At 73.3% G+C, this 43,298-nt stretch carries 33 protein-coding genes and 1 tRNA gene; 25 read left to right on the top strand and 9 right to left on the bottom strand.

The features are described from left to right. Positions 1-106: 106 nt before the first annotated feature. A complete protein-coding gene (locus ACFV0O_RS19460) occupies positions 107-1,153 on the bottom strand; it encodes an ABC transporter permease (RefSeq protein ID WP_380343103.1) in 1,047 nt (348 codons plus the stop codon). 125 nt (positions 1,154-1,278) lie between these two features. On the opposite strand from ACFV0O_RS19460, the gene ACFV0O_RS19455 reads away from it, so the two are divergent. Both ACFV0O_RS19455 and ACFV0O_RS19450 read left to right on the top strand, forming a co-directional pair. Continuing rightward, positions 1,279-1,728 (top strand): MarR family winged helix-turn-helix transcriptional regulator, encoded by a 450-nt coding sequence (locus ACFV0O_RS19455; RefSeq protein ID WP_380343100.1) that lies wholly within the window; start codon positions 1,279-1,281, stop codon positions 1,726-1,728. 245 nt (positions 1,729-1,973) lie between these two features. Further along, positions 1,974-3,527 (top strand): MDR family MFS transporter, encoded by a 1,554-nt coding sequence (locus ACFV0O_RS19450; protein ID WP_380343098.1) that lies wholly within the window; start codon positions 1,974-1,976, stop codon positions 3,525-3,527. 148 nt (positions 3,528-3,675) lie between these two features. Here the strand turns inward: ACFV0O_RS19450 and ACFV0O_RS19445 are convergent, their stop codons facing one another. Both ACFV0O_RS19445 and ACFV0O_RS19440 read right to left on the bottom strand, forming a co-directional pair. Next, entirely contained in the window at positions 3,676-3,927 is a 252-nt protein-coding gene (locus ACFV0O_RS19445) for a hypothetical protein (RefSeq protein ID WP_360253933.1), read from the bottom strand. A gap of 26 nt (positions 3,928-3,953) precedes the next feature. After that, a complete protein-coding gene (locus ACFV0O_RS19440; protein WP_360253935.1) occupies positions 3,954-5,132 on the bottom strand; it encodes an inorganic phosphate transporter in 1,179 nt (392 codons plus the stop codon). Between the two features lie 333 nt (positions 5,133-5,465). On the opposite strand from ACFV0O_RS19440, the gene ACFV0O_RS19435 reads away from it, so the two are divergent. Continuing rightward, positions 5,466-7,025 carry an NlpC/P60 family protein gene (locus ACFV0O_RS19435; protein ID WP_380343094.1) on the top strand — a complete coding sequence of 520 codons (1,560 nt, stop codon included), beginning with the start codon at positions 5,466-5,468 and terminating at the stop codon, positions 7,023-7,025. A 68-nt stretch (positions 7,026-7,093) separates the two neighbouring features. Here ACFV0O_RS19435 and ACFV0O_RS19430 read toward each other — a convergent pair whose 3' ends face one another. Next, positions 7,094-9,373, bottom strand: a complete 2,280-nt coding sequence (locus tag ACFV0O_RS19430; protein ID WP_380343091.1) for an FdhF/YdeP family oxidoreductase — start codon at positions 9,371-9,373, stop codon at positions 7,094-7,096. A gap of 161 nt (positions 9,374-9,534) precedes the next feature. On the opposite strand from ACFV0O_RS19430, the gene ACFV0O_RS19425 reads away from it, so the two are divergent. Continuing rightward, on the top strand, positions 9,535-11,466 hold the full coding sequence (locus ACFV0O_RS19425; protein ID WP_380343088.1) for a protein kinase: 1,932 nt from the start codon (positions 9,535-9,537) through the stop codon (positions 11,464-11,466). A 139-nt stretch (positions 11,467-11,605) separates the two neighbouring features. Here ACFV0O_RS19425 and ACFV0O_RS19420 read toward each other — a convergent pair whose 3' ends face one another. Further along, entirely contained in the window at positions 11,606-13,531 is a 1,926-nt protein-coding gene (locus tag ACFV0O_RS19420; RefSeq protein WP_380343086.1) for an FAD/NAD(P)-binding protein, read from the bottom strand. Beyond that, positions 13,528-14,475 carry an amino acid ABC transporter permease gene (locus ACFV0O_RS19415; protein ID WP_380343083.1) on the bottom strand — a complete coding sequence of 316 codons (948 nt, stop codon included), beginning with the start codon at positions 14,473-14,475 and terminating at the stop codon, positions 13,528-13,530. Before ACFV0O_RS19415 ends, ACFV0O_RS19420 begins: the two co-directional genes overlap by 4 nt. A 704-nt stretch (positions 14,476-15,179) precedes the next feature. Between ACFV0O_RS19415 and ACFV0O_RS19410 the strand changes: the two genes are divergently transcribed. From ACFV0O_RS19410 to ACFV0O_RS19380, 7 genes are all read left to right on the top strand, one after another. After that, positions 15,180-16,391, top strand: a complete 1,212-nt coding sequence (locus ACFV0O_RS19410; protein WP_380343080.1) for an LLM class flavin-dependent oxidoreductase — start codon at positions 15,180-15,182, stop codon at positions 16,389-16,391. After that, positions 16,388-16,924 carry a GNAT family N-acetyltransferase gene (locus tag ACFV0O_RS19405; RefSeq protein ID WP_380343077.1) on the top strand — a complete coding sequence of 179 codons (537 nt, stop codon included), beginning with the start codon at positions 16,388-16,390 and terminating at the stop codon, positions 16,922-16,924. Before ACFV0O_RS19410 ends, ACFV0O_RS19405 begins: the two co-directional genes overlap by 4 nt. 10 nt (positions 16,925-16,934) lie before the next feature. After that, a complete protein-coding gene (locus tag ACFV0O_RS19400) occupies positions 16,935-17,882 on the top strand; it encodes an ABC transporter substrate-binding protein (RefSeq protein WP_380343074.1) in 948 nt (315 codons plus the stop codon). Between the two features lie 175 nt (positions 17,883-18,057). Next, positions 18,058-19,053: an amino acid ABC transporter permease gene (locus tag ACFV0O_RS19395; protein ID WP_380343071.1), complete on the top strand. Its 996-nt coding sequence runs from the start codon at positions 18,058-18,060 to the stop codon at positions 19,051-19,053. 38 nt (positions 19,054-19,091) lie between these two features. Further along, on the top strand, positions 19,092-19,844 hold the full coding sequence (locus ACFV0O_RS19390; protein ID WP_360254199.1) for an amino acid ABC transporter ATP-binding protein: 753 nt from the start codon (positions 19,092-19,094) through the stop codon (positions 19,842-19,844). Positions 19,845-19,959: 115 nt separating this feature from the next. Further along, positions 19,960-20,949, top strand: a complete 990-nt coding sequence (locus ACFV0O_RS19385; RefSeq protein WP_380343069.1) for an ABC transporter substrate-binding protein — start codon at positions 19,960-19,962, stop codon at positions 20,947-20,949. Between the two features lie 112 nt (positions 20,950-21,061). Next, positions 21,062-22,279, top strand: a complete 1,218-nt coding sequence (locus ACFV0O_RS19380) for a protein kinase (protein WP_380343066.1) — start codon at positions 21,062-21,064, stop codon at positions 22,277-22,279. On the opposite strand, the gene ACFV0O_RS19375 is transcribed toward ACFV0O_RS19380, so the two are convergent. Then, positions 22,235-22,933: an MBL fold metallo-hydrolase gene (locus ACFV0O_RS19375; protein ID WP_380343063.1), complete on the bottom strand. Its 699-nt coding sequence runs from the start codon at positions 22,931-22,933 to the stop codon at positions 22,235-22,237. The two genes, ACFV0O_RS19380 and ACFV0O_RS19375, sit on opposite strands and share 45 nt — an antisense overlap. 292 nt (positions 22,934-23,225) lie before the next feature. Between ACFV0O_RS19375 and ACFV0O_RS19370 the strand changes: the two genes are divergently transcribed. Then, positions 23,226-24,077, top strand: coding sequence for a fumarylacetoacetate hydrolase family protein (locus ACFV0O_RS19370; RefSeq protein WP_380343061.1), 852 nt, complete (start codon positions 23,226-23,228; stop codon positions 24,075-24,077). A gap of 125 nt (positions 24,078-24,202) precedes the next feature. On the opposite strand, the gene ACFV0O_RS19365 is transcribed toward ACFV0O_RS19370, so the two are convergent. Further along, positions 24,203-24,958: a TetR/AcrR family transcriptional regulator gene (locus tag ACFV0O_RS19365; protein ID WP_380343058.1), complete on the bottom strand. Its 756-nt coding sequence runs from the start codon at positions 24,956-24,958 to the stop codon at positions 24,203-24,205. Between the two features lie 139 nt (positions 24,959-25,097). On the opposite strand from ACFV0O_RS19365, the gene ACFV0O_RS19360 reads away from it, so the two are divergent. From ACFV0O_RS19360 to ACFV0O_RS19345, 4 genes are all read left to right on the top strand, one after another. Then, positions 25,098-26,804, top strand: a complete 1,707-nt coding sequence (locus ACFV0O_RS19360) for a DUF885 domain-containing protein (protein WP_380343056.1) — start codon at positions 25,098-25,100, stop codon at positions 26,802-26,804. Positions 26,805-26,999: 195 nt separating this feature from the next. After that, positions 27,000-28,625 carry an MFS transporter gene (locus ACFV0O_RS19355; RefSeq protein WP_380343053.1) on the top strand — a complete coding sequence of 542 codons (1,626 nt, stop codon included), beginning with the start codon at positions 27,000-27,002 and terminating at the stop codon, positions 28,623-28,625. A gap of 81 nt (positions 28,626-28,706) precedes the next feature. Further along, complete coding sequence (locus tag ACFV0O_RS19350; protein WP_380343050.1) at positions 28,707-29,756, top strand: carbohydrate kinase family protein; 1,050 nt, start codon at positions 28,707-28,709, stop codon at positions 29,754-29,756. A 136-nt stretch (positions 29,757-29,892) separates the two neighbouring features. Next, entirely contained in the window at positions 29,893-30,903 is a 1,011-nt protein-coding gene (locus ACFV0O_RS19345; protein ID WP_380343047.1) for a trypsin-like serine peptidase, read from the top strand. A 146-nt stretch (positions 30,904-31,049) separates the two neighbouring features. Here the strand turns inward: ACFV0O_RS19345 and ACFV0O_RS19340 are convergent. Then, positions 31,050-31,121 (bottom strand) — tRNA-Arg (locus tag ACFV0O_RS19340). Positions 31,122-31,292: 171 nt separating this feature from the next. Between ACFV0O_RS19340 and ACFV0O_RS19335 the strand changes: the two genes are divergently transcribed. The 9 genes from ACFV0O_RS19335 to rpmE all read left to right on the top strand — a co-directional run bounded on the left by ACFV0O_RS19335 (position 31,293) and on the right by rpmE (position 43,167). Further along, entirely contained in the window at positions 31,293-31,781 is a 489-nt protein-coding gene (locus ACFV0O_RS19335; protein ID WP_380343044.1) for a PleD family two-component system response regulator, read from the top strand. Positions 31,782-31,875: 94 nt separating this feature from the next. Further along, positions 31,876-33,537 carry an arginine--tRNA ligase gene (gene argS, locus ACFV0O_RS19330; RefSeq protein ID WP_380343042.1) on the top strand — a complete coding sequence of 554 codons (1,662 nt, stop codon included), beginning with the start codon at positions 31,876-31,878 and terminating at the stop codon, positions 33,535-33,537. Between the two features lie 91 nt (positions 33,538-33,628). Then, the gene (gene lysA / locus ACFV0O_RS19325) at positions 33,629-35,023 is read left to right on the top strand and encodes a diaminopimelate decarboxylase (RefSeq protein WP_360253975.1); all 1,395 of its coding nucleotides are present in this window, start codon (positions 33,629-33,631) and stop codon (positions 35,021-35,023) included. 136 nt (positions 35,024-35,159) lie between these two features. Continuing rightward, positions 35,160-36,452: a homoserine dehydrogenase gene (locus tag ACFV0O_RS19320; RefSeq protein WP_360253977.1), complete on the top strand. Its 1,293-nt coding sequence runs from the start codon at positions 35,160-35,162 to the stop codon at positions 36,450-36,452. 9 nt (positions 36,453-36,461) lie between these two features. Beyond that, positions 36,462-37,562 (top strand): threonine synthase, encoded by a 1,101-nt coding sequence (gene thrC / locus ACFV0O_RS19315; RefSeq protein ID WP_380343038.1) that lies wholly within the window; start codon positions 36,462-36,464, stop codon positions 37,560-37,562. A 367-nt stretch (positions 37,563-37,929) separates the two neighbouring features. Then, the gene (gene thrB / locus ACFV0O_RS19310; protein ID WP_380343035.1) at positions 37,930-38,868 is read left to right on the top strand and encodes a homoserine kinase; all 939 of its coding nucleotides are present in this window, start codon (positions 37,930-37,932) and stop codon (positions 38,866-38,868) included. Between the two features lie 566 nt (positions 38,869-39,434). Beyond that, a complete protein-coding gene (rho, locus tag ACFV0O_RS19305; RefSeq protein WP_380343033.1) occupies positions 39,435-41,543 on the top strand; it encodes a transcription termination factor Rho in 2,109 nt (702 codons plus the stop codon). Between the two features lie 140 nt (positions 41,544-41,683). Beyond that, positions 41,684-42,808 carry an LCP family protein gene (locus ACFV0O_RS19300; RefSeq protein WP_380343032.1) on the top strand — a complete coding sequence of 375 codons (1,125 nt, stop codon included), beginning with the start codon at positions 41,684-41,686 and terminating at the stop codon, positions 42,806-42,808. A 137-nt stretch (positions 42,809-42,945) separates the two neighbouring features. Next, positions 42,946-43,167, top strand: coding sequence for a 50S ribosomal protein L31 (rpmE, locus tag ACFV0O_RS19295; protein WP_030057539.1), 222 nt, complete (start codon positions 42,946-42,948; stop codon positions 43,165-43,167). Positions 43,168-43,298: the final 131 nt, after the last annotated feature.

Below are 43,298 nucleotides of genomic sequence, written 5' to 3'. Positions count from 1 at the left end.
CCCGGGGGCTGGCCGGGGCCGGCGGCGCCACGCGCGGGCGGCCCCGGGGGGCCGCGCGCGGGGCCCCGGGCCGTGGGGCCGGGGGCTCGGTGCGGAGGGGAGGGGGTCAGACCCCGACTGCGGTGGGCTCGGGCTCGCGCTCCTCGGCGCGGGGGCCGCGCAGCACGGCCAGGAAGGCGATGCCGATGCCGACCAGCGCCCAGATCACCAGGACCAGGATCGGCATCCCCAGGTTGGTCGAGCCGAAGTAGGCGATCGACTTGGTGGCACCGGTGCCGGCGCCGTTCGGGATCACCGAGCCGATGGCCCGCCAGAACGGCGGCATCATCGGCGCCGGGTAGACCCCGCCCGCGCTCGGGTTGCCGAGGACGACGAAGACCAGTACCGCGATGCCGATGCCGATGATCCCGAACAGGCACTGCAGCGCCATGGTGAACGCGCCGACCGAGAAGACCACCAGGGCGCCGATCGCGGACAGGGCGAGGATCGAGCCGGGCAGCGCGTCCAGGACCGACCCGGCGATGATCGCGCCGCCGACGCCGGCCGCGACCGAGTAGAGCGCCAGGACGCCCAGGCGGATCAGCAGACGGTGGGCGTTGGCCGGCTTGGAGCCGGCGCTGATGCCGAGGATCGAGGCGACCAGGTAGCCGCCGACGCACCAGCCGATCACCAGGTAGAAGGAGGAGAGGCCGTTGGTGTCGCCCTTGGCGAGCGGCACGACGTCCTGGACCTTGACCGTCCGGCCCTGGGACTGGTCGATCGCGGTGGTGACGGTCTCGGCGGCCTTGGCGGCGGACGGGCCGCGGGCGCCGCCGACCAGCAGGGTGTCCTCGGTGCCGGTCGGGTTCACGACCCAGGCCGCGTAGATCTTCTGGTCCTTGATCTGCGCGGTGGCGGTCTCGGCGTCCGGCGCGGTGACGGCCTTGACGGCGCCGTTCGGGACCGCCTCCAGCGCGCCGATCAGCTTGGGGGCGACCTGCGGCGGGGCGACCACCGCGATGGAGAGGTTGTGCGGGGCGGGCTTGTGCAGCGCGCCGATGTAGGAGGTGATGAAGCCGAGCTGGAGGAGCAGCACTCCGATCACGAGCAGTGCCGCGCGCGGGGTGACCGCGCTCTTCAGTTCGGCGACGAAACCCTGCCCAGGGGCTGCCATCGACATCTCCTTGCGTACCGGGGAAAAACGGATCTTCGGAACCGATACTTCATACCATGAAGTAGTTGGTCCGCGGCAGATCCCGCACCGGGTCCGGGCCGGGGCCGCTGCGCGATACTGACGCGGTGAGCGACGAGGAAGCCCTGGTGGCGGTGGAGCGCGAGGTCGCGCTGATGTTCCGGCGGGGCCGGGCCAGAGTGGCGGAACTCTCACGCCGGGTGCACCCCGGACTGGAGGGCACGGCCTACAGCATGCTCGGCTACATCGAGCAGGCCGGGCGGGTCCGGGTGACCGACGTCGGGGTGCACTTCTCGGTGGGCAAGGCGACGGTGAGCCGGCAGATCCGGGCGCTGGAGGACCTGGGCCTGGTGGCCCGGGAGGCGGACCCGTTGGACCGCCGGGCCGCGCTGGTCTCGCTGACCGAGGACGGGCGCCGGCGCTACCTGGACGCCCGGGACGTACGGATGCGGCGGGTGCGCGAGGTGATGGGCGGCTGGTCGCCGGACGACGTGACCCGCTTCGCGGAGCTGCTGCGCCGCTTCAACGACGTCCTCGGGGAGCCGGCCGCCGAGTGACGGGGGAGCCCCGGGCGGCGTCACCGGCGCCGTCGGTGTGGGTGACGGGCGCTCGTGGTGCGGGCGACCGGTGGCCGTGGTGCGGGTGGCCGGCGGTCGTGGTGCGGGTGGCCGGCGCGGGTGCCGTGCGGGCTTTACCCACCCTTGAAGAAAGTTGCCTAATTCAACCATCTCGTCTTATGGTTGCTTAAGGCAACGAATTTTCATGATGCGCGCATCCCGCCCGCCTGCGCCGAAGGACCCAGATGACCGTGACCACCGAGGCCGCGAGCGGCAGCGCCGCCGCCGTCGACACCCAGCAGATGACCCACCGGCAGGTGATGGAGGCGCTCTCCGGCCTGCTGCTCGGCCTCTTCGTGGCCGTGCTCTCCTCGACCGTCGTCTCCAACGCCCTGCCGCACATCCTGGCCGACCTGCACGGCGGCCAGTCCGCCTACACCTGGGTGATCACCGCGGCCCTGCTCACCCTCACCGCCTCCACCCCGATCTGGGGCAAGCTCTCCGACCTCGCCAGCAAGAAGCTGCTGCTGCAGATCGCGCTGCTGATCTACATCGCGACCTCCGCGCTGGCCGGCCTCTCGCAGAACACCGGTGAGCTGATCGCCTGCCGCGCACTGCAGGGCATCGGCGCCGGCGGTGTCGTCGCGCTCGGCCAGATCTGCCTGGCCGCGATGGTCCCGCCGCGCGAGCGCGGCCGGTACAGCGGCTACTTCGGCGCGGTCTTCGCGCTCGCGACCATCGGCGGCCCGCTGATCGGCGGCGTCATCGTGGACACCTCCTGGCTGGGCTGGCGCTGGTGCTTCTACGTCGGCATCCCGTTCGCCGTGCTCGCGATCGCGGTGGTCCAGCGGACCCTCAAGCTGCCGGTGGTCAAGCGCAAGGCGAGGATCGACTACCTGGGCGCGCTGGTCATCACCGCCTCGGTCAGCCTGCTGATGATCTGGATCACGCTGGCCGGCAAGAACTACGCCTGGCTGTCCTGGCAGACCGCGGCCATGGTCGGCGGCGGCCTGCTGCTGGGCGCGCTGGCCGTCGTGGTCGAGCGCCGCGCCGCCGAGCCGATCATCCCGCCGGACCTCTTCAAGTACCGCACCGTCACTCTGGCCGCCCTCGCCAGCGTGCTGGTCGGCGTCGGCATGTACGGCGCGACCACCTTCCTCAGCCAGTACTTCCAGCTGGCCCGCGCCAAGTCCCCGACCACGGCCGGCCTGATGACCCTGCCGATGATCCTCGGCCTGGCGGTCGCCTCCGCCGTGGCCGGCCGGCTGATCACCAAGTACGGCAGGTGGAAGGCCTACCTGGTCGCCGGCACCGCGCTGCTCACGGTCGGCTTCGGTCTGCTCGGCACCGCCCGGGCCGACACGGACTACGGGCTGCTCTCCCTCTACATGGCGATCACCGGCGTCGGCCTCGGTCTGACCAGCCAGAACCTGGTGCTCGCGGTGCAGAACACGGTGCCCCGGCACGAGCTCGGCGCGGCCAGCTCGGTGGTCACCTTCTTCCGGACCATGGGCGGCGCGATGGGCGTCTCCGCGCTCGGCGCGCTGATGACCGACCGGGTCGGCCGCTACCTGGCGGAGAACCTGACCGCCGCGCACGTCCCGGCCGGGCACGCGGCGGCCGGCGGCGGCATCCCGGACCTGCACAAGCTGCCGGCCCCGATCGTCCCGCTGGTGACCGACGCCTTCGGGCACGGCGTCGGCACCGTCTTCCTGTGGGCCGCGCCCTTCGCCGGGCTGGCCTTCGTCACCGTGCTCTTCATCCGGGAGACGGTCCTGAGGACCACCCAGGAGAGCTGACCGGCCGGCAGGACCGGGGACGCGCGCGACGGGTCGGGACCCGCCGGCCCGACCGGGCGTACGAGAACGGGCCGGGGAGTGCGAAGGTGCACTCCCCGGCCCGTTGCGTCGGCCCGTTGCGTCGGCCCGTTGCGTCGGGCTCCGAGCCCTAGTGGCCGGCGATCAGCGTCAGCCCGTAGCCGACGGCCGCGGCGCAGACCGCGAAGCAGGCGTACGCGCCGGCCAGGGCCAGCTTGCCGCCGCCCTGGGCCGGGGCGCTCCCGGCCTCACGGGCGGCGCTCAGCGAGGCCTCGCGGCGGGACAGGGCCAGGATGCCGAGCGCGAAGACGGCGACCACGGCGACGGTGATGCCGAAGCTGAAACCGGCGGTCTGGGCCAGGGCGGTCCACTTGATGTGCATGGTGAGTGCTCCTCAGCCTGCGGCGCTCAGGCCGCGACCGTGGTCGAGGCGGGGGTGGGGGCGTTCGCGGCGACGGCCGGTGCGACCTCGACCTCGACCGTGGTGACGTCGTTGACGTTGTCCGCGCCGACCGGCTGGCGGCGGGAGATCAGCCACATCGCGCCCGAGCCGGCCACCAGCACGGCGCCGACCAGGGCGACGCCCCAGCTGCCCTGCTCGGCCAGCAGGGCCGCGCCGCCGGAGACCAGCGCGGCGGCCGGCAGGGTCAGGCCCCAGGTGTAGACCATGCGGCGGACCATGCTCCAACGCAGCTCGCCCTTGGGGCCGCCGAGGCCCGCGCCCATGATGCCGCCGGAGCAGACCTGGGTGGTGGAGAGGCCGAAGCCCATGTGCGAGGAGGTCAGGATGACCGTCGCGGCGGCCGACTCGGAGGCGAAGCCCTGCGGCGGCCGGATGTCGGCCAGGCCCTTGCCCATCGAGCGGATGATCCGCCAGCCGCCCATGTAGGTGCCCAGCGCGATCGCGGCACCTGCGGAGACGATCACCCAGGTGGGGGGCAGCGCGCCGTGCGGCAGGGCGCCGACCGAGACCAGGGTCAGGGTGATGATGCCCATCGTCTTCTGGGCGTCGTTGGTGCCGTGCGCGAGCGAGATCAGCGAGGACGAGAAGATCTGGCCGGTCTTGAAGCCCTTCTCGGTGGCCGCGCCGTCGCCCTTGCGGGTGATCGCGTAGGCCAGCTTGGTGGCGCCCCAGGAGGCCAGGCCGGCGACGAACGGGGAGGCGACCGCCGGGATGATGATCTTGGTGATCACGGTGTCGAAGTTGACGCCGTTCATGCCGACGCCGACGATCGTGGCGCCGATCAGGCCGCCGTACAGCGCGTGCGAGGAGCTGGACGGCAGGCCGCGCAGCCAGGTCAGCAGGTTCCAGAGGATCGCTCCGGCCAGTGCGGCGAAGATGATCTCGGGATGGACCCCGGCCTTCTCGTTGACGATGCCGCCGGAGATGGTGGTGGCGACCTTCACGGACAGGAACGCGCCCGCGAAGTTCAGGACGGCCGCGATGGTGACCGCGACCTTCGGACGAAGGGCCCCGGTCGCGATCGCGGTGGCGGCCGCGTTGGCGGTGTCGTGGAACCCGTTGGTGAAGTCGAAGGCCAGCGCCGTGATGATCACAACGGCTACCAGGAACGAGATGTGTTCCATACCCAAACAATCGTCGTAGTTGTCGCACGGACGTTGGTGACGTCGCGACCGTAGGTCGGCTTGGTAAACGGAAGGTGAACTGAGCCGGGAATCGTGGTTCCGATGGTTGACTAGTGGTAACCGTAAGCTTTCGCCGGGGTGACCTCGACCGCACTGAACTGGGCATTGGCGTGGAACGCCCTGGTTCGACCGGGTTTGCTGAGAGCTGTCTCACAGTTCAATCGAGAATTAACCTCCCAGTACGCGTGCGCCCTGTTTCCGGCGAGTAACCCATGGGAGGATCTGCGGGATCCGGGAGACCGGGACAGGGCACTGGGCGGGGAGGACCAACCCATGGGCGGGGCTGGACAGCGTACGGAGACGACAGGCGTACGCCCCTGGGTGCGGGCGGCACTGCGGTGCGGAGCCGTCCTCGCGGCCGCCGCACTCGCCCTGCCGGCCGCCGCCGGCGCCGCCTGGGCCGCACCCGACCCGGGCGCCGGCACCGTCGTCGCGGGCGCCGACCCGCTCGCCGCCGCCAAGGCCACCCTCGGCCCGCTCCTCGACCAGCTGCACGCGCTCTACCAGAGCGCCGAGGCCGCCACCGAGGAGTACAACGGCACGGTGGCCAAGGTCGCCGAGCAGCAGGCCGCGCTCACCGACCTCCAGGGCAGGCTGGAACGCCAGCAGAAGGAGGTCGACGCCGGCACCGACATCGCCTCGCAGCTGGCCGCCGCGCAGTACCGCAACGGCGCCGCCTCCGCGTACGCCGAACTGCTGCTGTCCAAGGACCCGTACGAGGCCGTCACCATCGCCGAGCTGCTCGCCACGGCCAGCCGCTCCCAGTCGGAGTTCCTGGAGCGGCTGAAGAACGACCGGAACGCGCTCGACGGGCTGAAGAAGCAGACCGAGGACGCGCTGAAGGCCTCCCAGGGGCTGGTCGCCCAGCAGGACGCCGCCAAGGCCAAGGTCGCCGCCGACCTCGCCTCGGTCGAACAGGTCGTCTCCTCGCTGACGGGCGCCCAGCGGACCGAGCTGGAGCAGCTGGAGAAGGCGAAGGCCGACGAGGCCCAGCTCGCGTTCCTCGCCTCCGGAGCGCTCGGCAAGGGCGAGCGCACGCCCTCGCAGCAGGGGCGCGGGGCGGTGGCCTTCGCGCTGGCGCAGGTCGGCAAGCCCTACCTGTGGGGCGGCATCGGACCGGACTCCTACGACTGCTCCGGCCTCACCTCGCAGGCCTGGCTGCACGCCGGCAAGCCCATCCCGCGCACCAGCCAGGAGCAGTGGGCGCAGCTGCCGCACGTGGCGCTCAACCAGCTGCGGCCCGGTGACCTGGTGATCTACTTCCAGGACGCCTCGCACGTCGGGATGTACATCGGCGGTGGGCTGATCGTGCAGGCGCCGCGCCCGGGGGCGTTCATCAAGGTGTCGCCGATCGGCTCGATGCCGATCCTCGGTGCCGTCCGGCCGGACCCGTCCGGCGCGGCCGACGACGCGGGCGGCGCCTGGAAGGTGCCCGACCTGCCGGCCGGCTGGGACTCCACCACCCCGATCGCGCCGAACCCCACCAAGCCGACCACGCCGACCACGCCGACCACCCCGCCGACGTCCCCGGGCCAGCCCACCGGCACGCCGACCACCCCCGGCGGGACCGGCACCCCGACCGACCCGGGCACGCCGTCGGGCACCGGCACGCCGACGCCCACCCAGACCCCGACCGGCACGCCGACGACCCCGACCACGCCGACTACGCCCACGACGCCGCCCGGCACGCCCGGCACGCCCACCCCGAGCGGAACGGGGAGCCCGGCGGGCACCCCGAGCGGCACCGGCTCCGCCACCGCCTCCGTCTCGGCCTCCGCCTCCGTCCCGGGCAGCCCCACGGCGACCCGGCCGCTGGGGACGCCCACGCACTGACTGCCCGCACCGACGGCGAGGCCGCCCCGCGTCCGAGGACGTGGGGCGGCCTCCGCCTTCGTCGGGGGTCAGGCGCCGGTGTCGGCGGCGAAGCGGATCACCACGGCCTTGGAGGTCGGGGTGTTGCTGATGTCGGCGGTGGAGTCCAGCGGGACCAGGACGTTGGTCTCGGGGTAGTAGGCCGCCGCTCCGCCGCGGGCGACGGGGTAGTGGACGACCCGGAAGTGGGGCGCGCGGCGCTCGACGCCGTCCTTCCACTCGCCGACCAGGTCGACGTACTCGCCGTCGGTGAGTCCCAGTTCGGCGGCGTCGGCGGGGTTGACCAGGACCACCCGGCGGCCGCCCTTGATGCCGCGGTAGCGGTCGTCGAGGCCGTAGATCGTGGTGTTGTACTGGTCGTGCGAGCGCAGCGTCTGGAGCAGCAGGCGGCCCGGCGGGACCTCGGGGGCGGTGAGCGGGTTGACGGTGAAGTTGGCCCTGCCGGTCGCGGTGGGGAAGGTGCGGGAGTCCCGGGGACCGTGCGGGAGGGTGAAGCCGCCCGGCCGGCGGACCTTCTCGTTGTAGTCCGCGAAGCCGGGGACGACGCGGGCGATCCGGTCGCGCAGGGTGTCGTAGTCGGTGGCGAAGTCCTCCCACGGCAGGGTGTCCCGCGGGCCGAGGACGGCGCGGGCGAGGCGGCAGACGATCGCGGTCTCGGAGAGCAGGCCGGGCGCGGGCGGCCGCAGCCCGCCGCGGGAGGCGTGGACCTGCCCCATCGAGTCCTCGACGCTGACGAACTGGGCGCCGGCGCCGGTGACGTCCCGGTCGGTGCGGCCGAGGGTGGGCAGGATCAGGGCGCGGGCGCCGGTGATCACGTGCGAGCGGTTGAGCTTGGTGGAGACGTGGACGGTCAGCCTGCAGCGGCGCATCGCCGCCTCGGTGACCTCGGTGTCCGGACTGGCCGCGACGAAGTTGCCGCCCATCGCGAAGAAGACCTTGACCTTGCCGTCGCGCATCGCGCGGATGGTGTCCACCGAGTCGAGGCCGTGCTCGCGTGGCGGCTCGAATCCGAACTCGTTCTCCAACGCGTCGAGGAAGGCCTTGGCGGGCCGCTCGAAGATGCCCATCGTCCGGTCGCCCTGGACGTTGCTGTGCCCGCGCACCGGGCAGACACCGGCACCGGGGCGGCCGACGTTGCCGCGCAGCAGCAGGAAGTTGACCACCTCGCGGATGGTGGGGACGGCGTGCTTGTGCTGGGTGAGGCCCATCGCCCAGCAGACGATGATCTTCTTCGAGCCCAGCACCAGGCGGCCGAGCTCCTCGATCTGCTCCCAGGGCAGGCCGGTCGCGGCCAGCACCTCGTCCCGCTCGGTCTTCCGGGCCTGGGCCTCGAACTCCTCGAAGCCGTGGCAGTGCTCGGCGACGAAGTCGCGGTCGACGCCGTCCTGCTCCAGCACGATCCGGTTGAGCGCGCGGAACAGCGCGAGGTCGCCGCCGAGGCGGATCTGCAGGAAGAGATCGGTCAGCTTGGTGCCGTGGCCGACCAGGCCGCGGGCGTTCTGCGGGTTCTTGAACCGCTCCAGGCCGGCCTCCGGCAGCGGGTTGACGCTGACGATCGTGGCGCCGGCCCGCTTGGCGCGCTCCAGCGCGGAGAGCATCCGGGGATGGTTGGTGCCCGGGTTCTGGCCTGCCACGATGATCAGGTCGGCCTGGTAGAGGTCCTTGAGGCTGACGCTGCCCTTGCCGACGCCGAGCGTCTCGGTGAGCGCCGAGCCGGAGGACTCGTGGCACATGTTGGAGCAGTCCGGCAGGTTGTTGGTGCCGAGCCGGCGGGCGAACAGCTGGTAGGCGAAGGCGGCCTCGTTGCTGGTGCGGCCGGAGGTGTAGAAGGCGGCGCCGTCCGGGGTGTCCAGGCTGCGCAGCTCCTCGGCGATCAGCGCGAACGCGTCGTCCCAGGAGACCGGCCGGTAGTGGGTGGCGCCCTCGTCGAGCAGCATCGGCTCGGTGAGCCGGCCCTGCTGGCCCAGCCAGTAGCCGGAGCGCCCGGCCAGGTCGGCGACCGGGTGGGCGGCGAAGAAGTCGGCGCGGATCCGGCGCTCGGTGGCCTCCTCGGCGACGGCCTTGGCGCCGTTCTCGCAGAACTCGGCGGTGTGCGTCCTGTCCGGCTCGGGCCAGGCACAACCGGGGCAGTCGAAGCCGTCCGGCTGGTTGACCTTGCGCAGGGTGGCCAGGGTGCGGCGGGCGCCCATCTGCTCGGCGGCCATCCGCAGGCTGTGGCCGACGGCGGGCAGTCCGGCGGCCGCGTGCTGGGGCGCGGAAACCTCGGGGGCGTCCTGCGCCGGGTCGCTCTGCGGGGCCTGCTTGGCCATGACCGCTCTCCTCGGCTCTGCTCGATCCGGCCGTACCGCCGGGGCCGCCGCTCCGTCGCGGGGGCACGGTGCCCATCCTTCCACCTGGCCGTGGGCGGGGGGAGGGGCGGTCGGCGGCGTCGGTAGAGTCTCGTCCGTCATGGCGGATGGGGGAGGGGCGCGTGCGAGTCGGTGACGTCCTGGACGGCCGGTACGAGCTGGAGGAGAAGCTCGGACAGGGCGGGTTCGGGGTGGTGTGGCGGGCCCGGGACACCCGGATGCGGCGTCCGGTGGCGGTCAAGGTCATCGGGCACCACGGCGGCGACCAGGCGAAGGCGGCCCTGCGGTTCGTGCGGGAGGCGTGCGCGGCCGGCAACCTGTCGCACCCGCACATCGTCACCGTGCACGACCTCGGCCAGTGCGAGGTCGGCGACCGCGAGGTCACCTTCCTGGTGATGGAACTGCTCACCGGCCGCACCCTGACCGAGGTGCTGCGCGAGGGACTGCCCGAGCCCGCGCTCGGCCTGCGCTGGGGACGGCAGATCAGCGAGGCGCTGGCGGCCGCGCACGACGCCGGCATGGTGCACCGGGACATCAAGCCCGACAACGTGATGCTCACCGGCGGCGGGCACCTGAAGGTGCTGGACTTCGGCATCGCCCAACTGGACACCGGCGCGGGCGGGCTCACCACCACCGGGACGATCGTCGGCAGCCCCGCCTACATGGCGCCCGAGCGGTGGACCGGCGGCCGGGTGGACGGCCGGGCGGACCTCTACGCCCTCGGCTGCGTCCTGGTCGAACTCTTCACCGGGGCACGGCCGTTCGGCGGTGACTCGACGCCGGTGCTGATGTACCAGCACCTCAACGAGGCGCCCCCGGCACTGGACCCGGCGCAGTTCGGACTGCCGCCGCAGGTGGCCGGACTGGTCGCGGAACTGCTGGCGAAGGACCCGGCGGACCGGCCGGCCGACGCCAGGACGGTCGCGCGGCGGCTGGCGGAACTGGCCGCGGTGCCGGCACCGCCGGCCGACACGCCGGTGGCGGTGCCGACGGTGGTCGACCGGGCCGCGCCCGTCGCGCAGGCTGCGCCGGTCGCGGTGGGGCCGCTCGCGGTGGGGCCGGTGGTGCCGCCGGCGCCGACCGCTCCGCCCGTGGCGCCGCCCGCAGCCGCTCCGGCCGTCGCACCTCCGGCCGTCGCACCTCCGGCCGCTGCGCCGACGGCGCCGCCGGCCGCCCCGCCCGTCGTGCCGAGCGCCGCGCCGTCGGTGCTGTCGCCGCTGACCACCCCGCCGGTGCTCGCCGTACCGCCCGCCGACGGCGTACGGACCGCGCTGCGCGAGCGGCGGTCGGCCGCGTACGGGGCGGCGACGGCCGGGGAGTCGGCGGTCCAGCTGCAGGCGGTCGCCCAGGAGTGCGTGACCGCGCTCGGCGCGGGCGACCGCGACACCCTGTGCACCTGGCGGGACTTCACCTGGTACCTCAGCCGGACCGGGGACCTGGACGGCGCGATCCGGCTGCTGACGAGCGTCGTCGACGACATGCGCTCGGCGCTCGGCCCGCTCGACCCGGACACCCTCGGCGCCCGCTACCACCTGGTGTGGTGCGTCGGCGAGAGCGGTGCGACGGTCACCGCGATCCGGCTGCTGCACGAGCTGCTGCCCGATCTCCACGCCGTCTGGGGCCCGCACGACACCCGCGTCCTGAAGGCCCGGCACGACCTCGCGGTGCACCGGGCCAACCGGGACGACCTGCAGGGCGCCGTGCTCGAACTGCACGGGCTGCTGCCCGACCTCGCCCGGGTCCTCGGTGAGCACCACCCGAGCACCGCGCAGGCCTGGCAGGACCTGGCCGGCTACCAGCAGCGGCTCGCCGGTGCGGGCCGCCGCGGCGCGGGCGGACCGCACCGGCGCCGGACGCCGAGGATGAGCCCGGTGGAGGCACTGGTGCTGGTGCGCCGGTTGCGGGTCTGGGACTTCGCCACCGACGGGGAGGCCCGGGCCTGCATGGACGCGCTGGACCGCGGGATCGGCCTGAAGGGCGTCGCGGACGTGGTGTTCGGCGCCCCGGACCACGTCTCCGACGAGGACCTGGTGGAGGAGATCTTCGGCCCCTGACGTCTCTGGTGTCGCTGGCGTCTATGGCGTCTATGGCGTTTCTGACGTTTCTGCGGGCTGTCGTCGACGACGGATCCTGCCGCGGCTCCCGGTTCCCGGTTCCCGGCTCCCCACTTGCGACGGCCGGGCACGGTCACGTTCACGCGGCCAGGGCCGCCGTCGGGAGCGCGGCCAGGGCCCGCAGCAGGACCCGGGCGGCCGCGTCGTTCTGCCGGAAGCCCGGGGCGTCGGTGCGCGGCCGGGCGAAGGCGGCGGCCGAGCGCAGGCTGGTGTGCGGGCCGAGCGCGGTGCGGCGCGGGTGCGGGGCACCGCCCAGGGTGGGGTCGAGCAACCGGCTGTCGGCCGGGGCGATGGTGACCAGGCCGGACCGGTGGGTGTAGTCGGGGTCGCGCACCACCTCCTCCACGATCCGCCCGGTGCGGTGCAGTTCGCGCAGGACGGGGTCGAGGGTGCGGGCCAGCGCGTGCTTGGGCAGGTACGCCTCGACGAGTGCCGTCGCGTGGACGGTGTGGCCGGGCACGGTGGTGCCGGAGGCGCGCCAGGTGCCGGTGGCCTCGTCCCGTTCGACCCGTACGCCCGCGCCGAGGAAGCGCACCACCCCGGCCTCCGACAGTGCGAGCAGCTGGCGCAGCCGGAAGCCGGGCGGACCGGAGGCGAGGAAGCTGAAGTAGCCGAAGAACCAGTCGTCCACGTCCTCGGCGACCGAGCGGGCGGTGAGCCGGCCGCTCGTGAGGACCCGCTGGAGCTGGCCGAACAGGGAGAGCAGGGCGAGGAAGGCGCCGAGGTCGGCGCTGTGCGCGGGGTCGGCGCGACGGTCGGCGTCGGCGGCGACGTATCCGCGCAGGTGTGCCTGGAGTTCCTCGGCGGAGGCGAGTTCGAGGCCGGCCAGCGGGTGGTCGAGCCGCTCGAAGTCGATCCGGTCGGCCGGGTCGGGGACGGCCTCGGCGACCAGGGCGGCGAGTTCGGGGGTGTACCAGCCGTGCCGGTCGTACCGGGCCAGGAACGCGGGCCAGGGCAGGGCGGTGCGTTCGGGGTGGGCGTGGAACAGCTCGTGGAAGTGCCCGAAGGCGACCTCCTTGGCCATCGCCGGCCAGAAGTCGCGCCGTAGCCCCAGCGGCCCTTCGCCGGCGAGCACGGCGTCGACGGCGGCCGCGTCGAAGTACCGGGGGAGCGGGGCGGGCGGTCCCTGCAGCCGGTAGCCGGTCTTGGAGTGGTACGGGACGCCGCGCCGGGAGCCGAGGTGGAGCACCGGTTCGCGGCCGGACGGGTGGTAGCGCAGCGCGTCACCGCGGCCGGTGGGTTCGAAGCGGCCGCCGCGGCCCTCGGTGAGCAGCGAGACCAGGTCGACGGCGGCCAAGCCGAGGCCGCGCAGCACCACCTGTTCGCCGGGGGCGACGCGCGCCAACTCGGCGGCGGTGTCGGCGGAGTAGGCGGGCGGGAGGTGGAAGCGGCCGTGTCGGGCGGCGAAGTCGGCGTCGGCGGTGTGGCGCGGGTGCGGGGCCGAGTCGAGGTGGCCGAGGGTGAGGGCGACGTGGTCGGCGGTGAGCGTCCGGTCGCGGAGGTGGACGGTCTGCGGGCCGTCGGCGGGGCCGTCGATCCGCCGCACGGTGTCCCGGTGGACGGTGACGCCGACGTGGGGCGGCAGGTCGGCGACGGTGCGGCGGAACACCCAGTCCAGGTAGGCGCTCTGGGCCCGGCGGGTGGGGAAGTCGGTGGGGGCGAGGCTGTCCAGCTCGGCCCGGACGGTCGGGTCGGCGACCTCCCGGTACGGCGCGAACTCCGCCTGGCGTACCGCCCATTCGGCGAGCGAGGGGCCGGGGCGGACCGGTCCTTCGAGGGTGGAGCGCTCGTCGGTGAACATGGTGACGTCCTCGGCCATCGAGTTCATCCGCAGCAGCGGGGACTGGTCGTGGCGCCAGATCCGGCCCGCGCCGGGCGGGTACGGGTCGACCAGATGGATCTCCAACGGACGTTCGGCGGGCAGGAGTTCGGCGGCGTTGGCGGCGATCCGCTCCAGCAGACCGGTGCCGCGCGGGCCGGCGCCGACGATGACGAGCGTCGTCACGCCCCCACCACCCGTCGGTAGGCCGCGCGGGCCCGCTGCAGCGGCGTGGGCGGCAGGCCGTCGCGGGTGGCGCCCCTGGCGAAGTGCCGTTCCAGGTAGTACTGGCCGATGGACAGCAGGGTGGTGATCACCAGGTACCAGATGGTGGCGACCATCAGCATCGGGATGACCCGGTACGACTGCAGGTAGACCAGTTGCACCGAGTAGAGCAGGTCGGAGACGGCCAGCACGCTGACGATGCTGGTGCCCTTGAGTGCGCCGATCAGCATGTTCCCGGCGGTCGGCACGATCGCGCGCATCGCCTGCGGCACGACGATGCGGCGCAGGACCCGTCGGCGGGCGATCCCGAGCGCGGCGGCCGCCTCCAGCTGGCCGCGGTCCACGGAGAGGATGCCGCCGCGGATCACCTCGGCGGCGTAGGCGGTCTCCAGCAGGGTGAGGCCGATGACGGCGGTCAGGGTGGGGCCGATCAGGTCGACCGTCCTGACGGTGACGAACTCGGGGCCGAACGGGATGCCGAGGCCGAGCGTGGGGTAGAGCGCGCCGATGTTGAAGAAGAACAGCAGCTGCACCAGCGGCGGGGTGGAACGGAAGATCCAGATGTACACCCAACCGAGCGTGCGCAGAACCGGGTTGGCGGACAGCCGCATGACGGCGAGGACGGTGCCGAACGCGAAGCCGAGCGCGAGGGTGACGGCGGTCAGCCACAGGGTCAGGGTGAGGCCGTCGAGCACGGACCGGGCGGTGAACCAGTCCGCGACCACGCTCCACTGGAAGGCCTCGTTGCGGATCACCGAGGTGACCGCCATCGTCGCCAGCAGCAGTGCGACGCCGGCGGCGGCCCACTGGCCGGGCTTGCGGCGGGCGACGATCCGGGCCAAGGGCGGCGGGGCGGAGCGGTCGAGTGCGGAGGGGGCGGGCAGGACGTCCTGCGGGGTGGCCATGGCGGAGGCTCCTGGCGGGAGTGCGGGCGGGCGGGTACGGCGGCGGTCACGTACGTACGGCCTGGGGTGCCGGCCCGCGTCCCTCAACGCGTCCGGCACGGTTGCACTGCACTCCGCCGTGATCGTACGCATGCGCGAACGAGGGCTGTCAAGGGTGGCCCGAGGGGTGGGGGCGGTCCTGCGGCAGCGGTCGGGGAAGTGACAGGAGATCGCAACAGTGCGGCAATGATGGGTGGTTGACGCGGGACCGGGCGGCTGCTCAACTTGAGGCCATGTACGCCGAGCAGCCCCTGGTCACCCGCGACCACATCGACTTCGGTCGGGTGTGGTCCGCGGCGTGTCGCGGCTGACCCGACAGCGGCCGCCCGTCCGGCCCTGACCGTCCTCGGCCCTGACCGTCCTCGGTCCTGATTCCCTCGGCCCTGATTCCCTCGGGGAGTCCTCCCTCGGTTTGCCCCGCCGCGGGCCGGGAGTCGCCGCCCTCACATGACGGCACGTCAGGCATCCGCTGTCATCGCCGACTTCGCACTGCGCTCCGGCAGTTCCCCGTTCCCTGCTCCCCTGTTCCCCCGTTCGGTCCGGCCTTCGCCGCGCTCCGGCCTGCCCGCGCCACCGTCACGTGCCCGACGGCCGCCCCGTCACGGCCGCCTCCGGTCCGCCCACCCGCGGCCCACCGGATCCCCGCTCACCCGAAAGGTTCCGCCATGCCTGTCGAATTCCTCGGCATCGCCGCCACCGGCGACGGTTCGGAGACCACCCCGCGCACCACCGCCGCCTTCGACCGCGACTACACCCTGCGGCTGGCCCGGGCGCACGAGGACCACGGCTGGGACCGGGTGCTCTTCGCGTACGGGGCCGGCGCCCCGGAGCCGGCGGCCTCGGCGGCCTACCTCGCCTCGCACCTCGACCGGCTGCAGATCCTGCTGGCCCACCGGCCCAACGTCTCCTACCCGACGTTCGCCGCCAAGACCTTCGCGACGCTGGATCGGATCAGCGACGGCCGGCTCACCGTGCACTTCATCACCGGCGGCAACGACCACGAGCAGCGCCGCGAGGGCGACTTCCTCACCAAGGACGAGCGCTACGAGCGCACCCGCGAGTACATCGGCATCGTGAAGAAGGCGTGGACCAGCCGGGAGCCCTTCGACCACGAGGGCCCGCACTACCGCTTCGAGGACTTCGTCTCGGACGTCTTCCCGGTGCAGCAACCGCGTCCGGCGGTCTCCTTCGGCGGCTCCTCGGACGCGGCCTACGCGGCCGGTGGCGCCGAGGCCGACATCTACTGCCTCTGGGGCGAGCCGCTGGCCCGGACCGCCGAGCAGATCGAGCGGGTGCGGGAGGCGGCGCGGGCCGCCGGGCGGACCGACCTGCCGCGGATCCAGGTGGCGTTCCGGCCGATCATCGCGCCGACCGAGGAACTGGCCTGGGAGAAGGCGCACCGGACGGTCGCCGCGATCCGGGCCCGCCGGGCCGCCGACCGGCCGGCGTCGGGGCGGACGGCGGGGCGGACGGCGGGGCCCGCGACACCGGAGGCCGTGACACCCGAGAACGTCGGCTCGCAGCGGCTGATCGAGATCGCCGAGGCCGGCGAGCGCTACGACCGCGCGCTGTGGACCCCGACCGCCGCGGCCACCGGCGGGGCGGGCAACTCCAACGCGCTGGTCGGCACCCCGGAGACGGTCGCCCAGGCCCTGCTGGACTACCACGACCTCGGCGTGGACATCCTGTCCGCCCGCGGCTACCACCTGCTGGACGACGCCATCGACTTCGGCCGGTACGTCATCCCGATCGTCCGCGAGGAGGTCGCCAAGCGGGACGCCGCGAAGGCCGCCGAGCAGGCGGCCCGGGACGAGCAGGCGGCCCGGGACGAGCGGGCCGAGCGCGACCGCCGGCAACTGATCGCGGTGCAGGCGTGAGCACGGCGCCGCCGGCCGAGTTCCGCCGGGTCACCGTCGACGACCGGCTGGTCGAGCCGCTGCTGCGCGAACTCACCCACGAGTACGTCACCCGGTACGGCCCCGAGGCGCACCGGGAGATGAGCCGTTACCCGGGCGAGGCCTTCGCCGAGCCGCACGGCGTGCTGCTGCTCCTCCTGGAGGGCGGCGAACCGGTGGCCGGCGGCGCGTACAAGCGGTACGACGAGCACACCGCCGAGGTGAAGCGGATGTGGACGCACTCCGCGCACCGCCGCCGCGGCCTGGCCCGCCGGGTGCTGGCCGAACTGGAGCGGACCGCCGCCGAGGCCGGCTACACCCGCATCCACCTCACCACCGGGCCGCGCCAGCCGGAGGCCAGGGGCCTCTACCTGGCGGCCGGGTACACCCCGCTGTTCGACGTCAGCGCAGATCCGCTGACGATCGGCCCGCTGCCGTTCGAGAAGGACCTTCCCGACCCGTCCGGGCAGTTTCTCCCCGCCGCGCCCGCGCGGCAGCCCGTCCACACCCCCTGAAAGGCCCCCCGTGAGAACCACCACCGTCCGCCGCCGCCTGCTCGCGGCCACCGCCCTGCTGCCGGTCCTGGCCCTGGCCGCCTGCGGCTCGGACCCGAAGATCGCGGGTGCGGCGGGGACGGGCGGCCCGGCCGCCTCCGCCACCGAGGACGTCGTCTCCGGCCTGGCCAGGTCGGAGGCCGCGGCCGCGCTGCTGCCCGAGGAGGTCCGCAGGGCCGGCACGCTGAAGTTCGGCTCGTCCTTCGGCGCGGCGCCCACCGCGTTCTACGTCGACCAGGTCGGCAAGAAGCCCGCCGGGATCGACGTGGACTTCACCGACGCGGTGGCCAAGGTGCTCGGCCTGGCCGTGGAACGGCAGGAGGCCGCGTTCGAGACCATCCTGCCCGCCCTGGACAGCGGGAAGTTCGACGTCGGCACCGGCAACTTCGGGGTCACCACGGCCCGGCTGAAGACCATCGACTTCGTCACCTACATCGACGACGGCCAGGGCTTCGCGGTGAAGAAGGACAACACCGCGATCCAGCCGATCACCGACCTGGTCCAGCTGTGCGGGCTGACCGTCGGCACCGGCGCCGGCACCACCTTCGAGACCACCCTCAACAGCCGCAGGAACGTCTGCACCGACGCCGGGAAGAAGCCGTACGAGGTCAAGGCGTTCAGCGAGAGCGGTGCACTGCTGACCAGCCTCCAGCAGGGCCGGGTCGACGTCGAGATGTCCACCATCAACGGCCTGCGCCACCAGGCCTCGCAGGAGGCTTCCGGCCTCCGCTTCCTCGGCGAGTTCCACCGCCTCGACGTCGGCTTCGCCTTCAAGAAGGGCTCGAAGCTCACCCCGGCCTTCCAGGCGGCGGTCAACCAGCTGATCAAGGACGGGACGTACGAGCGGATCCTGCGCAAGTGGGGGGTCACCGACTCGGCCATCAAGGAATCGCAGATCAGCCCGCCCGAGCACGCGTGAGCACCGGCCCGCTCCGCCGCCGGCCCGCTCCGGCGGTGGGCTCTCCGCCGCCGGGCCTTCCGTCGGGGGGCCTTCCGACGCCGGGCCTTCCACCGGTGGGTCCTCCGCCGCCGGGCCCCTCGACGCCGGGCCCCTCGACGCCGGGTCCTCCGCCCACAGGCCCAAGGAGCCTCCGATGACCGTCACCACCGAGACCCCCGCGCCCCCGCCCCGCCGCAGAACCGCGGCCGCCGTCGACCTCGACGCCCTGGAGGGCCTGCCGACCGTCCCCGCCCGGCACCCCTGGCGCTGGGCGGCCGGGGCCGTCGCCCTGGTCGTCCTCGCCCAGTTCACCCACGGCCTGGCCACCAACCCCGGCTGGGACTGGGCCACCTTCCGGGTCTACTTCACCGCCGACACCATCCTCCAGGCGATCGGCCGGACCCTCGAACTCACCGCCTACGGAACGGTGCTGGGCTTCCTGCTGGGCGCCGGGGTGGCCGCGATGCGGCTGTCCCGCAGCGCGATCCTGCGGGCCATCGCCTGGGCTTACGTCTGGGTGTTCCGCTCGATCCCGCTGATCGTCCAGCTGGTGTTCTGGTTCAACCTCTCCTACCTCTACAAGCGGTTCGGGTTCGGCATCCCCTTCGGCCCGACCTTCGGCGACTTCGAGACCGTCGGCGTGCTCGGCGCGCTCGGGGCCGCGGTGCTCGGCCTCGGACTGCACCAGGCCGCGTTCGCCGCCGAGATCATCCGCGGCGGCGTCATCGCGGTGGACGCCGGCCAGCGGGAGGCCGCCGCCGCCCTCGGCATCCCGCGCCGGCGGCAGGCCTGGCGGATCGTGCTGCCGCAGGCCATGCGGGGCATCCTGCCGGCCGCCGCCAACGAGGTCATCTCGCTGCTCAAGGGCACGTCGGTGGTCTACGTGATGGCCATCGGCGAGCTCTTCTACCAGACCCAGGTCATCTACGGCCGGACCGGCCGGGTGGTGCCGCTGCTGATGGTCGCCACCGTCTGGTACGTGGTGCTCACCACCCTGCTGTCGATCGGCCAGTACTACGTCGAACGCCACTTCGCCCGCGGCGCGCGGCGCACCCCGCCGCCCACCCCGCTGCAGCGCGTCCGGGCCCTCGTCCGGAGCCTGCCGGCCCGCACCTCGCCCGTCGCCCGCACCTCCGGAGGACAGCCGTGACCACCCTGACGAAGACCGGGCCGACCGACGCCGCCCCGATGGTGCAGGTCCGCGGCCTGCACAAGAGCTTCGGCCGGCTGGAGGTGCTGCGCGGGGTCGACCTGGACGTCCCGGCCGGCTCGGTGACCGTGGTGCTCGGTCCGTCCGGCTCCGGCAAGTCCACCCTGCTGCGGGCGATCAACCACCTGGAGAAGCTGGACCGCGGCCACGTCGCGATCGACGGCGAGCTGATCGGCTACCGGCGCTCCGGGGACAAGCTGTACGAGCTCAAGGAACGCGAGGTGCTGCGCCAGCGCACCGGCATCGGCTTCGTGTTCCAGAACTTCAACCTGTTCCCGCACCTCACCGTGCTGGAGAACCTGGTCGAGGCGCCGGTCTCCGCGCTGCGCCGGCCCCGGGCCGAGGCCAGGGCGACGGCGTCGGCGCTGCTGGAGCGGGTCGGGCTGGCCGACAAGGCCGCCGCCTACCCCCGGCAGCTGTCCGGCGGGCAGCAGCAGCGGGTGGCGATCGCCCGGGCGCTGGCACTGGAGCCGAAGGTGCTGCTGTTCGACGAGCCGACCTCGGCGCTCGACCCGGAGCTGGTCGGCGAGGTGCTGGACGTCATCAAGGACCTGGCCCGCAGCGGCACCACGATGATCGTGGTCACCCACGAGATCGGGTTCGCCCGCGAGGTCGCCGACACCGTGGTCTTCATGGACGGCGGCGTGGTCGTCGAGCAGGGCCCGCCCGCCGAGGTGCTGGACCGGCCCCGGCACGACCGGACCCGGGCCTTCCTCGCCAAGGTGCTCTGAACGCGCCGCCCTGCCGCACGTCCCTCCTTCTCCGCATCCCCCTTTCCGCGCCCCCTTTCCGCGCCCCCTTTCCCGCGCCCCCTCCGGGTCCCCTTCACCGAGCAGGAGTTCCGCCATGTCCCTACCCCGCCGTGCCCTGGTGGCCTCGGCCGCCGCACTCGCCGCCGCCCTCGTCCTGGCCGGCTGCGGCAGCGGCGCCACGGGTGCCGCGGCGGAACTCGCCCCGGCCAGGGGCAGCACCGCGCCCGACGGCACGGTGGTGAACCTGTCGCCGAACCAGGACCGGGTGACGACACCGAAGGTCGACGCGATCGCCGCGCTCGTCCCGGAGGAGATCAGGAAGAAGGGGACGCTGACCGTCGTCGATTCGATCGGCACCACCCCGCCGCTGGACTTCTACGCCAACGACGACAGGACCGTCATCGGCGTCGAGCCGGACATCGCCACCCTGATCGGCGGAGTGCTCGGCCTCAGGGTCGAGTTCAACCCGGTGTCCTGGGAGAACATCTTCGTCGGCCTGGACAGCGGCAAGTACGACGTGGGCCTGTCCAACATCACGGTCACCGAGGCGCGCAAGGAGAAGTACGACTTCGCCACGTACCGGCTGGACGTCCTGGGCTTCGAGGCGAGGAAGGGCAGCGGCCTCAAGGTCGCCGGCGCCGCGGACCTCGCGGGCAGGTCGGTCGGCGTCGCCACCGGCACCAACCAGGAGAAGCTGCTGGTCGCCTGGAGCGAGGAGAACGTCCGGGCCGGCCGCAAGCCGATCGACATCAAGTACTTCCAGGGCACCGACTACTACCTGGCGCTGTCCTCCGGCCGGATCGAGGTCTACACCGGCCCCAACCCCAGCCTGGCCTTCCACGCGGTGCAGACCGGCGAGACCGAGGTCGTCGGCACCTACTCCGGCGGCGGCGCCGATGTCATCGGCAAGATCGCGGCGACCACGAAGAAGGACAACGGCCTGGTCAAGGCACTCGGCGCGGCGATCGACGAGGCGATCAGGAACGGCACCTACGGGCAGGTGCTCAAGCGCTGGGGCCTGGACGGCGAGGCCGTGCGGTCCTCCGAGACCAACCCGCCCGGCCTGCCCAAGCCGAAGCCGTAGCGGCCTCCCGGCACACCCACCCGGTTCCGTTCACCCGTTCGTCCCCGCCCGCCGCTATGGTGACCCCTCCGACGGCGAACGCCGGGCGGGCGCGGTCGAGTTGGGGGAGGGCATGGAGAAGGGCGAGGTGCTCGGCGGCCGGTACCGGCTGGAGGAGCGGCTGGGCAGGGGCGGCTTCGGCGTGGTCTGGCGGGCGACCGACACGACCATCCCCCGGGAGGTCGCGGTGAAGGTGCTGCTCGCCGAGCACGCCACCGACCGGGAGGCGGTCAGCAGGTTCGCCGGCGAGGCCAGGACGGCCGGCAGCCTCAGCAACCCGCACATCGTGACCGTGTACGACTACGGGTGGACCGCGGCCGGCTCCGGGAAGATCCCCTACCTGGTGATGGAGCTGGTCCGCGGCCGGGCGCTGTCCGAGGTGCTCAAGGAGGGCCTGCCGGACCACGCGAAGGCGCTGCGCTGGATCCGGCACGTCTGCAAGGCGCTGGACGCCGCGCACCGCTCGGACGTCGTCCACCGGGACATCAAGCCCGAGAACGTGATGGTCACCGACGAGGGGGAGGGGGAGCGGGCCAAGGTCCTGGACTTCGGCATCGCCCGACTGGTCACCCAGACCGTCCGGCTCACCTCCACCGGCAACGTGATCGGCACCGTCCCGTACCTCGCGCCCGAGTGCTGGTCCGGCGGCGCGGTGGACGGCCGCGCCGACCTCTACGCGCTCGGCGTCATGCTGTACGAGGTCTGCACCGGTGGACGGCCGTTCCGCGCCGCCTCGGCCGCCGAGTACATGTACAAGCACCTGGAGGAGGTCCCGCCGCGGGTGCGCAGCAAGGACCCGGCGCTGGCCGAGCTGGTCGCCCGGCTGCTCGCCAAACGGCCCGAGGACCGGCCGTCCGGGGCCGCCGAGGTGCTGGAGCGGCTGCGCGCCGTCCGGCCGGGGATGCTGCGGCCGGACGACCCCAGCCCGGAGCAGCTGCGCCGGCGGGCCGACCGGGCCTGGCAGCACGGCGCGGCGGACGAGCCGGCCGAGGCGGTGGAGATCCTCACCGCCCTCGTCCCCGACTTCGCCCGGATCTGCGGCCCGGACGACCCGCGCACCCTGCGCACCTGCCACGACCTGGCCCTCTGGCTGGCCCGGGACGGCAGCCCGGGCGCCGCGGTCGCCCTGCTGGACGAGCTGACGCAGGTGCCAGGCGCCGCCCCGGAGGCCAGGGCCGACGCGCGGCGCGACCTCGCGCACTGGCAGCGGGAGGTCGCCCGGCTCGGGCCCGGCCGGCCGCGCGCGCTAAGCCTGCGGGTGCTGCTCGGCGGCGGCGCGCAGGGCGGCTGAGGCGCCCTCGGCGATCGGGTCGCCGTGTCCGAACACGGCCGTTCCCACCGGCAGTGCGGCCAGCCGGTGGAAGGAGGCCAGGGCCCGGGCCGGGTCGGTGTGGAACACCCCTGGCCGGGTCTGCCCCCCGACGTTGGACACCACGTCCCCGGTGAACAGCACGCCGGGCCCGGGCAGGTGCAGCGCGATGCTGCCGTCGGTGTGGCCGGGCACGTGCAGGACCATCGCGCCGCCGCCGGTGTCCAGCACGTCCCCGTCCTCGACCTCGCGGTGCACCGGGCAGGGCTCGGCGGGCGGGATCGGCGGCAGGCCGTCCCACAGCTGCTGCTCGAAGGGGCTGAGCACCGGTGGCACCGGCGGCTGCTCGCGCCGCACCACCGGCGCCTCCAGCCGGTGCGCCACCACCTCGGCGCCCCGGCGGCGGGCGAGCTCGGCGGCGGAGCCGGTGTGGTCCTCGTGGTGGTGGGTGAGCACGATCCGGCGCAGCGCGGCCGGATCCAGGCCGACGGCGCGGATGCCCTTCTCGATGTCGTCGGCGGAGCCGGCGATGCCGGTGTCGACCAGGGTCAGTCCGTGGTCGTCCCGCCAGAGGTAGGCGGCACCGAAGTCCAGTGTGATCATGTGCAACTCGTCGCGTACCCGGGTGATCTCCATGTCCCGGATCCTGCGCCCCGCACCGGCGCGGCACGCCCGCGTTCGCCCTGGGCGTGCGGGCGTTCGCCGACGGCGGAGCGGTTCGCGCCCGCCCGGCGCGGGCCGGTCCCGGCCGGTGTCAACCGTGCGTGCCGCCGATCCGGGGCCCGGGCCGGGACGGAATCCGGGAGGATTTCGCCCATCGGGACGGTCTGGCCCGCCGCCCCGGGCCGTTGGTATACCTCGTTGCCGGACTCGGGAGCGGTCTCCGTGCCGCCCCGGTGAGCTGCGACGAAAGGCTGGTGACGGATCGATGAAGCTCCTGCGCGTCGGACCCCCGGGCGCCGAGCGCCCGGTCGTCCTGGGTGAGGACGGCACCGCGTACGACCTCTCCGGACGGGCCCGCGACCTCGACGGGGCCTTCCTGTCCGGGCTCGACCCGGCCGCACTGGCCCGGGAGGTGGCCGCCGGCGTCCTGCCGACGGTGGACCTGGACGGGCAGCGGGTGGGTGCGCCGGTGGCCCGGCCGGGCAAGGTGGTCGGCATCGGGCTCAACTACCGCGACCACGCGGCCGAGGCCGGGGCCGCGATCCCGGACGAGCCGGTGATCTTCCTGAAGCCGAGCTCCACGGTGGTCGGCCCGTACGACGAGGTGCTGGTGCCGCGCGGCGGCGAGAAGACCGACTACGAGGCCGAGCTGGCCGTGGTGATCGGGCGCACCGCCCGCTACCTGGACTCGCACGCCGAGGCCGCCGGGGTGATCGCCGGCTACACGATCGCCAACGACGTCACCGAGCGGGCCTTCCAGTTCGAGCGCGGCGGCCAGTGGGACAAGGGCAAGTCGGCGGAGACCTTCACCCCGCTCGGGCCCTGGCTGGTCACCGCCGACGAGGTGGCGGACCCGCAGGACCTGACGCTGCGGCTCTGGGTCAACGGCGAGCAGCGGCAGCACGGCAGCACCGCCGAGATGATCTTTCCGGTGCTCGAACTGGTCCGCTACGCCAGTCGGTTCATGGTGCTGGAGCCGGGCGACGTGATCGTCACCGGCACTCCGGCCGGGGTCACCCTGGGCCGCCCCGGGACACCGTTCCTCGCCCCGGGCGACGTCGTCGAGATCGAGGTCGACGGCCTCGGCCGCCAGCGCCAGGTGCTCGGCAAGGCGTGACCCGCGACGTCCCGACCCTTGGCACGGGGGTCGGGTCCGCGGACCGCCCGCACCGCCCCCGCCGGCCGCCTCACGGCCGTCGCAGCACCGCCCGCACCGCCCCCGCCGGCCGCTTCACGGCCGCCTCACGGCCGGTGCAGGACCTCGCGCAGCCGCTCCGCCCGTTCCGCCCGCGGCCCCTCCAGGGCGAGCACCCCGGCCAGCACCTCCGCCGTCTGCGGATCGTGCAGGGCCGTCGCCGCCGCCATCGCGGTGAACTGGTCCACCAGCCAGTCGCGCAGCTCGGCGACCGGCAGCGTGCGTCCCTCGTCCAGCCAGCTCAGCGACGCGCCCTCGACCACCGCGATCCACGAGCGCACCAGCAGCGTCAGCCGCGGCCCGGCCTCGCGCACGCCCAGGTGGCGCAGCGTCCGCCGCAGTGCCGCCCGCCGGACGTCGTCGACGATCGCCGAGGTGCGGGCCGTCTCCACCACCGAACCGCCGCGCAGCAGCGCCGAGTAGCCCGCGTCGTGTTCGGCCACGAAGGCGAAGTAGCCGTCCAGCACGGCCGAGAGCTGCTCGGACGGCGTCCCGGCGAGCGGGACGGCGAAGCGGCTGGTCAGCTCGTCGGCCGCGGTGCGCAGCGCGGCCTCGTACAACTGCTGCTTGCCGCCCGCGAAGTAGCGGTAGACCAGCGGGCGGGAGGCCTCGGCGGCCTCGGCGACGTCGTCCAGGCTCACCTCCTCGGGCGGCCGGGAGGCGAACAGCTCCAGGGCGACCGCGATCAGTTGCTCGCGCCGCTGTTGGACCGGCAGTCGCCGGTAGCCGGTGCGGCGTGGGCGCAGGTCGGCTACGGCCGGGGCGGGCACCTGGTCGGATGCCGGGGTGGGGCGGGCTTCCATGGCGGTCAGCGTAATGGGCGTCGGACGGATCGGATCCTGTCGCGCCGAACGGATTTTCGCGCGTCGACCCCGGGAAAGGGCCGACGGACGCCGGTGGTCAGGGGGTTGCAAACGGGCTGCGCCACGAAATGATGTCCGAATGGTTGAAGAACTGATCACCGCCGACGGCACCACCCCCCGCCGCATCGCGGACGGGTACGTCCGTGCCCTGGCCGAGCTCGACCCGCTGACCGCGGTCTACCTCGGTCTCAACCCCGAGGACGAGCGGCTGCCCGACCTCTCCCCGGCCGGCCGCGAGGCGATCGCCGACCTCGGCCGCCGCACCCTGGCGCAGCTCGACGAGGCCGAACGGGCCGGCGCCGCCGAGGACGAGGCGGAGCGCCGCTGCGCCCGGCTGCTGCGCGAGCGGCTGACCGCCGAGCTCGCCGTCCACGACGCGGGGGAGGACCTCCGCGCGGTGCGCAACCTGGCCTCCCCGGTGCACGAGCTGCGGGAGTCCTTCACGCTGATGGCCACCGGCACCGAGGCCGAGTGGCAGGTGCTCGGCCGCCGACTGGCGAAGGTCCCGGTCGCGCTGGAGCAGTACCGGCAGACGCTGGCCGCCGGCATCGAGCGGGGCCTGCTGTCCGGCCCGCGCCAGGTGGGCACGGTGGTCGGGCAGATCGGCGAGTGGCTGGAGGGGGAGGTCCCCGGCGGCTGGTTCGGGCAGTTCGTCCAGGACGCGCCGGAGGGTCTGCGCGCCGAGCTGTCCGGGTACGCGGTGGCCGCCTCCGAGGCGCTGGCGGCGCTGCGCGAGTGGCTGCGCGACGTCTACGGCCCGGCGGCCGCGGACACCCCGGACGCGGTGGGCCGCGAGCGCTACCGCCGGTGGGTCCGCTACTGGGCCGGCGCCGACCTGGACCTGGACGAGGCGTACGCCTGGGCCTGGACCGAGTTCCACGACCTGCTCGCCCAGATGCGGTCCGAGGCCGAGAAGGTCCTGCCCGGCTCCGACCCGATGGCGGCGATGGCCTGGCTGGGTACCGACGGCCCGGCCGTCGAGGGCGTCGAGGCCATCCGGGAGCACCTGCAGGGCCTGATGGACCAGGCGATCCGGGACCTCCAGGGCACCCACTTCGACCTGGCCGAGCCGGTCACCCGGGTCGAGTCCATGATCGCCCCGTCCGGCAGCGCCGCCGCGCCGTACTACACCCCGCCGTCGCTGGACTTCAACCGCCCGGGGCGGACCTGGCTGCCGGTGCTCGGCCGGGAGCGCTTCCCGCTCTGGGACCTGGTGTCGATCTGGTACCACGAGGGCGTCCCGGGCCACCACCTGCAGCTCGCGCAGTGGAACTACGTCGCCGACCGGCTCTCCACCTACCAGGTGAGCCTCGGCGGGGTCAGCGCCAACCTGGAGGGCTGGGCGCTGTACGCCGAGCGTCTGATGGACGAGCTCGGCTACCTCACCGACCCGGGCCAGCGCCTCGGGTACCTCAACGCGCAGATGATGCGCGCGCTGCGGGTCATCGTCGACATCGGCATGCACGCGGGTCTGGACTTCCCGGCCGACTCGCCGTACAAGCCGGGCGAGCCGGTCAGCCCGGAGCACGCCCGCGAGTTCTTCGGGCAGTACTGCGGCCTGTCCGACGACTTCCTGGACAGCGAGCTGGTCCGCTACCTGGGCATGCCCGGCCAGGCGATCGGCTACAAGCTCGGCGAGCGGGCCTGGCTGCGCGGCCGGGCGGCGGCGCGGGCGGCGCACGAGGCGCGCGGCGAGGAGTTCGACCTCAAGGCGTGGCACATGGCGGCGCTCTCGCAGGGCTCGCTGGGCCTGGACGACCTGGTCGACGAGCTCTCGGCGCTGTAGGCCCCGGCCGGTCGAGGCGCCGGTCGAGGGGACGGAACCAGGGTCCCGGGGACTCGTCCCGTAGTCCCAGGACCCTGGTTCTTTTGTCCCAAAAGTCCGATTTGGCAAGGTTTTTCCTTGCCCTTTCGTCGGGCCCGGGTATTGGCTGGAAGGCGACTACGTGACCTCTCCGACCCACTCCGGAAGGCTCGACCAGTGAGTGTGCAAACCGCCACCGGTCATGAGGACGCGGACAGCCGGCGCTGGTGGGCGCTGGCCGTCATCGCCGTCGCCCAGCTCATGATCGTCCTCGACATCACCATCGTGAACATCGCACTGCCGTCCGCCCAGCGGGACCTGGGCATATCCGACGCCGACCGGCAGTGGGTGATCACCGCCTACACGCTGGCCTTCGGCGGCCTGCTGCTGCTCGGCGGACGGCTGGGCGACCTCTTCGGCCGCAAGCGCGTCTTCATCATCGGACTGCTCGGCTTCGCGCTGGCCTCCGCCCTCGGCGGCGCGGCGGCCGACCCGACGATGCTCTTCGGCGCCCGTGCCCTCCAGGGCGCGTTCGGCGCCCTGCTCGCCCCGTCCGCGCTGGGGCTGCTCTCCACCACGTTCTCCGACCCGAAGGAGCGCAGCACGGCCTTCGGCATCTTCGGCGCGATCGCCGGCGGCGGCGCCGCGATCGGATTCATCGCCGGCGGGCTGCTGACCGAGTACCTGAACTGGCGCTGGTGCCTGTTCGTCAACACCCCGATCGCCATCGCCACCGCCTTCGCCGCGTTCTCCGTGCTCCAGCGCGACCACGTCGGCAAGGGGCGCCGGGTCCGGCTGGACCTGCCCGGGGCCCTGCTGGGCTGCGGCGGCCTGCTCGCGATCGTCTTCGGCACCTCCGAGGCCGTGACCCGGGGCTGGGTCGACGCCCTGGTGCTCGGCTCGCTGTTCCTGGGCGTGGCGCTGCTCGCGGTGTTCGTCCTGGTCGAGCGCCGCACCGCGCACCCGTTGCTGCCGGTGCACATCGTCGCGGACCGCAACCGCGGCGGCGGGGCGCTCTCGGTCGGTCTGGCCATGGTCGGCATGTTCGGCCTGTTCCTGTTCCTGACGTACTACCTGCAGGCCATCAAGCACTTCTCGCCGATCGTCTCCGGCCTCTCCTTCCTGCCCATGACGGCCGCCATCGTGATCAGTTCGACGGGCATCGCGGCCCGCCTGATGACCAGGGTGCCGTCGCGGAACCTGATCGCACCGGGACTGCTGCTCGCCGGGGCCGGCATGGCCTGGCTGACCCAGATGAAGGTGGACAGCCCGTGGGCCGGCATGGTGCTGCCCGCCGAACTGCTGCTCGGCTTCGGCATGGGCCTGGTGTTCATGCCGTCGATGAGCCTGGCCACCCTCGGGGTCGCCCGGAACGAGGCCGGGGCGGCTTCGGCCACCATCAACTCGGCCCAGCAGGTCGGCGGTTCCTTCGGTACGGCGCTGCTGAACACCATCGCGGCCAGTGCCACCGCGAGCTTCCTGGCCACCCGGATCGCCTCCGACCCGGCGGTCCAGGCCCAGGGCGCGGTGCACGGCTACGTGGTCGCGACCTGGGTGGCGATGGGCATCCTGCTGCTGGCCGCACTGGTCGCCTTCCTGATGATCGACCACCGGCCGGCGCCCGGTGAGGCGGCCACCTCCGTCGAGGGTGGCGTCGAAGCGGCCGCGGCGGCCCCCGCCGTACGGACCGCGGACGGGCGACCGAGCCCCCGGGAGGCGGCCATGGCCGACGTCAAGGCCAACGTCCGGGCGGGCGGCGAGGTCCGCTCGGAGGCCGGGGCGGAGCGCCCACCGGCCGATTGAAAATTGCAGCAAGGTCTTGCAGTCAACCTCCGGCGCCTGCTTGACTCCTGGCCACCGTCCAGGGATCAAGGAGGCGCCGTCGTGCTGCCCGAGTCCGTGCCGTCCGACGCCGAAGCCGAGACCGAGACCGAGACCGAGACCGACGCCGAGGCCGTGACCGGGGGCCCCGAGACCGGGGGCCCCGCGCCCGGGTCCGCGCCCGCCGGGTCCGTGCCGTCCGACACCGCCGCACCGACGATCGACCTGCTCGTCGTCGGCGGAGCCGGTGTGGACACCGTCGTCCGGGTCGAGCGGCTGGAGATCCCGCCCGGCGACTCGCAGTCCGTCGGACCGGTACACGACTACGTCGGCCACACCGGCAACGGCGTCGCCCTCGGCGCCCACCACCTCGGCCTGCGCACCGTCCTGCTCGACTTCCTCGGCGACGACCCGCAGGGCGACCTGGTCCGGGCCGCCTACCGGCGCCACGGCCTGCGCCTCGCCCACCTGGTGAGCCCGCACGGGACCCCGCGCGGGGTCAACCTGGTCGACGCCGCCGGCCGCCGGTTCTCCTTCTACGACGGCCGGCACCCCGCCGACCTGCGGCTGCCGCGGGACTTCTACCTCCCGTACGCCGAGCGCAGCCGACACGTCCACCTCTCCATCACCGGCGTCAACCGGGACATGTACGGCGACCTGCACCGGCTCGGCCGCACCACCTCCACCGACCTGCACGACTGGGACGGCGCCGACCCGCACCACCGCGACTACGCGTTCGGCTCCGACCTGGTCTTCCTCTCGGTGGCCGGCTGCCGCGGCCGGCACGAGGAGGTGATGCGCGCCGTCCTTGCCGGGGGCCGGGCGCGGGTGGTCGTCGCCACCGCCGGCGCCGAGGGCTGCCACCTGCTCACCCGCGAGGACGGCGTGCTCCGCCGGCTGCCGGCGGTCGACCCGGGTCGCCCGGTGGTGGACACCAACGGCGCCGGGGACGCCTTCGTCTCCGGCTTCCTGTACGCCTGGTTCCGGGGGCGTTCGCCGCTGGACTGCGCCCGGGCCGGCTCGGCCGCCGGGGCGTTCGCCTGCACCGCCGCGGGGACGCACACCGCCTTCATCGGGTCGGCCGGGCTCGACGCGGTGCTGAACGGGGGATGACGGCGGGGCGGTGGCGGGTGAGCACCGGGCGACGGATTTCTCATCGAGCTCCAAGGCGCGGATCACGACCTTTCCAGCCGGAGGCGTCATAGTCGTTGACCGAACACCGCCACCGAGCCCGGCAGGAGAGTCAGGCATGGGTCAGCACAGCCGCCAGAGGTCCCGCCGCCGACGGCTGCTGACCCCGGCCCTGTTCGCCGCGCTGTCCGCCGTCGTGGTGGCCGCCGTGGTGACCGGGACGCACACGCTGGACCTGTCCGACGCGGCGGCCGCGGGGAAGGCCGCGCGGAGCACCCGCGCCGCGGTCGCGCCCGCCCCCACCGCCGCCGCCACGGCGCCGGCGCCGGTCGCCGATCCCGAGCCGGCCGACAGTCCGACCCCGGCCGACCCGACCCCGGCCGACCCGCCCGCGTCCGCGCCCGCTGCCCCGTCGCCCGCCGCCACCGACACCCCGACGGCCACCGCGGCCGCCACCCCCGACACCCGCGGCGTCGTCCGCGGCATCACCGCCGCCGCCCCCGCCGACGTCCGTGAAACCGACACCGTCGGCGCGCTGTTCAGCGGCAAGGTGGCGGCCGGCAACCACTTCTGCACCGCCAGCGTGCTGCACAGCGCCACCGGCAACCTGCTGCTGACCGCCGCGCACTGCCTCGACAGCACGGACGGCGTCACCTTCGCCCCCGGCTACCGCGACGGCTCGGCCCCGTACGGCACCTGGCGGGTGACCGCGATCCACACCACCACCGGCTGGTCGCAGAAGGGCGACACGGACGAGGACTTCGCGATCCTGGAGACCGCCCCCAACAACGGCCGCAAGGTCGAGGACGTGGTCGGCGGCAACCGCCTGGGCACCGACGAGCCGTTCGACGCGGCCGTCCGCCTCTACGGCTACCCCGCCGACTCCGAGAGGCCCAACCTCTGCACCAACGGCACCGACCGGAAGAGCAGCTACCAGCGGGTCATCGATTGCCCGGCCTACCCGTCCGGCACCAGCGGCGGCCCCTGGATCGATGTCGCCACCGGCGACGTGGTCGGTGCCATAGGCGGTTACCAGCAGGGCGGCGACAGCGACGACGTCTCGTACAGCGCCTACTTCGACCACACCATCGCGGCCCTCTACAACCAGGCCGTGGCCGCCGCGTCCTGACCCGGTCCGATCGCCCGGCCGCCCGCCCGCGGGTCCCCCGGGCGGGCCCGGCCGGTGCCCCGCCGCACCGGGCCCGTGACATGACGAAGGCCCAGATCCGTGGATCAACTCCACTGATCTGGGCCTCTGTTGCACCTACTGCGAAGTGCCCCCGGTAGGATTCGAACCTACGCACCCGCCTCCGGAGGGCGGTGCTCTATCCCCTGAGCTACGGGGGCCTGTCGGCCTGTCGGTGGCTCGCGCTTCCGACGTGGAGAACACTACCAGGCCCGGGCCGCGGTCCGTGCACGGGTTTTCCCGGACGGCCGCCGGGGCGGTGACGGGGGCGGGGGGAGCGGAAGTGCCCAAAGGCCGGACGGGGCGGCGGGGCCGCGGATACCCTCGGTGAGGTGTCGGGAGTGTCCGGGCGGGTCCTCGTGGTGGACGACAGCGAGGTGATCCGCCAGCTGATCAGGGTCAACCTGGAGCTCGAAGGCTTCGAGGTGGTGACCGCCGCCGACGGCGCCGAGTGCCTGGAGGTCATCCGCCGGGTGAAGCCCGACGTGGTGACGCTGGACGTGATGATGCCGCGGCTGGACGGCCTGCGGACGGCGGCCCGGTTGCGCGCGACGCCGGAGACCCGTCGGCTGCCGATCGCGATCGTGAGCGCCTGCACCCCGGCGGACCTGGACCTGGGGGAGACGGTCGGGGTGGACGGCTACCTCGGCAAGCCCTTCGACCCGGCCGATCTGGTGGCCCTGGTCCGGCGCCTGATGCTGCTCGGCGGCGGGTTCGACGGAGGGTTCGACGGGGAGCCGGACGGACGGCCCGGCGGGCGGCTCGGCGGCCGGCCCCGAGCGTTTCGCCCTGAGCGAACAGATCGGACCGATCGCGGCTGAGACCCCGGAGCCGACGGCGCGTCGGGGCCTCCGGGCGTCTCAACCGGTAAACCGGGTGGCGGGCGGGTACCCCGTCTCGCCTACGCTTGGCGTCGTGACCCCCGCAGACCTTTCCCAGGCAATCCAGGCCGCAGTGAGCACCGCCGTCGAGGCGGGCGAGCTGGCCGTCGCCGTGCCCGAGCACGTGACGGTCGAGCGGCCCAAGAACAGGGACCACGGCGACTACGCGACCAACGTGGCCCTCCAGCTCGCCAAGGCGGCCGGCAAGCCGCCGCGAGCCGTTGCCGAGGTCCTGGCCGACCGCCTGCGAGGGATCACCGGCGTCGCCAAGGTCGACATCGCCGGTCCGGGCTTCCTCAACATCACCCTGGACACCGCCACCGCGGGCGCGCTGGCGCGCACCGTCGTCGAGGCGGGCGAGGCCTACGGCCGCAACGACGCCCTCAAGGGTCTCAAGATCAACCTGGAGTTCGTCTCCGCCAACCCGACCGGCCCGATCCACATCGGCGGCGTCCGCTGGGCCGCCGTCGGCGACTCGCTGGCGCGCGTGCTGCGGGCCTCCGGCGCCGACGTCACCACCGAGTACTACCTCAACGACGCCGGTGTGCAGATCACCAAGTTCGCCGCCTCGCTGCAGGCCGCCGCGAACGGCCGCGAGGTGCCCGAGGGCGGGTACGTCGGCGAGTACATCGTCGACATCGCCAAGGCGCTCACCGACGCGGTCCCCGGCGTGCTCGACCTGCCCGAGGACGAGCAGCTGGAGGTCTTCCGCACCGAGGGCCTCAAGCTCATGGTGTCCGAGATCAAGCGCTCGATGGACGAGTTCGGCACCCACTTCGACGTGTGGTTCTCGGAGAAGACGCTGCACGACTCCGGCGCCGTCGAGAAGGCCATCGACCGGCTGCGCGAGCAGGGCCACGTCTTCGAGCAGGACGGCGCGGTCTTCCTGCGCACCACCGACTTCGGCGACGACAAGGACCGCGTCCTGGTCAAGGCCGACGGCGACAAGACCTACTTCGCCGCCGACGCCGCGTACTACCTGTCCAAGCGGGACCGCGGCGCCGAGGTCGCGCTCTACATGCTGGGCGCCGACCACCACGGCTACGTCAACCGCCTCAAGGCCATCTCGGCCTGCGCCGGCGACGACATGAACCACAACATCGAGGTGAAGATCGGCCAGTTCGTGAAGATGCTTCGCGACGGCGAAGAGGTCCGCATGTCCAAGCGTGCGGGCAACATCATCACGATCGACGACGTGGTCGAGTGGATCGGCGTGGACGCCGCCCGCTACACCCTGGCGCGCTCCTCCACGGACTCGACGATCACGCTGGACATCAACGTCCTGACCAGCCAGACCAACGAGAACCCGGTCTTCTACGTGCAGTACGCGCACACCCGGATGTGCGGGGTGGCGCGCAAGGCCGCCGAGCTGGGCGTGGACAAGGGCACGGCCGAGCAGTTCAAACCCGAGCTGCTCGCCACCGAGTGGGAGTCCGACGTGCTCGGCCACCTCGCCGACTTCCCGCGCGTGCTGGCCGCGGCCGGCGAGCTGCGCGAGCCGCACCGGGTCGCCGTCTACCTGGAGAAGCTCGCGGGCAAGTACCACCGCCTGTACGAGAACTGCATGTTCCTGCCCAAGGGCGACGAGGAGCTCACGGACACGCACCGGGCCCGCCTCTGGCTGGTCGAGGCGACGCGCACCGTGCTCGCCAACGGTCTCACGCTCCTGGGCGTGACGGCGCCCGAGCGGATGTAGGCACCACCCCCAAGCGCACAGCGGGGGCGGCTGACGGTCAACGGGGACCGTCGCCGCCCCTCGCCATAGGTCTCCCGAAGGACGCACCAGCATGAGTCGTTCCGCACACCCCGCAGGCCCCCGCCACGGCGACGTCCTGCCCGAGGGCCACTACCAGGCCCCGCCCGCCGACCTGAACGCGCTGGACCCCAAGGTCTGGTCATGCACCGTCGCCCGTGACGCCGCGGGCGTGGCCACCGTCGGCGGGATCGACGTCAAGCGGCTGGCGGCCGAGTTCGGCACCCCGGCGTACGTGCTGGACGAGGAGGACTTCCGGTCCCGGGCGCGCGCCTGGCGGGACGCCTTCGGCACCGGGGCGGACGTCTACTACGCCGGGAAGGCGTTCCTCTCCAAGGCGGTCGTGCGCTGGCTGCACGAGGAGGGCCTCAACCTGGACGTGTGCAGCGCGGGCGAGTTGGCCGTCGCGCTGGCCGCCGGGATGCCGCCGGCGCGGATCGCGCTGCACGGCAACAACAAGTCGGTGGACGAGCTCGAACACGCGGTGAAGACCGGGGTCGGGCACATCGTGGTCGACTCCTACGAGGAGATCGAGCGGCTGGCCGCGATCGCCGCCCGCCACGGCGTGCGCCAGCAGGTGCTGATCCGGATCACGGTCGGCGTCGAGGCGCACACCCACGAGTTCATCGCCACCGCGCACGAGGACCAGAAGTTCGGCCTCTCGCTCACCGGCGGTTCGGCCGCCGAGGCGGTGCGCCGGGTGCTGGCCCACGGCGACAGCCTGGAACTGCGCGGCATCCACTCGCACATCGGCTCGCAGATCTTCGACATGGCCGGCTTCGAGGTGGCGGCCCGCCGGGTGGTCGGCCTGCTGGCGCGGATCCGCGACGAGCACGGGGTCCAGCTGCCGGAGATCGACCTCGGCGGCGGCCTCGGCATCGCGTACACCAGCGACGACGACCCGCGCGAGCCGGCCGAGATCGCGGCCGCGCTGGCCGACATCGTCCGCCGCGAGTGCGCCGCCGAGAACCTGGACGCCCCCCGGCTGAGCGTGGAGCCGGGCCGGGCGATCGTCGGCCCGACGGCGTTCACGCTGTACGAGGTCGGCACCGTCAAGCCGTTGGAGGGCCTGCGCACCTACGTCAGCGTGGACGGCGGGATGTCGGACAACATCCGCACCGCGCTGTACGACGCCGAGTACTCGGTGGCGCTGGTGTCGCGCACGAGCGACGCCGAGCCGATGCTGGTCAGGGTGGTCGGCAAGCACTGCGAGTCCGGTGACATCGTCGTCCGGGACGCCTTCCTGCCCGCCGACCTGGCTCCCGGCGACCTGGTCGCGGTGCCCGCCACCGGCGCCTACTGCCGCTCGATGGCGAGCAACTACAACCACGCCCTCAGGCCTCCCGTGCTCGCCGTCAAGGACGGTGCGGCGCGGGTGATCGTCCGGCGCGAGACGGAGGAGGATCTCCTGCGTCTCGATATCGGATGACGAAATCCTTGTCTCAGATCATGGAACGACCGTAGATCCGTACGGAAAGTCCCGGAGACTGGTACGGACCGAAGTTCCCGGCGGCCCCGGAAAACCGCCGGAAATACCGAAGCAGATGAATGCAGAGCGGAGTCGGATGATGCGTACGCGCCCGCTGAAGGTGGCGTTGCTGGGTTGTGGTGTGGTGGGCTCCGAGGTGGCGCGCATCATGACGACGACGGCCGACGACCTCGCCGCTCGCATCGGCGCCCCGGTGGAGCTGGCCGGGATCGCGGTCCGCCGGGCCGGTCGGGTGCGCCCGGGCGTTCCCGAGCACCTGATCACCACCGACGCCGAGGCCCTGGTCGGCCGGGGCGACATCGACGTGGTGGTCGAGGTCGTGGGCGGCATCGAGCCGTCCAAAGCCCTGATCCTGTCCGCATTCGAGCAGGGTGCCTCGGTGGTCAGCGCCAACAAGGCGCTGCTCGCCAAGGACGGCACCGAGCTGCACGCGGCGGCCGCCCGGGCCGGCGTGGACCTGTACTACGAGGCTGCGGTGGCGGGCGCGATCCCGCTGCTGCGTCCGCTGCGCGAGTCCCTCGCGGGCGACAAGGTGAACCGGGTGCTGGGCATCGTCAACGGCACCACCAACTTCATCCTCGACAAGATGGACACCACCGGCGCCGGTTACTCGGAGGCGCTGGAGGAGGCCACCGCGCTGGGCTACGCCGAGGCCGACCCGACGGCCGACGTCGAGGGCTTCGACGCCGCCGCCAAGGCCGCGATCCTGGCCGGCATCGCCTTCCACACCGAGGTCACCGCGGCCGACGTCTACCGCGAGGGCATCACCGAGGTGACGGCGGCGGACATCGCCTCCGCGAAGGAGATGGGCTGCGTCGTCAAGCTGCTAGCGATCTGCGAGCGGGCGGCCGACGGCGAGTCCGTCACCGCCCGGGTGCACCCGGCGATGATCCCGCTCTCGCACCCGCTGGCCTCGGTCCGGGAGGCGTACAACGCGGTGTTCGTCGAGGCCGAGGCGGCCGGTCGGCTGATGTTCTACGGCCCGGGCGCGGGCGGCTCGCCGACCGCCTCCGCGGTGCTCGGCGACCTGGTCGCGGTCTGCCGCAACAAGCTGGCCGGGGCCACCGGTCCCGGTGACTCGGTGTACACCCAGCTGCCCGCCAAGCCGATGGACGAGGTGGTCACCCGCTACCACGTCAGCCTGGACGTGGACGACCGCGCGGGTGTGCTCGCCCAGGTGGCCTCCGTCTTCGCCGAGCACGGCGTCTCCATCGACACCGTGCGCCAGCAGGGCCGCGACGGCGACGCCTCGCTCGTCGTGGTCACCCACCGTGCCACCGACGCCGCGCTGTCGGCGACGGTCGACAAGCTCCGCGCGCTGGACAGCGTGCGGGACGTGGCCAGCATCATGCGGGTCGAAGGGGAATAAGGAACAGCCATGAACGCCGTTGCCGAGAACGTCGTCCGAGGCGCGCACACCCACCAGTGGCGCGGCCTGATCGAGGAGTACCGGGACCGCCTGCCGGTCACCGCGGCCACCCCGGTGGTCACCCTGCTGGAGGGCGGCACGCCCCTGGTCCCCGCGCAGGTGCTCTCCGAGCGCACCGGCTGCGAGGTCTACCTCAAGGTCGAGGGCGCCAACCCGACCGGTTCCTTCAAGGACCGCGGGATGACGATGGCCATCTCCAAGGCCAAGGAGGAGGGCGCGCAGGCGGTCATCTGCGCGTCCACCGGCAACACCTCGGCCTCCGCCGCCGCGTACGCGGTGCGGGCCGGGATGGTGTCCGCGGTGCTCGTCCCGCAGGGCAAGATCGCCCTCGGCAAGATGGGCCAGGCGCTGGTGCACGGCGCCCGGATCCTGCAGGTCGACGGGAACTTCGACGACTGCCTTACCCTGGCGCGCGAACTGTCCGAGAAGTATCCGGTGGCCCTGGTCAACTCGGTGAACCCGGTGCGCATCGAGGGTCAGAAGACCGCGGCCTTCGAGATCGTCGACATGCTCGGCGACGCCCCCGACGTCCACGTCCTGCCGGTCGGCAACGCGGGCAACATCACCGCGTACTGGAAGGGCTACCGCGAGTACGCCGCGGACGGGCTCTCCTCGCGCACCCCGCGGATGTGGGGCTTCCAGGCCGCGGGCTCGGCCCCGATCGTGGACGGTGCGCCGGTGCTCAAGCCGCAGACCATCGCCACCGCGATCCGGATCGGCAACCCGGCCTCCTGGGACTTCGCGCTCGCCGCGCGGGACGAGTCCGGCGGCCTCATCGACAAGGTGACGGACCGTCAGATCCTGTCCGCCTACCGGCTGTTGGCCTCGCAGGAGGGCGTCTTCGTGGAGCCCGCCTCGGCCGCCTCGGTGGCCGGCCTGCTGGCCAAGGCGGAGGCCGGTCTGGTCGACCCGGGCCAGCGGATCGTCTGCACCGTGACCGGCAACGGCCTCAAGGACCCGGACTGGGCGGTGGCCGGCGCGCCGCAGCCGCAGGTCGTCCCGGTCGACCCGGAGGCCGCGGCCCGGCAACTCGGCCTGCTCGACCGGTAACGGGGCCCGGCACTTCGACGGGCCGACCCTTTCGGGGGTAGGCCCGTCGACGTTCTCCACTGACACTTCTGTGTCAATTCCGCCGGGCATTCCGATCCGATTTCGGCCCGCTCTTTGACGGGGAGGGGTGCGCATTCCGGCCAGAACCGGCAACACACCAGATCGAAGGCCCACGGGGTGTACCGCTCGGGAACCTCTCTTCGATACTCTGGGTTCGGCCGTGTGGCACATGCCCCGGGCCCGGCGCCGTCCGGGCCGCGCCGACGACTGTGGCCGCCCGCCCCGAAAGGGCCCGCGTCCCTTTCCCCCCACCCTCGCAACGACGACGCGCTCCGCGCCGCCCGATTTCCCCAGGAGAGTCCACCGCATGGCCGGTCCTGCGTTCCGTGCCGCCGCCGTCCGGGTCCGGGTTCCCGCGACCAGCGCCAACCTCGGTCCGGGCTTCGACGCCTTCGGACTCGCGCTGGGTCTCTACGACGACGTGGTCGTCCGGGTCGCCGACTCCGGTCTCTCCGTCGACATCGCGGGCGAGGGCGCCGAGACGCTGCCGCGCGACGAGCGCCACCTGCTGGTCCGCTCGATGCGGGCCGCCTTCGACCGGCTCGGCGGCCAGCCGCGCGGCCTCGAACTCGTCTGCGCCAACCGGATACCGCACGGCCGGGGCCTCGGTTCCTCCTCCGCCGCCATCTGCGCCGGCATCGTGGCCGCCCGCGCGGTCACCATCGGCGGTCCGTCCGCGCTGGACGACGACGCGCTGCTGGCCCTCGCCTCCGAGCTGGAGGGCCACCCGGACAACGTCGCGGCCTGCCTGCGCGGCAACTTCACCATCGCCTGGACCGACGAGGAGTCCGCCAAGGCGGTCGCCCTGGAGCCCTCCGACCAGGTCGTCCCGGTGGTGTTCGTCCCGGCCGGCGAGGTGCTCACCGAGACCGCCCGCGGCCTGCTGCCGAGGACCGTGCCGCTGGCCGACGCCGCGGTCAACGCGGGCCGCTCCGCGCTGCTGGTCGAGGCGCTGACCCGGCGCCCCGAACTGCTCTTCGCCGCCACCGAGGACCGCCTGCACCAGGACTACCGCGCCTCCGCCATGCCGGACAGCGCCGCGCTGGTCGGCGCGCTGCGCGCGGAGGGCGTCCCCGCGGTCATCTCCGGGGCCGGCCCGACCGTCCTGGCGCTCACCGACGAGGCGGGTGCCGACAAGGTGCTCTCCTTCGCCGGGCACCACGGCCACGGCGGCGACCCGGCGTTCGCCGCGCACCGGCTGGACGTCGACCGCGCCGGGGCCGTCGTGCTCCCGCTGGACGTCTGAGCAGCCATGACGGGCCCGGCGTGCCGGACACGATTGGCAAGCGCAAGGCTGGGGAATGTCTGAGGGGGTCGGTAGTGTTAACCTCATTGCTGCACCAGGTGCCCTCCGGGGCTCGGTGCGCCGCGTCCCGATCCCAGCACTCCACTGCCGTGGAGTCCCGGCGATGCACGGGGCGACGATTCTCCGGGAGCCCACCGCAGCGCGTACGCAGCCTGCCTGCGCGACACGCGGCCGCATCCCGAAGCCGTGACGGCACCTGACTCCCACCCGCGGCCTCCCACCTTGAGGCCAGGACGGGCGGAGCACGGGCCACCGTCACGCGACGGGGGCCCGGGATTCGCAGGGAGCGTGGGGGTTACGCCCTCAGGGGAGGTCGACACACGACCGGCCCACGCGCCACTCAGCACCACCGTGCTTCAAGCACCGCACCTCGCAGCTCTCCCTCGACGGGCTCCCGCCATTCGAGGGACCACCGCCTCGGACCGACGCAGTCGAGCGTCGGTCAGGACAGCACAACCGGTCGCCGAGCCAGACAGGCCGACGTCCGCTCCAGGGAAGGACCCTTAGTGAGCGACTCCACCGATCTGATGGGCGCGCGCCCGGACGCCGACGCGCCGGACGCAGCCCCCGCTGCCCCGGCCCGCCGCCGCCGCAGCGCCGCCGCGGGCCTGGACGGCATGGTCCTGGCCGAGCTGCAGAAGCTCGCCGCGGACCTTGGCATCACCGGTACCGGCCGCATGCGCAAGAGCCAGCTGATCGAGACCATCAAGGAGAAGAGCGGCGGGGACCCACTGCTCGCCGCCGGTGGCGCCCCGGCCGCCAAGCGTGCCGCCGCCAAGGCGGACGCCGAGGCCCCGGCCGAGAAGCCGGCCCGCCGCACCAAGGCCGCCGCCGCCAAGGCGGAGGCCGAGGCCCAGGCCGCCGCCGAGCCGCAGGCCCAGATCGAGATCCCGGTCCAGGCCGCCTCCGAGACCGCCGCGCCGGCCCGCACCGAGCGCACCCGCCGCCGCGCGACCTCGGCCGCCGGCGCCCCCACGGCCCCGGCTGCCGCTCCGGCCGCCGAGGCCGCCGCCGACGCCACCGTCGCGGTCGCCGAGCCGAAGCAGGCCGAGGCCCGCCCGGCCGAGACCCGTGGCTTCGAGGGCCGCGAGGACGGCCGCGAGAGCCGTCGCGACCGCCGTGAGCGCCGCGAGCGCCGTGACACCGGCGAGCGCACCGAGCGCACCGAGCGCACCGACCGCCAGGAGGGCGGCGAGGCGCAGGACGGCGACTCCCGCGAGTCGCGCCGCGACCGCCGCAACCGCCGCGAGCGCGCCGACCGCCCGGGCCAGCAGGGTCAGCAGCAGGGCACCGGCCAGGGCGACCAGCAGGGCCGCCAGGGCCAGCAGACCCAGCAGCCGCCGGTCCAGCAGGGCGGTTACGACGACGACGAGTTCGGCGAGGGCCGCCGCGGCCGTCGCGGCCGCTACCGTGACCGCCGGGGCCGTCGTGGCCGCGACGGTTTCGAGGCCGGCCCCGTCGAGACGCCGATCGGCGAGGACGACGTCCTGATCCCGGTCGCGGGCATCCTGGACATCCTCGACAACTACGCGTTCGTGCGGACCTCCGGCTACCTGCCGGGCCAGAACGACGTCTACGTCTCGCTCGCCCAGGTCCGCAAGAACGGCCTGCGCAAGGGTGACGCCATCACCGGTGCGGTGCGCCAGCCGCGCGACGGCGAGCGCCGCGAGAAGTTCAACGCCATGGTGCGCCTGGACTCCGTCAACGGCATGGACCCGGAGAGCGGCCGCGGCCGTCCCGAGTTCAACAAGCTCACCCCGCTCTACCCGCAGGAGCGGCTGCGCCTGGAGACCGACCCGGGCGTGCTGACCACCCGGATCATCGACCTCGTGTCGCCGATCGGCAAGGGCCAGCGCGGTCTGATCGTCGCGCCGCCGAAGACCGGCAAGACGATGGTGCTGCAGGCGGTCGCCAACGCGATCACCCACAACAACCCCGAGTGCCACCTGATGGTCGTCCTGGTCGACGAGCGTCCGGAAGAGGTCACCGACATGCAGCGGTCGGTGAAGGGCGAGGTCATCTCCTCGACCTTCGACCGCCCGGCCGAGGACCACACCACCGTCGCCGAGCTGGCCATCGAGCGCGCCAAGCGCCTGGTGGAGCTGGGCCACGACGTGGTCATCCTGCTGGACTCGATCACCCGCCTGGGCCGCGCCTACAACCTGGCGGCGCCGGCCTCCGGCCGCATCCTGTCCGGTGGTGTCGACTCGACCGCGCTCTACCCGCCGAAGAAGTTCTTCGGCGCCGCGCGCAACATCGAGAACGGCGGCTCGCTGACCATCCTGGCCACCGCGCTGGTCGAGACCGGCTCGCGCATGGACGAGGTGATCTTCGAGGAGTTCAAGGGCACCGGCAACATGGAGCTCAAGCTCGACCGCAAGCTCTCCGACAAGCGCATCTTCCCGGCCGTCGACGTGGACGCCTCCAGCACCCGCAAGGAGGAGATCCTGCTCGGCAGCGAGGAGTTGGCCATCGTCTGGAAGCTGCGCCGGGTGCTGCACGCGCTCGACTCGCAGCAGGCGATCGAGCTGCTCCTGGACAAGATGAAGCAGACCAAGAGCAACGCCGAGTTCCTGATGCAGATCGCCAAGACCACCCCCGGCTCCGGCGACTGACCGTAGCCGCACGGCTGTCGAAGCACGGAACCCCGGATCGCGCGAGCGGTCCGGGGTTCCGTGTGTTCGTGCCCGGGTTGTTCCAGGGTCGGGACAATTCGAGGCCTTTGGATCATGTTGTCCGATTTATTCTGGAGCACATGGCCGAGCACAAGAGTGTCCCGAGTCGCCGTCGCACCGTGCTGCGGACGGCCGCCTGCGCGTTCGTCGCACTCGTCGTCCTCGGCGCCGGCGCGGCCGTCTACGCGTACGTGAAGCTCAACGACAACATCAAGAGCGTCGACATCGACGGCCGCCTCGGCGACGCCCGGCCGCCGGCCGCCACCGACGGCTCGTTCAACGTCCTCGTCCTGGGCTCCGACTCGCGCAACGGCGAGAACGGCGACCTGGCCGGCGGGGACACCGGCGACACCGCCCGCTCGGACACCGCGATGGTGCTGCACGTCAACCAGGACCACTCGCGCGCGCAGATCGTCTCGATACCCCGCGACACCCTGGTCGCCCGGCCCGACTGCGTCGACGCGAACGGCAGGACCGTCGCGGGCGCCAAGCGCGCGATGTACAACAGCGCGTTCGAGAGCGGCGGCGCGGCCTGCGCGGTCAAGACCACCGAGCAGCTCACCGGGCTGCGGATGGACCACTACCTCCAGATCGACTTCGCCGGCTTCGCCCGGGTCGTGGACGCGATAGGCGGGGCCACCGTGACCACCACGGTGGCCATCCACGACAAGGACAGCGGGCTCGACCTGCCGCCCGGGCAGCACCACCTGGACGGCCGGCAGGCGCTGGCCTTCGTCCGCACCCGGCACGGCGTCGGTGACGGCAGCGACCTCGGCCGGATCGAGCTGCAGAAGCAGATGGTGAAGTCGCTGCTCCAGCAGGCCGGCGGCGCCGGACTGTTCACCGACCCGGTCAAGCTGTGGTCGCTCGGCGACACCGTGACCAAGAGCATCACCACCGACTCCGCGCTCGGCTCGGTGAACTCCCTGGTGGGACTCGTCCAGGAACTCAAGGGGATCGGGCCGGACCGGCTGGCCATGGTCACCCTGCCGGTGGTGACCGCCCCGGCCGACCCGAACCGGGTGGTCGAGCAGCAGCCGCAGGCCGACCAGGTCTGGGCGGCCCTCAAGGCCGACCAGGAGTTCCCGCAGGCGGTCGTCACCGCGCAGCCGGAGAACCCCGCCCAGGCGGCCCCCGCAGCCGCTCCGTCGGCCCCCGCACGGCCCGCGGGGAGGGCGACCGCCAAGGCCACCGCGGCGCACTGAGCGGGCCCGGAATATCCCGGAACGCGACCCGGTTTGGGAAGATGCGGCCGGTCCTGGCAGACTGGTCCGTCGGTCCCGGTTCACGTGCGGCGCCCCAGCCGCCGACCCGGTGCCCTCCCGAAACCTAGGAGAACCCCTTGAAGCCCAACGTTCACCCCGAGTACGTGGTCACCCGTGTGACCTGCACCTGCGGTGCCGAGTTCACCACCCGCTCGACCGAGACCAGTGGCGAGATCCGCGCCGAGGTCTGCTCGCAGTGCCACCCGTTCTACACCGGCAAGCAGAAGATCCTCGACACCGGTGGCCGCGTGGCCCGCTTCGAGGCCCGCTTCGGCAAGCAGCACAGCGCGAAGGCCTAGCGCTCCCTCGGCGCCGGTTCCCGGTGCCCCCGTACTCGTTGTCGGGGGCGCTGGGGGGCGGCGCCCGGGGGGGGGGGCCCCGCGGGCGCCCCGCCCCCCCCGGGGGGCGCGCGCGCCCCCGGCGGGGGGCG

The organism is Kitasatospora sp. NPDC059577 (assembly GCF_042735475.1).
Taxonomy (GTDB): Bacteria; Actinomycetota; Actinomycetes; order Streptomycetales; family Streptomycetaceae; genus Kitasatospora.
This window is presented reverse-complemented; position numbering and strand designations above follow the sequence as displayed.

Coding starts and splice junctions, on each gene's coding strand:
- ACFV0O_RS19395 (WP_380343071.1), top strand. CDS start 18,058: ATGACCGTCACCACCGAGACCCCCGCGCCCCCGCCCCGCCGCAGAACC.
- ACFV0O_RS19435 (WP_380343094.1), top strand. CDS start 5,466: ATGGGCGGGGCTGGACAGCGTACGGAGACGACAGGCGTACGCCCCTGG.
- thrC (WP_380343038.1), top strand. CDS start 36,462: ATGAACGCCGTTGCCGAGAACGTCGTCCGAGGCGCGCACACCCACCAG.
- ACFV0O_RS19365 (WP_380343058.1), bottom strand. CDS start 24,958: ATGGAAGCCCGCCCCACCCCGGCATCCGACCAGGTGCCCGCCCCGGCC.
- lysA (WP_360253975.1), top strand. CDS start 33,629: ATGAGTCGTTCCGCACACCCCGCAGGCCCCCGCCACGGCGACGTCCTG.
- ACFV0O_RS19460 (WP_380343103.1), bottom strand. CDS start 1,153: ATGGCAGCCCCTGGGCAGGGTTTCGTCGCCGAACTGAAGAGCGCGGTC.
- ACFV0O_RS19430 (WP_380343091.1), bottom strand. CDS start 9,373: ATGGCCAAGCAGGCCCCGCAGAGCGACCCGGCGCAGGACGCCCCCGAG.
- ACFV0O_RS19380 (WP_380343066.1), top strand. CDS start 21,062: ATGGAGAAGGGCGAGGTGCTCGGCGGCCGGTACCGGCTGGAGGAGCGG.
- ACFV0O_RS19390 (WP_360254199.1), top strand. CDS start 19,092: ATGGTGCAGGTCCGCGGCCTGCACAAGAGCTTCGGCCGGCTGGAGGTG.
- ACFV0O_RS19370 (WP_380343061.1), top strand. CDS start 23,226: ATGAAGCTCCTGCGCGTCGGACCCCCGGGCGCCGAGCGCCCGGTCGTC.
- ACFV0O_RS19375 (WP_380343063.1), bottom strand. CDS start 22,933: ATGGAGATCACCCGGGTACGCGACGAGTTGCACATGATCACACTGGAC.
- ACFV0O_RS19410 (WP_380343080.1), top strand. CDS start 15,180: ATGCCTGTCGAATTCCTCGGCATCGCCGCCACCGGCGACGGTTCGGAG.
- ACFV0O_RS19345 (WP_380343047.1), top strand. CDS start 29,893: ATGGGTCAGCACAGCCGCCAGAGGTCCCGCCGCCGACGGCTGCTGACC.
- ACFV0O_RS19320 (WP_360253977.1), top strand. CDS start 35,160: ATGATGCGTACGCGCCCGCTGAAGGTGGCGTTGCTGGGTTGTGGTGTG.
- ACFV0O_RS19300 (WP_380343032.1), top strand. CDS start 41,684: ATGGCCGAGCACAAGAGTGTCCCGAGTCGCCGTCGCACCGTGCTGCGG.
- ACFV0O_RS19440 (WP_360253935.1), bottom strand. CDS start 5,132: ATGGAACACATCTCGTTCCTGGTAGCCGTTGTGATCATCACGGCGCTG.
- thrB (WP_380343035.1), top strand. CDS start 37,930: ATGGCCGGTCCTGCGTTCCGTGCCGCCGCCGTCCGGGTCCGGGTTCCC.
- ACFV0O_RS19450 (WP_380343098.1), top strand. CDS start 1,974: ATGACCGTGACCACCGAGGCCGCGAGCGGCAGCGCCGCCGCCGTCGAC.
- ACFV0O_RS19360 (WP_380343056.1), top strand. CDS start 25,098: ATGGTTGAAGAACTGATCACCGCCGACGGCACCACCCCCCGCCGCATC.
- ACFV0O_RS19415 (WP_380343083.1), bottom strand. CDS start 14,475: ATGGCCACCCCGCAGGACGTCCTGCCCGCCCCCTCCGCACTCGACCGC.
- ACFV0O_RS19445 (WP_360253933.1), bottom strand. CDS start 3,927: ATGCACATCAAGTGGACCGCCCTGGCCCAGACCGCCGGTTTCAGCTTC.
- ACFV0O_RS19385 (WP_380343069.1), top strand. CDS start 19,960: ATGTCCCTACCCCGCCGTGCCCTGGTGGCCTCGGCCGCCGCACTCGCC.